Origin of the sequence: Cyanobium usitatum str. Tous (assembly GCF_003011885.1) — a bacterium.
GTDB lineage: Bacteria > Cyanobacteriota > Cyanobacteriia > PCC-6307 > Cyanobiaceae > Cyanobium_A > Cyanobium_A usitatum.
On sequence record NZ_PXXO01000002.1, the window covers coordinates 1 to 55,741 of the forward strand.

Here is a 55,741-nt window from a genome sequence, read left to right on the forward strand (position 1 = left end):
GGCCGTGGAAGCACGTCGCATCGCGGTAGACGTACGGGCAGCGGGCATGGTCCCACGTCCGGCCAAGAAACGCTCTCACCTGCACACCTGTGCCCCTGGCAGATGCGGCTCACCTCTGATTTGGAGATGCCACTGGCCCCGCCCAGTGCCTCCACCAGCGCGTCAACCTTCCTGGTGGAGATGCCGCCGGTGTAAGCCTCCATCACCACGGCGTAGAGCGCCTTGTCCACCCGGCGGCGAGGCTCGAGCCAGTCGGGAAAGAAGCTGCCCTGGCGGAGTTTGGGGATGGCCAGGCTGAGGTCACCCACCTGGGTGGTGAGCAGCCGCTGGCGGTAGCCATTGCGGTGGGTGGATCGCTCATCAGGGAAGCGTTCATGGCGAGTGGCTCCAATGGCAGCGGAGACCTCGGCCTCCAGCAGATCCTGGAAGCCCCGGCGCACGATCTCAGGGATCAGGGCGCCAGCGGTGGTGCCCTCCATGAGCTGGCTCAGCTCGGAGGCGCCAATATGGGTAAGGGTCATGGTCTGTGTTCGGTTTGGTGGTAGTGCTCCGAACAGGGTCACAGACCGGCCCACCCATTGCCACAGCTAAAGACTGAGGGAGTTGAGCCGTCAGCCCCGGCTACGCCGGGGCTGATCCCCCCGAGTTACACCACTCCATGGGACGCCGCTCCGTTATCACCTTGGGCAAACGATTAACAGATGCCCAGGTGCAGCGTTTGTCAGAGGTTCATCTGCAGGGATTTCGCAGCCTGTGATCCACATGACAATCCATTGACCTAGGAGCTACAACGGGCTGCTCTACCCCTCGATTTCATTGAGGCACATAAGCATCAGATAAGCAGCAGATTGTTGTCTGGATACGCTTTAGGCTTGAAAAGTAAACCAATTAATCGCGTAATTAGGGGCTGTCCTTTTCCTCTTGATCTCATGCTTTAGACGGGGCTAAAGCTGTCAGGTGAGAAAAATCTACGGTCCGCTGAATCGTTGAAGCTTCCACTTCATCCGCTTCGACACGCAAGGGCGTACTGGTGGCACTTCTCAACCTGGGTTCCCCGTGTCCCTGAGCATTCGATCCAACCTTTAATACCTTTCCTAGGAAAAAACTCATGAACTCTGAATTCACACCACCCAGCGAAGCCGAAACTACCGGCCGCTTTATTGTCACTTTCCGCGAAGAAGCTTCTACTGAGGCTATCGCTACTTTAGAAAATCGTGCAGGCATCCGTTCGGCCGATCTGCTGAGAAGCGGTGATTTTGCCGAGTCCGGAATTGACATGGACCACGTTCCTGCCGAAGGAGGAGCCGTTCTGGGCAATCTCGGCATGGCCGTAGTCAACGTTCCGCCCGACGCTGCCGGAATGCTTGCGATGGAGGCCGGCGAGGATTCCGCGATCCTTTCGGTCGAGCCAGAGGGTGTTGTGTATGCCCTAAGTGAGTTGAGGGCATTTTCCCTCGATTACATGCGCGGTTTCCGGGATTGCGCCCAGAGCCTTTACACATCGGCGGCCACCACCCCTCCAGGTGGCGAGGAGTATGCCGATCTGATTGAAGCTGCTGGATTCGTCGACAGCCCGAGCCATACCTGGGGTCTCATAGCCACCCGGTCTGCGATTTCCAGGCTCACTGGCCAGGGCATCAAAGTCGCTGTGCTCGACACCGGCTTGTTCCTGGCACACCCGGACTTTATTGGCCGGTCAGTTGTATCGCGCTCCTTCATCCCCGGCGTAGTCAGTGCCAACGACGGCCACGGCCACGGTACTCATTGCACCGGAACGGCCTGCGGGGCATTTAAGCCAGCGGTCGGCCCTCGCTATGGCATCGCTCACAAGGCAAATATCTTCATCGGAAAGGTCCTATCCGATCAGGGTAGCGGCGTTGACGGCGGCATCCTGGCAGGTATCGACTGGGCCATCGCCAACAAGTGTCATGTGATCTCCATGTCGCTCGGCGCGAATGTACCCACCACCACTACCTTCTACGAGACTGCCGGCCAACGCGCCCTGAACGCCGGCAGCCTGATCGTCGCCGCCGCAGGCAACAACGCCAACCGCTCCGCTGGCAACTTTGGCTTCGTCGGTCGCCCGTCCAACAGCAGGACCTTCATGGCCGTAGGGGCGTTGGACGGCAACCTGCGGATGGCAAACTTTTCGGCCCGCGACACGGCGCGCGTCGCCGGCTCGGCCGTCGACATTGCGGCTCCGGGCGTCGCTGTTTATTCCTCCTGGCCGATGCCAACCCGGTACCGGGCCATCAGCGGGACCAGTATGGCGACGCCCCATGTCGCCGGGATCGCTGCTCTTTGGGCGCAAGCCACCGGTGCCCGCGGCGCTGCCCTGTGGCTGAGGTTGATCGCCAACTCCCGCGCGCTTTCGCTGCCGATTGTCGATGTCGGCCGTGGCCTGGTCCAGGCCCCGTAGCTGTTGTGTTCAACTTTCAGTACACCGAAAACCAGTAACTTGGTGTAATGGCCCGTCGGCTGATGAAGCTCCCTTCGGGGCGGCGCAGCCGACGGCCATTTCAAGAGGAGCCGACCATGGACGATCTCGCTCAATCCAAAATCGAAGTCATCGTCACCGTTGCTGAAGACCGCAAAGCAAATCTCAAACAGATCGCTTCAGAACTCCAGATACGGGGTCTCGAATTAACCGCCGAGCCACTGGAAGATCTCGGAATGATCACCGGCAAGGCTTTGGAGATGAATCTGGACCAGCTCAAGATCGTCAACGGTGTTACCGCCGTCGAGAAGGCAGGAACAGTGCACATTGCCCCCCCAGATGCCGAAGTTCAGTGAAGTGATTGATAGCTAATCATAGCCAATATCAATTTGCGCGCAGGTGATGGCGAGCGTTAGCCAGAGCAAAGGGGATGCACAGCTGCGGGCGTCATTGCTTCGACCGGCACGTGGCGTAGAGGAAGTAGGCCGCCTCGTCTGGTCGGCGACTACTTGTTTCCCTTTCCGTCACCACGCTGATCTCGTCGAACCCCGCCGCTTCGAGGAGGTTCGTTAGTTCGTCCACCGTGAAGTGGTGGGTCATGTAGAGCACCTTGCCACTGTCGTTTCGCGAGAGGTAGGTGTGTCGCTCGCCAGTCAGTGGAAGGTCTTCGGCGTAGAGCCGCGCGTAGCCGGCGTTGATCGTGTCGGAAACGCCCGAGGCCGACAGGAAGAGCCGACCACCGGGCCTGAGCTTCTCTCGCGCATGCCGAAGGAGGTTTGCCCGATGGCGCATGTCGCCGATGATCGAGATCACGAGTTGGCAGACGACCACGTCGAACGGCCCGCCGTCGAGCTGCGGCGAGCCATCCTCGGCGAAGTCGGCCACTGCAAATCGCAGCGAGCGGCCAACGGTATCGGCGGACGCTGCGTTGTGCTCTGCGGCGTGAACAGCGCCCGAGTTGATGTCCACGCCGAGCACTGCGATCCCCTGCTCGAAGAGCCTCCGACTCAGCCGCCCGCTGCCGCAGCCCACGTCGAGGAGCATGAGCGGCCGGCCCGCCGCTTCGGTCTTCACCTCGTGCAGGAACGAGTCGAGCTGCGGCGTGGAGTCCTTGCTCGGAATCGCTTCGGCGTCGAAACGCCGCCAATCTTCGCGAGGGTCACGCATGACGGGATCTTCTCTTAAAGGATATTGTCCGGGCGTTCATTGAGAACGCAGCCGCTTTAAGACTAACAACAAGATTCAGAAGGCTGGAGCGAATGAAACTGTCTATGCAAACAAACAATGCCCGCTTCTGATCTTGAGCGTTTGGAGGAGGTGTTGCACCAGTGCTGCCTTCAAGCAGCCCCCGTAGACCCTGTAACGAAATGACCCTGAACAAGCTCGAAAGTGGGTCTTCCTGGTGCACAGGCAGGTTCTCAAGATGGTGGGAGAACTTTTAGGCCAAGCTGAAACTGCAACGGAGGCGGTAAGCCCTGCTGACGAACCTAAGTTCTGTGCTTACGGTGATGGCAGAGCTTCTTCTAGCGATGCCCATTCTTGGTCCGGTCACCGATACCGAACAGCGCTACCGAGAGCGGGCCTCTGAGCGGGAAGGCAACATCATTCGGATCGATGCTCGCGACATCTTCGGCATCTCTGTTAACACCCCCGACTTGATCCGTGAGCGCCTGCGCCGATTGCATGCCGATCCGGAGCGGGTGGACTGCCTGCGACGGGAGGGGTTGCACTTTGATCCCCAGGGCCCCGGGGCTACCCCGGGGGCATTTCCGCGGGCCCTGGAGCGGGTGCTCAACACCAATGACCTGATTGGCCTTCGCTTCTTCGAGCAGGGTCTGCGGGTTGCCCAGGCCGTGGGGCGGGTTCATATCGGCGGTGGGACTGGCGCCACCGAGGGCTTCGGTACCGGCTTCCTGGTTGCCCCCCGGCTGCTGCTCACCAACCACCATGTGCTGGCCGATGCCGAACAGGCCCGCCAGTCCAAGGTGGAGTTCAATTTCCAGGAGGAGGCCAGTGGCGAGCTGCAGGCCACCCAATGCTTCGCCCTGGCGCCACAGGAGTTCTTCCTGACCGATCGGGAACTGGATTACAGCCTCGTGGCCGTGGTCGACGACGGTGACCTGGACGCCTACGGCTGGCTTCCCCTGATCGAGGACAGCGGCAAGTTGCTGGTGGGGGAGAAGGTGAACATCATCCAGCACCCCAACGGTGAGCCGAAACAACTGGCGATCCGCAACAACCAGGTTGTCGATGAGCTGGAGCTGTTCCTGCACTACCGCACCGACACCGACCCGGGCTCGTCCGGTTCCCCTGTCTTCAACGACCAGTGGGAGGTGGTGGCGCTGCACCATTCCGGCGTGCCGAAGCGCAACGAACAGGGGCAGGTGGTGACCAGCGACGGGCGGCTCTGGCAGGAGTGGATGGGGGAACAGCGCATTGCCTGGGAGGCGAATGAAGGGGTGCGCGTGAGCCGTCTGGTGCGTCACATTCGCAACCAGCCGCTGCCTGCGGCGGCCGAAGCCATGCGGCAAAAGCTGTTGGCAGCAACACCTCCAATGCGACCACGACAGAGCGGCCCGGTGACCCTGCCCCCAGTCGTCGCCAAGCAGCACGAGCCGGAGCTCCTACAGGGTGAAGTGGCAAGCCCACTGGCCGCGGGCGTCTCAGCCACCTGGACGATCCCCCTGCAGGTAAGCGTGAGCTTCGGAACTCCCACCCTCGGTGCCAGCGCCCCTGTGGCCCACTCGGCAGCTGCCGCTCAAATCTCAGCCCCTGTCCCAGAACCACTACCCGAAACTGTCGAGGAGGGCTGGGGGCTATTCGGGCGCCGTGGAACGCCGGCAGCGGCAGCACCCACGCCTGCAGATTTCAAGCTCAGCTCCCTTTCCAGTCCAGTGTTCAATTGGCCTGCTGCCCTTTCGCTGGCCCTGGCTAGTCAACTGGCCTACAACCCCGAGGCGGAAGTTGAGAGCCAGCTCCAAGCCTGGGGCTTCCAAAACTGTGATTTTGTCGAGCAGGATGCGGCCCAGGGGTTTGTTGCCTCCTGCTCCGATCTGGTGCTGGTGTGTTTCCGCGGCACCGAGAGCACAGCCGATTGGCTCAGCAACCTGAAAGTGATACCAAAGGCGGTGAATGAGCTGGGCAGTTCGGTACATGCCGGCTTCTGGGAGCAGTTTGAGGCGCTGCGGCCCCAACTGGAACGCTTGATATCTCCCCACAGACAGTTGCCCTTAGTGGTGACAGGCCACAGCCTGGGCGGGGCGATCGCAGCCCTGGCCGCCGCCAGCTGGGCTGCCAGCAGCAACTTGCGAGCTCTTTACACCTACGGCCAGCCTGCCGTGGCCCGCGATCGCGCCCTCGACCAGCTGGCCGAGGCGCTGGGAGGCCATTACCACCGCCTAGTGAACGATTCCGACATCGTGCCGCGGGTGCCGCCGGGATACCGGCACGCCGGCAATCTGCTTCACTTCAACAGTAAAGGCAGTCTGGTCCGCAACGCAGCTGCTCAGGAAGCGGCTTTCAACAGTGCTGTGGGCGGCAGCGGCGTCATGCTTAGCGAAGACGAACTCGGAGCGCTGCAGGATCGCTTGCGCCACCAGAGCGGCCCCCAGAGCCAGGAAGGATTCACAACCCTGATCAGCGATCACATGATGCCGGCCTATCTGGGCAAAATTCAGAAGCAGATGAGTTGAGCGGGGGCGATCCCAGCGCCCTAAGGGCTTGTCAGGAGAGTGGAGTCTGAGCTTTGACACCGTATTTGCTTGGCGATGTACGCGTCCAGGCGATGGTGGCGGCAGCAGGGCGCTTGGACCAGGTGGGGTTTTGGGCGGCCCGCCAGGCAAGCGCCCCTGCTCGGATCCGTTCTGGCGCGGGCGTGAGGCGGCTGCAGCCAACTCGGCTCTGGTCGCTGCTGTGCCGCCCCATCGGCCTGGGGCGTTTATCCTTTTGTTTATACGTCTGATTCTCATGGCCGCCACCCCTTCCCGGCAGGCCCTGCGCCGCTGGGGCAACAGCCTCGGTATCCGCTTGCCCGCATCCATCGCCCGGGAGGCTCAGCTGCAGGAGGATCAGGCCGTGGAACTCTCCGTTGTGGAGGGAGGCGTGATGATCAGGCCCGTGCAGCGACGCCTGTCTTTGGCAGAGCGGCTGGCTGCGTACGAGCCCATGGCTGGCGAACCCACCGAAGCAATGGCCTTCCATCCGCTCGGTGCTGAGGTCACCGAGTGAGTCCTCGCCAAGTGGTTCAGGGCTGGGTGCCCGATCGCGGCGACGTGATCTGGATCGACCACAACCCCCAGGCTGGTCGGGAGATGAAGGATCACCATCCCTTTGCCGTCTTGTCCACAGCTTCCTTCCACACCAAGGTGGGCTTAGTGGTGGGCTGCGCCATGACTTCAGCGCCCTACAACCGTGGTTCCACCCTTGCTGTGGACCTGGGCCCCATCCCCGATCGGCCCGACGCCCACAGCTATGTGCTGTGCCAGCAACTCAAATCCTTCGACTGGCGCGCCAGGGGCGCTCGTCCCCATCCGATTGGGCGACTGCAGGACTCCCAGCTGGAGGAGGTGTTGGCGGTTGTTGGGCAAATCCTCGGGTTTGTCGTCTGACCCTTGGGACGCCAGTTGACGCGCCCTCGATCAGGACCTGCTTGATCGGCCCATCGCACAAGCTGAGGCCTCCATCCCTAGCCTCCACTGATCCCTGCCGGCCAGAACCCGCGAGCCCCGTGAGCACCACTCCGATCACATCCTTCGCTGAGTTCGCGCAACGGGCTGATTATTCGCTGCTGGAGTCGCTGCAGCCGGATCCCCAGGCCACGCTGGATGGCCACGATCACCGCCCCCGCCAGGTGTTCTCAGGCCATTACGTGCCGGTCACACCCACGCCCCTGCCAGTACCTGCCTATCTGGCGCACAGCCCCAGCCTGTTCCAGGAGCTGGGCCTGAGCGACTCCCTGGCCCACGACGAGGCCTTCCTGCGGCTGTTTTCCGGCGACATCAGCGTGGCGCGGCAGCCGATGCGCCCCTACGGCTGGGCCACCGGCTATGCCCTCTCCATCTACGGCGCTGAATACATCCAGCAGTGTCCGTTTGGCACCGGCAATGGCTACGGCGATGGCCGGGCCATTTCCGTGTTTGAAGGCGTGTTCAACGGCCAGCGCTGGGAGCTGCAGCTCAAGGGCGGTGGCCCCACGCCCTACTGCCGCGGTGCCGATGGTCGGGCCGTGCTGCGCTCCAGCGTGCGCGAGTTTTTGGCCCAGGAGTTCATGCACGCCCTGGGCGTTCCCACCTCCCGCTCCTTGACCCTCTATGGGTCCGGCGCTGAAACCGTGCGCCGGCCCTGGTACGCGCCGGGGTCCACCTCCTTTGATCCCGATGTGCTGGTCGACAACCCAGCGGCAATCACAACCCGCGTGGCGCCGTCGTTTTTGCGGGTGGGGCAGCTGGAGCTATTTGCCCGCCGCGTGCGGCGCCAGGCCCATCCGGAGGCGTTGAACGAGCTGCGCCTGATCGTTGCCCACCTGATTGAGCGCAACTACCGGCCGGAGATCGATCCGAGCCTGGCCTTCGGCGACCAGGTGCTGGAGCTGGCCGGCCTGTTTCGCACGCGGCTGATTGCCTTGGTGGCCCACTGGATGCGGGTGGGGTTTTGCCAGGGCAATTTCAACAGCGATAACTGCGCCGCCGGTGGCTACACCCTCGACTACGGCCCGTTTGGCTTCTGCGAACGGTTCGATCCCGGCTTCCAGCCCTGGACCGGTGGCGGCGAGCACTTCAGCTTCTTCAACCAACCTTTGGCCGCCGGAGCCAACTACCAGATGTTCTGGTCGGCCGTGCGGCCCCTGCTGGCTGACAACAGCGAGGCCCTGGCCCAGCTGGATTCCATCCGTGACGGCTTTGCCGGCGCGATGAACCAGGAGCTCGAGGCGATGTGGGCCCGCAAGCTGGGCCTGGCCACCCCTGATGCCGCCCTGGTGAACGAGCTGCTGGAGCTGATGCTGCGCTCCCAGGCGGATTACACGATCGTGTTTCGCAAGCTTTCCGAGATTCCCGAGGAGCCCTCAGCGCTGCAGCAGGCCTTCTACCAGCCCCTCTCGGCGCCACTCGCTGCCCAATGGAGCGATTGGCTCAGGCGCTGGCGCGATCAGCTCTCGGCCAACGGCGATCTAGGCGAGACATCCGCAGCGATGCAACGCGTGAATCCAGCCATCACCTGGCGCGAGTGGCTGATTGCACCGGCCTATCAACAGGCGGAGCAGGGAGACACCAGCCTGATTCAGGAGCTGCAAGCGGTGTTCAGCCATCCCTACAACGCTCCCTCAGGGGAGCTGGCGACGACCTACGACCGCCTCAAACCCAGGGAGTTCTTCAACGCCGGTGGGGTGTCGCACTACAGCTGTTCGTCTTGAACACACTTGCCGCCAGCGGCGTTGATCACCACCTCATCGCCGAGCTTCACGGCTGAGAGCAGGAGCTTCAAATCTGGCTCGGCCACGTTCACGCAGCCGCCGGTCACCTTTTGGCCGATGCGGTTGTTGTTGCTGCCGTGAATGGCGAAGCTGTACCAGCGAAACTTGCCGTCGTAGGTGTTGAAAGCAAAGGGCTGCTTGACGCTGTCCACCGGCTCCAGGCTTACGTAGCCGCTGCCGTATTCGCCGTTTTCGCCATCGCCGTCGAAGTCGATGGCGTTCATGTTGGTAAAAAGCGTTTTGCGCAGCTCGGCTTCGCTCTTGCCCGACTTGGCGACCAGGCCTGGATCCATCACGAAGGTGTTGCCGCTGAGGATGGCATTCACCCGGAAGCGGCCCAGGGGTGTGTAGCCCTCCTCGAAGCGGCTGCCGGCGCAGGTGATGCCGTTGCGGCCGAAACCCACCTTAAAAATGGTGCGGTCCTCACCCCGTGGCAGCACCCCGAAGCTCCTGGAGGGATCCTTTGGGTCGAGCTCGATCCGGATGGGACCAGTAACGGCGGCCGGTCCTGGCTTGGCTTGCTTGTTGGTGCCGCAGCCGAACAGCCCCGTAGCCAGGGCGAGCAGAGCGAGTGTGGAGAAAGGGCGCATCACGGCTCCTGCAGCTGCCTCAGCCCACAAAGCGCTTGTAAAGCCAGCGCACAAAGCCGCCGAGCACAGGCACCGGTCCGAAGGTGGGGCCCACGAAGTCGAAGTAGTCGCGGTGGTCGCAGATCTTGCCCTCGCTGTTGAAAAGCAGCCGGGAGGTACCTGGATACACAAACTCAATGCCCTTGATCTTCAAACCCATCTCCCACTCCACGAAGGCCGAATTGGCTTCGATCGCAATCGCGCCGGGGGTGAGGTAGGTGTCGTCACAGCGTTTCAGCAGGCCCTCCTGGGCTTTGATGTAGGCCGAAATGCCATCTCTCTCCTGGGTGGGATCGCTGAAGCGCACGTCCTCGGCGTAAAGCTGCCGCCATTGCGCCTCGCTCGGGCCGGGGGCGCCGTAGGGCTTGTTGAACAAGGCGCGCAGCTGGGCAGCTTCCACCGCGGGTAGATCAAGGGCTCAACCCAGGATGCCGCAGGCCTGGTGGTGCGCAAAGGTCTAGGGCGACATCCGTGCTGGGCGCCTTTGCTCTCAAGTTTCGGAAATTTTGATTTGATCAGTTTTCATGGTCAAATCATTCGGATTCTGCCTATTTTATCATGGAGCAAAGGGCTTGGGGGCTCCAAAGTCGACTAGGATGGCTGAGCTCGCAATAATTCAATTAATTTGACGACCGTTAGCGTCATTACTCCGACCAGGCTTTTGCCTGATCGATTGCCTATGCTGAGCAAGCTTAATCGTAGCCTGAACGAAAATAATTGCAGCATTGAACATGTGATTGTCGTTGATGGCAACGACCTCGAAGCCCTGCCTGCTGAGCTTGCAGCCAACGCCACAGTGATTGCTTCTGCTCGGCCGATTGGTCAGGCGGCAGCGCGCAATCTTGGCCTGCTTGTTGCTCGGGGTGAGTGGATAACCAGTGCTGATGACGACGACTGGCTTTACCCCCATTCCATCGACAAGCGCCTGGCCGCAATCAATGGCCAGGCAGGGGCCCAGTGGGCAGCCGGTTATTGCACTGATGATCTCAAAAATGATCCTGCCATCGTGGCCGCTGGGCCATGCCTAGCGGGTGATGTCTGGCGAGCCTGGCCATCCCCCCATGACAGCATTCCCCTGGGGCCAACAACCCTGCTTGTGCAGGCTGCCCTACTCAAGCGTGTCGGTGGCTGGATGGGCCTGCCACAAGGTGAAGATGTAGGCATGATGATCGCAGTTACAAGTAGTGCTCCAGGCGTACTTATTTCTGATTACGTCTATCACATACGCCTACATGTTGGCCAGATGACAAAGTCGGCTTGGTTTGATGATTTGGAGCTTTTATCGCGCCGATCTGCTTGGGAGCGCGGTCAAACCATCCTTTCTCAGCAGCTTGCAAGTTCATCAGTGCCGCTGATTCGCCAGCGCATTGCCACTCTTTGACTATCTCAAACCTGTGAGCAACCCCTCCCTGCCGCCGATCGCTGGCCGCGAAGCAGAAATCCTCGCCCTGGTGCAGCAGCAGCAGTCTGTATTTCTGCCCACCACCAATCTCAAGCTGGAGCAGATTCGTTCAGGCTTCGCCTGTGCCCTGCACATGCACCAGCCCACGATTCCAGCCGGTGTCAATGGAGAGCTGATCTCCCACCTCCAATACATGGTTGAGCATCCCGGCGAGGGTGACAACCACAACGCTGAAGCCTTCGCCCATTGCTATCGGCGTTTGGCCGACATCATCCCCCAGTTGATTGCTGAGGGCGCCAATCCGCGGATCATGCTGGATTACTCCGGCAATTTGCTGTGGGGATTCCAGCAGATGGGTCGCCACGACATCCTCGAGGCGCTGCAGCGGCTGGCCTGTGATCCTGCCCTTCAACCCCATGTGGAGTGGCTCGGCACCTTTTGGAGCCATGCCGTGGCCCCCTCCACGCCAATCCCCGATCTCAAGCTGCAGATCCTGGCCTGGCAGCATCACTTTGCGGCCATGTTTGGCGATGCGGCCCTGCAGCGGGTGAAGGGTTTCTCGCCGCCGGAGATGCATCTACCCAACCACCCAGACACGCTCTACGAATTCATCAAGGCCCTGCGGGAGTGCGGCTACCGCTGGCTGCTGGTGCAGGAGCACAGCGTTGAAAATCCCGATGGTTCTGCCCTCAGCCAGGAGCAGAAACTGGTGCCCAACCAATTGGTGGCACGCAGCTCCAGCGGTGAGGTGGCCTCGATCACGGCGCTGATCAAAACCCAGGGCTCCGACACCAAGCTGGTGGGTCAGATGCAGCCCTACTACGAAGCCCTGGGGCGTGGCCCCATACCCCTTGGCGGCATATCCGTGCCGGCCCTCGTCTCCCAGATCGCCGATGGCGAGAACGGTGGCGTGATGATGAACGAATTCCCCCAGGCCTTCATCCAGGCCCACCAGCGCATTGCCGCCGAGGGCGTTGGTGCTGGCACGGTGGCGATTAATGGCAGCGAATATCTCGAGTTGCTCGAGGCCGCCGGGTTGTCTGCCGGCGACTATCCGCCGATTCAGGCGGTGCAGCAACACAAGCTCTGGCAGCAGCTGGGCGAGACACCCAACTCTGCAGATGTTGAGGCGGCCATCGCCGAGCTCCAGGCCCGTGATCCCTCCTTCTCGATGGCAGGTGCCTCCTGGACCAACAACCTCAGCTGGGTGGAGGGCTACGCCAACGTGCTGGAGCCGATGACCAGCCTCAGCGCCGCCTTTCACCAGCACTTCGATCCCCTGGTGGCGGCCGATCCCTCAGTTACCCAGACCCAGCCCTACCAACAGGCGCTGCTGCATCTGCTGCTGCTGGAAACGAGCTGCTTTCGTTACTGGGGCCAGGGGGTCTGGACCGACTACGCCAGCGAGATTCACCGGCGCGGCGTCGTCAGCTTGGGCGCTTGAGCGGCACTACCAAGGCAGCACCTCGCCGTTGGCGTGCCAGAAGCCACCGCTGGTTGCCAGGCTGAGAGCATCGATGCGGGCCAGCAGGCCCCGCACCGCCTCCTCGGGGCTGATGCCCTGGGGGTTGAAGTTGACCATGCGGGTGCGCACCAGCCCCGGATGGAGGAGTGCCACGGCGATGCCGCGGGGCCGTAGGTCTATCGCCAGGGATCGCCCCGCCATGTTCAACGCCACCTTTGACATCCGGTAGCCGTAGGAGGAGCCGGAACTGTTGTCGTCAATCGAGCCCATGCGGCTGGTCATCAGCGCCAGCTTGGAACCGGGCTGCAGATTCGGCAGCAGGGCGGCCACGAGCCGCAGGGGCGCCAATGCATTCACCTCAAACTGTCGCCTGAGGCTGTCGCTGTCGAGATTTTCCAGGCGGTTGCCTTCGAGGATGCCGGCATTGAGGATCACCCCGTCAAGCGGCTGGCCAGCTAGCCGTTGCACCAAAACAGCAAGATCGGCTTCAGCGGTGAGCTCGATTCCGGCCTCGAGGCGCACCCCCAGCGCCTCCAGTTCTGGCGAGGGAGTGCGGCAGACGGCGATCACCTGATCGCCGCGGGCCTGTAGTTGTCTGCAGTACTCGAGGCCGATGCCGCGGTTGCTGCCGGTAACTAGGAAAGTTGGCATTGCTGGCCTGCGCAGTTGCTCAAGACTGGCTGATTCAAGCCAGCATCAGCGCCGTCCGTTGACGATCACCGAGTTGCCGCTCCCCCCAGCCGTACCAGGCAGGGCTGGCACCACGGAGGTCTGGCCATCCCACTTGTCGAGGAAGAGCTTGTAGAGCACCTGATCATCGAGGCTTGAGTTGAGCGTTTCGTAGCGCTTGGCTTCCTGCTCGGCGATCAAGACCTCGGTCTGGGCACGTAAGAGCTGCTGCTCGGCAATTTGTTTCTGTTCGATCGCGGCGCGGTATTCCTCGGCGATTTGCAGGCCGGTGAGATCGAGTCCCTGCACGCTCACATAATCAAATTTGCGCAGTTCCTCGGCCACCTTCTCCTGCACCAGCTCCGAAATGGAGTTCCATTCGGTGGCAATAGTCACCAACTCATACTGGGAAAAGACTGATTTGAGTGCCTTCAGTAGCGATGGTTGGATTACGCGGGGATAGATCTGCTGGTCATCGGTGGCGATCGTCTCGTATATCCGCCCCGCTTCTGCGGGCTTCATGGCGTACTTCACCGTGGCGGTGGCCTGGATCACCTGGAGATCCTTGGTGAGAGTCGAAAACTGCTCCGGTCGCACCTGGGTGCGCACGTCAAATAGCGAAGTGTTCTGCACCAGGGGGGCCTTGATGTTGGCGCCGGGGCTGCGGGGGGTACCGGTGACCTTGCCCAGGGTTGTGACAACGGCCACGTTGCCGGCCGGCACGATGAACACGGTTTGGCTGAGCAGAATCGCGATGCCCACCAACACGGCCGCAATCAGGCTGAGGGTTGCTCCAGGACCATCGGGACTGCCAGCTGAGCGAAGGGGCGACTGCATGAAGGGGCCATTACCAATTGCGAACCCTAGGCAGGTCCGCCGATGAAACAACGGCTCACAAATGGAGATGTCATCGCCCGCAGCAGGCTGCTATAGCTCACCTGGAAGCGCTGTTCATCGCCCGGCGCCAACGCCTCTGCCGCTCCGCTCACCACCAAGTGGTCGCTGGATGCGCCCTCGATGTTGATCCCAGGGGCACTAAGACCGGCCGGATCGGCATCCTGTTCGCCCAGGGCAAGTAGCGCTCGCATGGCCATGGGTTGGTCTGGTTGCTTTTGGGGAGCGACTGGCCCATTGGCAAAACTGGTGCAGTGACGCGTTCCCCAGGCACGGCTTGGCTTGCGCTTGGACTCGATCACCTCTGCCACCAGGGTGATGGCATCTGTGTACAGCCCTGGTATAGCTGTGCGGCTGAGAGGCTCTCGCCCCAGCAGTAGGGCCTCGCCAAGGCGCAGGTGGTTGATGCGGCCCCGATCGCCGCCACCTGTCAACCAGGGAAGATTGGCCGAATTACCTCCCGAGCACCACTCGAGCCTGATGCCAAAACGCCTTTCCAGGGCTTCGATCAGACGCGATAGTTCGCCCATATTCGCTTCATCTGGGGCAACGCCGTTTTGACAGCCCAGATTGGTGCCGATGCCCACCAGCAGCAGGTTTGGCAGGGCAAGGGTAAGTAACACCATCGCCTCAAGGTCTGCCGCGAGAATTCCCTCGCGCAGATCCCCTAACTCCACCATCAGCAGCACCCCATGGCGCACCCCCTGGCAATGCGCTGCCGCTGCCAAGGCCTTGAGCACCACCGCCTCGCTGTTGCAGCTAATCGCCGCATGGGCCACCACCCGATCCACCTGGCTGAGCATCGGCGAGCGAATCAGCAGCAGGGGCACACCAAGCTCGCAGCGGCTAAGCGATTCGATTGATTCGATTCGCGATTCACCGATGGAATGCACCCCTGCCGCCACCCAGGTGCGCACAATTTCTGGCAGGCCCAGGGTTGCCTTGCTCACCCCGGTCACCTTGATTCCTTGGCGGGCAAGCCGATTCACCATGGTGGTGGCGTTGTGCTGCAGGTGCTCGAGATGAATCTCCAGCCGCGGTGCGCTCAAAGCTGGCCGTCAGTTGATGTACACAACTCGGGGAAAGCCCGCAGCACCATGGCTACTAGGGCAGAGGCAGGTCGGCTCACCGCATCGGTAACAGGAATGGCGAGCTCGGCCGCATAGAGGGCGATGGCCGCACTCACCTCGGCGTCATTCATGCCCTCGTGGTTGAGGGTTAGGCCGATTACCCGCGTTGGCGCGAAGGATTCGATCAGGCGAATTTCGCTTGCAGGCGTGGGCATCGGCATAAACGGAAAGTCGCTCAGCTGCCGCCGTGCCGGTGCGTGCTGCAACACCACCGCCTGGGGCTGGCTGCCCCGCAGGATGAAGCTGGAAGAGAGGTAGGCGGGATGGCTGAGGGCCCCTTGGCCTTCAATCACGATCACCGCAGGTTTTTCCGTGCAGTAGGCCTCCACCACTGCGGCCTCCACCTCCCCTGAGCAAAACTGCGATGGAATGGCATCAAGGGGAATGCCATAGCGCCCCCCTTGAATCAAGCCGGTTTGCCCCGTGCTCACCAAAACGGAGCGGATACCGCTGGCGTTTAGGGCTTGAACCAGAAGCGTGGCCGTGGTGCGCTTACCGATGGCGCCATCGGTGCCAAGCACGGCGATTCGAATGCAGCGTGCCTTGGCGATCGAGCCATTGAACAGGCGCAGATCCTTCAGCGCGGCTGGACGACGCACATCCCGGATTGACACCTGATGACGTTTGGCCGCTAGGGCAAATTCACTGTCGTCATTAAGGAATTCGCGCATGCCGCTGACCAGGTTCAGGCCAGCTGCCATGGCCAGCAGCAGAGCCCGGCGATCGTCTTTGCCATAGAGGCCATCTGCAGGTGCCATGCCATAGATGAAGCTGCTGGCGCGGGGCCCTGGCAAGGCAAGGGCCTCATCTAGATCAGCCACGATGGGTATGCCGTTGCTGATGCCGTCTAGTAGCAGGCCTGCATCAACACCAGCTGATTGGCTATCAATAATGGCCCTGATTTCAAAGGCCTCACAGAAGCGCACGAGGCCGTGGGCGGTTTTGCCGTCGAGCCCTGCGAAGTTTCCCTCGCAGTAGACAACTGCAGCCGATTTCACCGCACTGAGATGCGGTGAAATCGAAATGGTCAGGTCGTTGACCTGTTTTAGAAATGCCAAATAAGCCAGGACCCATCATTTACCCAGGCTTGAAAAAAGTCTAAGGTGTTGATTTCAGGGCTCAGAATTGGCCGCTGGAGGGCATGGATAAATTCACTCTAGGACGCTTTCTGCTTCTAGGGGGTCAGCCAGTATTTCGGCGATCTGGTTTCGGCCATTGCCCTGCGCCAGGATTAGGGCCCGTTCGGCCCGAAGCAGCGCATCAAGGGCCTGGCGATCGGCTGGGGCAAGCAGGGTCAGGCCGCCACTGGCCGATAGCTGGTGGCCGCTGGTCGAAAAGACGCCCCGCAGCTCGCTGATGCCAGTGCGAATGGCATCGGCCCGCTCCATGGCTGTAGCAAGTTCAACATTCACCATCAATAGGGCGAATTCCTGGTCACCGGTTTGGCCCACCAGGTCCTGCTCGCATAGCTGGGAGCGCAGTAGGGCGGCAAAGTCTACAAGCGCCCGATCAGAGGCCTCCAGACCCCAGCGGTTCTTGATCTGGTCGAAGTGGTCGAGCTGCAGGGCCAGCACGGCCAGGTTTTCGCCTGCCTGGCGGGCCCGCAGCAGCTCAGGCTCAGCTTGCTCCAGGAAGTTTGCTCGGTCTGCTAGCGCGCTGACTGGATGCACCGTGGTGAGTCGACGCAGTTCAAGCTCACGCAGCACCAGCTGGGCCAGATCCTCGAGCAGTCGCACCTGGCTGGCGCTGAAGTGGCGCGGCAACCGGTCGATCACGCACAGGGTGCCCAGGTTGTGGCCGTCACGACTCTGCAGCGGTGTGCCTGCGTAGAAGCGCACCTTTGGGTCCTGAGTCACCAGGGGATTGGTGCAGAAACGCGGGTCTAGGTGGGCATCTGGCACCACCAAGGTTTCATCACCGGCAATGGCGTGGGCGCAAAAGGCCATCTTCCGCGGCGTTTCGGTGCTGTCTATGCCGTGGTGGGCAAGGAACCATTGGCGGTCGCCATCCACCAGGGAGATGAGCGCGATCGGGGTTTCCAGCACAGTCGAGGCGAGCCGCACCAGTCGCTCAAAATGCTCATCTCCTGGATGGTTTAGTACCCCCAGCCGCTCTAAATCCCTTTGGCGCTGGGATTCATCCGCCGGAATCGGGTAGTCGGGATACGGCATGTGCTTCGCCCATAATGCCAATACTAGGAAGTCTTCGGCCCGCCAACCGGACTTCACAAGGGCCATGATTTAGCTGTTGCCAACAGCCCTTCCCATGGCCCTCTACCAAGAAAGCTGTGTTCCCTGCCGCGATGGGGCGCCGCTCCTGGATGCCGCTGAACTGGCCGAATTGTTGCCCCACTTGCCCGGTTGGGTTGTTGTGGATGGACACCACTTGCAAAAGGCCTGGAGCTTCGCTGATTTTCAGCAAGCTCTCGATTGGCTCAACCGGGCTGGAGCGATCTGCGAAGCGGAGGGTCACCATGCCGAATTCAGCCTTGGCTGGGGTCACGCAAGCGCTGAGGTGTACACCCACAAGGTGGATGGCCTAACCAGAGCTGACGCAGTTTTGGCCGCCAAACTTGATGGGGCTTAGCAGGCGCTAACGGCGTAACGGGTCTGCAACCGGCAGGTTTCGGTGGGACCAATTTCAAGCTTGCCATCGCCACTGATCAGAGCCTGGCGAGGTCCTGTCCAGGGCTCCAGGCAGACCATCGCACGGGGCGGTTCGGTCCAGAGCACCACCAGGTTGAACGGGGCGCTGAGCTGCAGATCAAGGGCCAGGCCGGCTTCCGGATCCAGCAAGCGCACGTCACCACTGGGACGGACCAACAGGTCAATTCCGTCGTCCAATCGCGCCATTTGTTCTGCCGTGTCGGCGTCGGCCATCGATAGATGGTTTAGGCAGCGCTCCGGTAGCCCCTCAAAGCGGGGAGATTTGAGGTTGCTGAGGTTGAAGTAGGGGTGGAGGCCGAAGCTGAATGGCATCGGCTCCTTGCTGCGGTTGTGGACCGAGGTGTCGATCTCGAGGGCTCCTGGCACCAGGCGCAGCTCAAGCCTCAGCAGAAAGCTGAAGGGATAGCTCGTCAAGGTGGTCTCGCTTTCTTTGAGCTCAAGGGCGATGCCTTGGCCATCCTCGAGAGCGCTCAACTGCCATGGCAGCTGCCGGGCGAAGCCGTGCTGACCAAGGGGAAAGTTTCCCTGGGGTAGGGGCAAGGTGTTGTCCGGCAGGCCGCCGCAGATCGGGAAGAGGATGGGAATACCGCCCCGCACTGATTGGGCGGGGTCGAGGAAGCGTTCAAGATCGAGGTAGATCAGCTCCTTGCCGTTGCAGCGCCAGCCGGTCACCAGACCGCCGCGCTCAGGCACCACCCGCAGCAGATCCCCGGAGTCGCTGGCGAACTCCCAATGTCGATATGGGGTATCGCGGTGTACCAGGGCCACGGAGCTCAAGCGGGGTTGGCCTATTTAGGCCTGCGGCCTGCCTCTGGGCACGTGTTCCTTCACACAATCTTCCATTGATAAAGATCAGAACCGGTCTCGATCCCCTGATCAATTCCATAAGGTCTTGCAATCAACGCGTAGCAGTTATGAATCGTTCAGAGGACAGAGCGCCTCGCCAGGAATTATTCGAGCCCCGCAGCTTGGAGTGGCAAGAAAATGGCGAGTTGGCAAGCACCGAAATGTTCGAGCTGGTCAAGCGTCTGCGGGCTGTGGAATCGGGAAAAACCGTCAACGAGCTTTGGCGGCTCAGCCAGAAAGCCTGAGGCTGGTTGTCGCACCAACACTTCTCCTTGCCATCACTGGCCAGCTTTGGTTGATTGCAAGGGTCGCAGAGCGTGCCATGCCTGATTCTTCTGCTATCGCGGAGTGGCGACATCGCGGCTGCAGCGTGCGCTTGATCACGCGCTGTCCAGCTGCAGAGGCCTACCGCATTCAGCACTGCAGTGGCATGCCCATGGGTTCAGTAGCCAGCCTTGAAGAGGCTCGCACTCTCATTGACGACCACATTCAATTACTTAGGCAGCGCCTTGTAGCTAGCGCTTAGCTTTCAGGGCAAAACCCCCACTAAGCCGCGGCGGCGTAGTTCCTGCTGGAATTCACTGCTGAGCGGATCTAGGTGCCATTGCCGCTGAGTCCACTGCCACAGGGCCTGGAGCCGCCAGCCCAGCCACAGAAGGCACAGCACCAGGCCCAGCCAACGCATCGATAGGTCCACGGAGTTCACCTTGTTTAAGAACGGACCACGCTCCTGGGGAGGGGCACGGCCATCCATTGACACAAGTCGCCAAGGGCCATGGCCTCAACCCCTCTTGGCGGATCGCTTGATTTGCTCCCGCTGACAGAGCTAGGTCTGCCGGAGCCCTAACTGCCCGCTGGGGAGCGCCTGGAATCGGCTCTTGAGGCATTGCCTGGTGGGGCCGCTTGCTCCCCGGACGTGGCGATCTGCTGACAAGGCTCCGAAAACAGGGCCGGAATCCCTGAAAATCGACTGAGTTTCTTCGGAAAGCAGCAGTTATGACTACGTCAGGTTTTCCGATGTCGGGTGATTACGACGCCAACGATCTGACCTTGCGTCAACTGCGCCAGATGGCCAGCAACCTCGGCATCGGCCGCTATAGCCGGATGCTGAAGGATCAGCTGTTGCAGGCTATCGAGCGCCGGTCAGACTCCCAGCCCCCAGCTAGCCAGCCCGGTGGTGAGGTGCCAGAGGGTGAAGGTCTGCGCAGCATGGAAGCCGAGATGAGCTCTGCTCCCCGGCCCGCTTCCGAAACGGCAGTTGTGTTTCTGCCCAGGGATCCCCAGTGGGCCTATGTGTTTTGGGAGCTCTCCGACTCCGATCGTCGCCAGGCGATGGCCGACGGTGCCAGCCAGCTGGTACTTCGAGTTGTGGATGTGACCGGTCTCGGTGCCGGTGCTGCCCACCAGCACACCATGCAGGAAGTAGTGGTAAATAGCCATGCCACCGAGTGGTATCTGCCTGTTCCCCTCAGCGACAGGGACTATCGGGTTGAACTTGGCTACCGGCTCGCCGGTGGCGGTTGGCGTTCATTGGCCTTCTCCTCGGTAGCTCGGGTACCTGCCCTCCATCCCAGTGAGCAGATCCTTGATCGGTTTGTGCCCTTCTCCCTAGAGGTCCCTGCTCCTGCTGCAGCTGGTTCAGCTGTTATGCCGACTGCAGCTCCTGGTATTCACGAGCGCATTTATCAGACTGCCACCACTACCTGGCGGGCAGTAGGCCGCGGTTCTGAGGCTTTCCACGAAGTGGATGCCAATTCCGACCACAATCAGCGTCTAAATGCTTCCGGTGCCGGTGTTTGGGCCAGCGGCCGCAGCGAGTCGGGTGCTGGTGGTGTAGCTACTCGTCAGCGAGCCTTCTGGCTAGTAGCAGATGCCGAGTTGATTGTTTATGGAGCTACTGATCCGGCGGCAACCCTGCGGATTGGTGAGGAAGTCGTGCCCCTTGGCGAAGATGGCACCTTCAGGCTTCAGGTTCCCTTCCGTGATGGCCAGCAGTTGTACCCGATCACTGCCGTAGCAGCTGACGGCGAACAACGGCGCAATATCACGCTTGAATTCGTCCGCACTACCCCGGACGCCAATGTCAACACCGCTGAAGAAGCGGTGGCTGAGTGGTTCTAGGGCACCAGATTCACCAGCTTTCCAGGCACCACGATTACCCGGCTGGGGGGCTTGCCCTCCAGCCATTTTTGTGCGATTTCGCTATTGAGCGCCAGCTGTTCAAGGGTTGCTTTATCAGCGTTGGCGGGCACCGCCAAGCTGCCTCGCATCTTGCCCTTGACCTGAATAACCAAATCAATAGTTTCCCGCACTAGGGCTGCAGGGTCTGGCTGCGGCCAGCTCTGAGCGTGGATGCTGCAGTTGTTGTCTGGATTGGCGCCCAAACGCAGCCAAAGCTCCTCCGCCAAGTGGGGGGCAAATGGAGCCAGGAGCACCAGCAAGGTGTGAAATGCCTCTTTAGCTACGGGCGCAGAGGCGGCTTCGAGATGTTCAGCCATCACATTGCTGAGCTTCATTAACTCCGAAATGGCTGTATTGAACTGATATTCACCATCGAGGTCCTCACTGATCTCGGCTATGGCCGTGTGCACTGCCCGGCGCAGCTCTAGCTCAGATGCAGTCAGGGTTGTGTTGGCAAACTGGGTCGCAGATTGCTCACCTACCCGCCCTAAATCTGACAGTTGCAGGTCTCGGGCGCAGGCCCCATCCACCAGCCGCCACAGGCGCTGTAAAAAGCGAAACTGGCCTTCCACATCGGCGTCATCCCATTCCAGATCTTTTTCCGGTGGAGCCTTGAACAGGATGAACATCCGCGCCGTATCAGCGCCATACTTATCAATTACTTGGGCAGGGTCGACGCCGTTGTACTTCGACTTCGACATTTTTTCGTAGAAAGTCTCTAGGACTTCGCCACTGATTGGATCACGGGGGGCGCTTGGATCGACAACATCGCCCGGCGCGATGTATTTGCCGGAGTGGGGGTTCTTGTAGGTAATGCCCTGAACCATCCCCTGGGTAAGTAAGTGGATGAAGGGTTCATCGAAGCCCAGCAGGCCCCGGTCTCGCAGCACCTTGGTGAAGAAGCGGGCATAGAGAAGGTGGAGGATCGCGTGCTCGATCCCGCCCACATATTGATCAACCGGCAACCAGCGGTCTACGGCCTCGCGTGTAAACGGAAGGTCTGTGTTGTGGGGATCGCTGTAGCGCAGGAAATACCAGCTGGAGCACATGAAGGTGTCCATGGTGTCGGTCTCACGCTTCGCCGCCTTGCCGCAGCAAGGGCAGTCCACGTTCACCCAGCTCTCTAATTGGGCTAGGGGCGATCCGCCCTTGCCCTCAAGGTTTGCCCCCACCGGCAGCTCCACCGGCAGCTGTTCGGCCGGTACGGGCACCACACCGCAGCTTTCGCAGTGGATCACCGGGATCGGACAGCCCCAGTAGCGCTGGCGCGAGATCAGCCAGTCGCGCAGACGGAACTGCACCTTGGCATTGCCCCATCCCTGACCCGCAGCGGCCTCGGTGATCGCCCTTTTGGCTTCACCGCTTGGTAAACCATCGAAGCAACCGGAGTGGATCAAAACCCCGGCTTCTGTCCAGGCACCACCTTCGAAGGCGTGCTCGTCGCTGCCCTGGGGAATGATCACCTGCTGCACCGCCAATTCGTACTGCCGCGCGAATACAAAGTCGCGCTGGTCGTGGGCAGGGACCCCCATCACTGCGCCGGTGCCGTAGTCGGCGAGGACGTAGTCGGCGATCCAGAGGGGGATAAGGGCGCCATTGGCTGGGTTGCGCACCCGGGTACCGATCGGCACACCCCGTTTGGGTTTGTCGTCGGCCGTGCGCTCAAGCTCGCTTTGGCGGCTCACCAGATCACAGAAGGCCTGCACTTGGACCGCCTGCTCGGCGGTGGTCAGCCCAGCCACCCGGGGGTGTTCTGGGGCCAGCACCAGGTAGCTGACGCCAAAGATGGTGTCCGGGCGAGTTGTGAACACGGTGATCTGTTCACCGGTGCCAGCGCCAGATGAATCCACAACCTCAAAGTGCAGCTCGGCGCCCGTACTGCGGCCAATCCAGTTGGCCTGCATGGTGCGCACCCGCTCCGGCCAACCCTCGAGCTTGGGCAGATCGTCCAGCAGTTGGTCGGCGTAGGCGGTGATCTTGAGGAACCACTGGCGCAGCTTGCGTTTCTCCACCAGGGCTCCGGAACGCCAGGAGCGGCCCTCGCCGTCCACCTGTTCGTTGGCAAGCACCGTTTGGTCGATGGGATCCCAGTTGACGCTTGCGTCCCTCTGGTAAGCGAGCCCTGCATCTAGAAACTGCAGAAATAACCACTGGGTCCAGCGGTAGTAGTCGCTATGGCAGGTAGCCAGCTCTCGATCCCAGTCGATGGAGAGGCCAAGCCGCTTCAGCTGCTCCCGCATCGAGGCGATGTTTTGATCGGTCCAGATGCCGGGTTCAATTCCCCGCTCGATCGCCGCATTTTCGGCTGGTAAACCAAAGGCATCCCAACCCATCGGATGCAGCACCTGCTTGCCCCGTAAACGTTGCACCCTGGCGATCACATCGGTGATCACGTAATTGCGTACGTGACCCATGTGCAGGTTCCCCGATGGATAGGGGAACATCGACAGGGCGTAATAGCTGTCGCCGCAGGACCCATCCAGCTTCGCTGGCGTGCGGTGCTGAGCCGTGCTCTCCCAGTGCTGCTGCCAGCGCGATTCGAGGGCCTGGGGTTGGTAGCGGGGGGCGTCGCTCACGGCAGCCAGGCTGGATCAGGGCTTTGATCGTGCCACAGCCCAGTTGGATGACTCCTGCTCAACCGAGCGCACGGATCGTTGCCGCGGCCGCACGATTGATCAGGGTGAGTGGACGATTTTCGTCCTGCTTGAGCGCCAGGTAGTCGATGTCCTGCCAATGGAGGATTCCCTCAAGCTCCCCCACACCCGGCACCTGGACCGCCACCGGGGTTTTGTGGCGAATCAGATCCTGTAAGTGCCGAATGCTGGGTTGCGAGGTATCGAGGGCGGTGGTCCGCTTCTCAAAGCTCTGCATAAGATCTATTTGTGGCTGCGCTCGCCCCCATCGTGCTCCAGTTCAGCAAATATCAAGGCCTGGGAAATGATTTCCTCATGCTTGATGGCAGGGGAGCCTCTAGCACCGATGCCAGCTACGGCCTCACCTCGGAACGTATTCAGCGCCTCTGCGACCGCCGCTTCGGGGTTGGCGCTGACGGTGTGATCCTGGCCCTGCCGCCCCGCCAAGGCGGTGAGTTGCGCATGCGGATCTTCAATGCCGATGGCACGGAACCGGAGATGTGTGGCAATGGCATGCGCTGCCTGGCCCGCTTTCTGGCCGATAGCGATGGCGATGTTCCCGGGCGTCAATGGCAGATCGAAACCTTGGCGGGGCGCATCGTTCCCGAGCTGCGTCAGGACGGCAGCATCCGTGTCGACATGGGAGCCCCTTTTCTCGATCCTGAATCCATTCCGACCACCTTGCCTTGTGGCGATAACGGGCTGCCCCAGGGCAACTTGGAAGTGGCTGGCAGCTCGTTTGCGGTCGGGGCGGCCGGTATGGGCAATCCCCACGTTGTGATCCCCGTTGATGACATTGAGGCGGTGGATTTGGAGCGTTACGGCGCGGCATTCGAGGTTCACCCCGCATTTCCCGCCCGCACCAACGTTCATTTCGTGCAAGTAATCAGTCGCACTCACCTGGTGATGCGGGTGTGGGAGCGCGGAGCGGGCCCCACCTTGGCCTGCGGCACCGGTGCTTGCGCCACCCTCGTGGTGGCCCATCTGCTGGGGCTGGCTGAACGCTGCGCGCGCCTCGATCTCCCAGGCGGGCCCCTGGAAATTGATTGGGATCGAGCCAGTGGTCATGTGTTTATGGCGGGCCCCGCGGTGGCTGTTTTTGATGGCGTCGTGACCCCTGAGCTCTGGGGCGATGAGCCCTTTGAACTCGAGGCCGCCGCCCCGGTGCAACAGCAACCAGACGCTTCTCCAGACGCCTCGCCTGCAGTCGACTGCGCCAGCGTCTGCATCAATGGCTGCATCCGACCTGAAGCCTGCCCTTCAGCCGAAGCCAGGGCCCGGGTTGATGCCCTGCTCAACAGCAGCTCCCTCGACGACCTGGTGGCACTGGCCACCAATTCCCTTGAATCGCGGATTCGCTCCCGCTTTGAGCTGGATCAAGCCCAGGGTGGCTAGGTGGGCTATTCGGGCAGTCAGCTGCCAGCACTGGCTGGCTACTTCGACACCAGTGCCACCACTCCCACCGCCACTGAGGTGCTGGAGGCCATGGCCCTTGCCCAGGCCAGGGCCTGGGCTAATCCCTCAAGCCTCCACGGCCCTGGCCTTGCGGCAGCAGAGCAGCTCGAACGCTCGCGCCTGAGCCTGGCCGCTGGGCTGGGCTGCGAGCCCGATGAACTGGTGGTGACCTCCGGTGGTACTGAGGCCATTCATCTGGCCCTGCTCGGTGCTGCTGCTGGCCTCACCCCCGGCCGGCTGGTGATATCGGCGGTCGAGCATCCCGCCACACTGGCGGCAGCTGCCCAACTGCAGCAGCGCGGCTGGAGCGTCCAAGCGGTGCCGGTGGATAGGCAGGGATTGCTTGATCTCGACGCCCTCGATGGCTTGCTGGTGCCTCCAACCCGTCTGGTCTCGGTTATCTGGGGCCAAAACGAGGTTGGCAGCCTCCAGCCACTTGAGGCGATCGGGGCCCGCTGCCGGCGGGCGGGGGTGCTGCTGCACGTTGATGCGGTGCAGGTTCTGGGCCACCTGCCGATCAATTTTCGCCAGCTGCCCGTTGATTTTTTGAGTGGGGCGGCCCACAAGCTGCAGGGCCCCAGGGGGGTTGGGCTGCTGCTGGTGCGTCGTGGCCTCGCCCTCCAGACCCAGCTTGGTGGTGGCGGCCAAGAGGGCGGTAGGCGCGGCGGCACCGAACCTGTGGTGCTGTTGAGCGGCTTCGCCAAGGCCCTGGAGCTCAGCTGTGCCACGCCTTCGCTGGCACCCCTGCGCGACACCCTGCTGCATCGGCTTTTGAGCCTGCCCGGGCTGCGGTTGAGCGGTCCGCCCCCGGGCGACTCCCGCCTGCCTCACCACCTCAGCCTGCTGGTGGCTAACGAGGCTGGCCTGCCGCTTTCCGGCCGCAACCTGGTGCGTGAGCTCTCCCGCCAGGGCTTTGCCCTGAGCAGTGGTTCGGCCTGCAGCAGCTCTGGATCGGCTGCCAGCACCGTGCTCCGGGCCCTGGGCTATGGCGAGGCCGACGCCGCAAGTGGCCTGCGCATCAGCCTCGGGCCCTGGCATTGCGCCGCCGATCTTGAGGCCCTGGTCCAGGCGTTGCAGATGGCGCTTACGGCCTCGGTAGCGTCGGAGCATCCGTTGACGGCCTAATGCTCCCCCCCGATCTGCGCAGCGCCGAAGCTGAAGCACTGGCGGCGATTCAAAGCGCCTTGGATGCAGGAGCCAAGGGGCTTTGGAGTGTCGAGCTGCGCTTCGAGGGCCTGCGATTGCTCCCCTTGGCCTTGCGATTGCAGGCTGGTCTCAGTTCCGCCGCACCCAGCCTGAGGCTGCTTTGTGCCGATGCCGGCGCCACTGCCCTTGCCCAACGCGATGCCCCTGATTTCGCAACCCGTATTGCCAGCCTGCGCGATCAGATGCGCCTTCAGCAGGCTGATGGCGGCAGCGAGGGCGTGCTGCTGCTGGTGGCACCTTCCCCTGCCGACTATGAGGAGGTGGAGCAGGTGTGCGCCCTGCACCGCGGCGTTGTTTTGCTGTTAAACGGCAACCTCGAGGATGCGGCCATCGGCATCGGCAGCGTGGCTCGGGAGCGCCGCAAGGGTTTTCTGTCCGGCTGGCAGAGCGCCTATGCCCTGATTCCAACAGGAGATGGGGCCCTGCGTCGGGCCTGTCCGGGGATGTGGGAGCTGTATCGCTGCGATGCCGATGGCTATCGCTTTGTTTGCAATTTCGACCAGAAGCCAGACATGGAGCAACGGGCGTTAGCCATGGCGGGTGAAGCCGGCCTGGGGCTTGGAGCCAACCTCAAAGTCATGGACGCTTTCATCGAAGGCCTGCGCAACTAGCCCCCTGCGGAACCACTTGCACTGGATCTAACCGGCCAGCCTCCGTACACTTCGCCAAACGCAGACCTTGCCGATGGCTTCCGAGAGCGACCAGAGCCCTGCAGCAAAAGGACGCTCCTGGAGCCTTGTTGACATCGGCGCCGGAGTTGCGGTGCTCCTTGCTGCCGCAGGGGTTATCTGGAGCCCCAAGCTGAGCGGAGCGGTGGCTCAGGCCACCGGTGGCCTCACCCCAGTCACCGTGCTGGTGGATGTGCGTGGCGTGCCGGTGGCTGATCCCAGGGCCTTGATTCAGGCCGCCCAGGAGGAGGGCAAGGTTGCAATCGTGATCCGTAACCAGCCCCATGGCTCGGTGGCGATCAAGCAGGTGTTGCCGCTGCAGCGGCGCCTGGTGGCGGTCCAACCAAACGGATCGGTGGTGACGGCTCTGGACCCCAACCAGGCAATCCTGGGCAGCCTCGATGCTCGTTTTGTGCTCCAGGGCCAGGGCCGCAAGAGTGCTGGTGGTGTGGTTTTTGGCAACCAAACCATCAAGATTGGTGCCCCAGTGGAAATAGAGGGGGAGCAATTCCGCGTGGGCGGCACGGTTAGCGGCCTCCAGGTTGGAGGTGGCTGAGATGGCCCCTCTCAAATCCCCTGCTAAGCGTCAGCTTCTGCTGCGCCTTTCTGGTGCGCATGCCCTAGTTCTCGTTTTAGCGGTTGCGCCAGCCACCGCCTTGGCCCAGCAGATGCCATTGGCCCCGCAGGTGCCCCTGGCGTCCCTGCCGCCCCTGCCCCCACCGGTTGGCCTGCCCCAGCTACAGGCCCAGCTGAGCTGTCCGGCGCTGCAGCAGCGGCTGCTTGCCACCGTGGCAGGCGAGGCTTCTGTGTGGAGCATCACCATTGCCGATGCCCAGGGCCGTCTGCTGGCCGACCTCAACGGCACCCGGCCCCGCATCCCTGCTTCCAATCAGAAGCTGGTGAGCACGGCCTACGCCCTAGACCGATTGGGCCCTGACTATCGCCTTAATACCCAGCTCTGGCGGCTGGGTGATGGCAGCTTCCGCCTCACCGGAGAGGGCGACCCCGACCTGGCCCTGCCCCAACTGCAGCGATTCGCCATGTTGGCGATGGGGTCGGGTGGCAGCAGTGGTGAGACGCCTTCGCTGGTGCGGTTGCAGATTGCCGAGGAGCCTCGTCAGGCCTGGTGGCCCCAAGGTTGGCACCCAGATGACCGCTACTACGCCTACGGCGCGCCGATCACCCGGCTGGCGGTCACTAGCAATGCCATCAACGAGGCGGTGATGAATCCGCCTTCGCGACTGCAGACCCTGCTGCAGAAAACCATGGTTCAGAGGGGGGCCAAGGTGCAGCTGTCACTGGTGTCGGCCCGCGCCCCCCTGCCCGCTGATGCGGTGCTGCTGCACCAAGAGCCATCGGCTCCGATGCACAACCTGCTGAGCCTGGCTAACACCGAAAGCCACAATTTCACCGCCGAAGTTCTGCTGCGCCAGGGCGCTGGTACCTGGGATCTGGCCCGAGCCACCCAGCTTCAGATGCTGTGGCTCACCGAACAGGGCCTGCCGATGCAGGGGGTTCGCGTTGCCGATGGCAGTGGCCTCGACCGCGCCAACCGACTCACCAGCCGCTTCTTGGCTGCCCTGCTTATGCGCATGGATCAGCACCCCTACGGCCGCGCCTATCTGGCGTCGATGGCGGTTGCGGGGCAGCGGGGCACCCTGCGCAACCTTTATGTGGGCACCTCCCTGCAGGGTCAATTCTTTGGCAAGACAGGCACGATCAGCGGTGTCCGCTCCATCAGTGGCGTGCTGATGACGGGGGCCGGGCCCCGCTACGTAAGCGCCATCAGCAATGGGGCTAGCTCGCCCAACGTCACTATTGGCAAGCTGTTGCGTCAAGCGCAAAACAGCCAGCTGTGCCCCCCCTAGCCCGCTAGCTGCTTGAGAGTGTTGGCTACCCGGCGGCGGCGGCCCGTCGTCTCCTCGACAGCTGGCGCGGCAGCTTCTGGCGCCTGGAGTCGCACCAGCTCGCGGCGGCCCCCCAGTACCACCTGGCTCATCTCCTTTAACCTGCCCTCGAGTTCGCCCAGCACCTGCTCGGCGTAGCGGTTGGCACCCTCTTGAATGGCGGCCGACTCCTGGCGGCTGCGGCTCACCAGGGCGTCGCATTGCTGCTGGGTCTGCTGGCGGAACTGCAGGGCGTCGTTGTGCACCCGCTCCGCTTCTGCCTGGCTATCGCGCTGCACCCTCACTCCCTCTTGGCGGATCTGCTCAAGTTCAGCCATCGCCTGTTGACGATTGCGATCGTGCTGTTCGAGCAGCTGGCGGTTGCGCTCGGCCGTTTCCTGTTCGAGCTGCTGACGGCGGAGCGCAAATTGCTGCTCCATCTGGGCCGTGCGTGCCTGGTGCTCCTGTTCAGCCTGGGCAACCTGCTGGCGGGCTTGCAACATCAGCTGCTCGCATTGCTGGCGGGCCTGATCCCGCAGCTCACCCACCTGCCGCTCCGCCTCCTGACGAATGGCGGCAGAGTTGATTAGCTGCTCCCGCTCCCTTTTACCAGCAGCAATGATCTCGTCGGACTTCTGTCGCGCCTGGCCAATAAATTCCTCACGCTGGCGGATCAGCCCTACGGCCTGCTGCAGCTGGCTCGGCAGCGATTCCCGCAGGGCATCCATCACTTCAATGGCGTCTTGCTCATTGACCAGCCGTCCGCCGCTGAACGGAATGCGGCTTCCCTCCAGCACGATCTCCTCCAGCTGATCGAGCTGATCCAGCACGGTGATGGTGGGCTCGGTCATGTACAGCTCTAAACAGATGCCCGATTAAAAAGCCTGCACAGGTCTTCCGCCACTCTGGGGGGCACCATGTGACGCACATCGCCGCCAAAGCGAGCCACCTCCTTCACCACAGAACTGCTCAGGAAGCTGTGGTGCACAGCAGTAGCAAGAAACAGGGTTTCCACCTGGGGGGCCAGGCTTTTATTGGTGTGGGCGATCTGCAACTCGAATTCAAAGTCGCTCAGGGCCCGCAGGCCCCGCAGAATCACCTGGGCCTGGCAACGACTGGCGAAATCGACGGTGAGGCCATCAAAACTGCCTACTTCAACCCCCGGGAGATGGGCCGTTGCGGTGCCGATCTGCTCCAGGCGTTGCTCGAGGCTGAAGGCCGGCTGCTTGCTGGGGTTCTGCAGCACGGCCACCACCACACCGTCAAACAGGCGTGCTGCCCTCTCGATCAGGTCGAGGTGGCCCAGGGTGAGGGGATCGAAGCTGCCGGGGTAGAGGGCGCGCATCGGGCCAGCCTATGGGTGCCCGAGGCGTTTCTAGGGTGGATGTAGTTCTAAGCGCTCTTGCCGCCATGGCCCTTAACGCCGCCCTTAACGCCGAAGCCAAGAAAACCCTGCTGCGCAAAATTCCCCATGGCGTGTTCATCTGCGGCGTAGCTGAGGGGGATGAGGTCAATGGCTTCACCGCCAGCTGGGTGACCCAGGGCTCCTTTGAGCCGCCATTGGTGGTGATGGCTGTGCGGGCCGACAGCACCAGCAACGGCATCATTCAGCGCACCAAGAAATTTTCCCTGAACGTGCTTGCCGCTGACCAGAAGGACCTGGCCGCAGTTTTCTTCAAACCCCAAAAAGCCATGGGCGGTCGCTTCGATGCGGCCCCCTTCAGCCTCGGTGAGCTGGGCTTGCCGATTCTCGACAACGCCCTTGGTGCGGTGGAATGTGAGCTGGTGGGTCAGGTGGCCCATGGCGACCACACCGTGTTTGTGGGCGAGGTGAAGACGGCCACCCTGCACCGCGATGGTGCTGCCCTTGAGCTCGGCAGCACCGGCTGGCAATACGGCGGTTGAGCCTGCCCCTGCTGCAGCAACCCGAACGCCTCAAGGTCCGGCTCAAGGAGGTGCCCTCCGAGCCGGGCTGCTATCTGCTGCGCGATGCCAGCGATCGCATCCTCTATATCGGCAAGGCCAAGGTGCTGCGCAATCGGGTGCGCAGTTATTTCCAAAGTGGCAGCGGCCATGGCCACAGCCCGCGCATCTCCCTGATGGTGCGCCAGGTGTGTGAGATCGAATTCATCGTCACCGACAGTGAAGCCGAGGCGCTGGCGCTCGAATCCAACCTGATCAAGCAGAACCAGCCGCACTTCAATGTGCTGCTCAAAGACGACAAGAAATATCCCTATCTCTGCATCACCTGGAGCGAGGCCTACCCGCGCATCTTCATCACCCGGCGGCGGCGGTTTCGCTCGCCCCTGGATCGCTTTTACGGGCCCTACGTGGATGTGGGCCTACTGCGCCGCACCCTCACCCTGGTGAAGCGGGTGTTCCCGCTGCGCCAGCGACCCCAGCCGCTCTACAGGGAGCGCACCTGCCTCAACTACGACATCGGCCGCTGCCCTGGGGTGTGCCAGGAAAAGATCAGCTCCGAGGCTTACCACCTCACCCTGCGCCAGGTGGCGATGGTGTTTCAAGGGCGCAACGAGGAGCTGCTCGAGCTGCTGAATGAGCAGATGGGCAAATATGCCGAGCGGCTTGACTTCGAGAGCGCCGCGCGGGTGCGCGACCAGCTGCAGGGCATCGACACCCTCACCGCTGATCAGAAAATGAGCCTGGGCGACAGCTCGGTGAGCCGTGATGTGGTGGCTTTAGCCGCCGATGAGCGGGTGGCGGCAGTGCAGCTGTTCCAGATGCGGGCCGGCAAGCTGGTGGGGCGGCTTGGCTTCACCGCTGATGCCGTCGGCGCCGATGGCCAGCCCCTGGAGCCCGGCCGCATCCTGCAGCGGGTGGTGGAGGAGCACTACAGCCAGGTGGAGCCGGTGGAGATTCCCCCCGAGCTGCTGCTGCAGCACGCCCTACCCCAGCAGCCCCTGATCGAGGAGTGGCTGGCGGAGCGCCGCGGCCGCAAGGTGAAACTTGCGGTGCCCCAACGGCAGCAAAAAGCCGATCTGATCGAGTTGCTGGAGCGCAATGCCAGCTACGAGCTGCAGCGGGCCCAGCGCGGTGCCGAGCAGCAACTGCTGGCCACTGAAGACCTGGCCCAGCTGCTGGAGCTGCCAACCCCCCCACGTCGCGTCGAGGGCTACGACATCAGCCATATCCAGGGCAGCGACGCCGTGGCCTCCCAGGTGGTGTTTATCGATGGTCTGCCGGCCAAACAGCACTACCGCAAATACAAGATCCAAAGCAGCTCGATCCGCTCTGGCCATTCCGACGACTTCATGGCCATGGCCGAGATCATGCGCCGCCGCTTTCGCCGCTGGGCCCAGGCCAAGGCCGAGGGTGCCGACCTGGGCGAGCTCCGGCGGGCCGCCAACACCACGCTCCACACCGGTGGCCTCAATGATTGGCCCGATGTGGTGATGATCGACGGCGGCAAGGGTCAGCTTTCGGCGGTGATGGAGGCCCTGCGGGAGCTGAATCTGCACGAAGAGCTGGTGGTTTGTTCCCTGGCCAAGCAGCGGGAGGAGGTGTTTATGCCAGGGGCCAAGCAGCCCCTGGAGAGTGAGCCCGACCAGCTGGGTGTGCAGCTGCTGCGCCGCCTGCGCGATGAGGCCCACCGTTTCGCTGTGAGCTTCCATCGCCAGCAGCGGGGCGAGAGGATGAAGCGCTCGCGCCTCTCCGATATTCCTGGCCTGGGACCGAAACGGGTCAAGGAGTTATTGGCCCACTTCCGCTCGATTGATGCCATCCAGTTGGCCAGTCCAGAGCAGATCGCCGCTGCCCCGGGAGTGGGGCCGGCCCTGGCCCGCCAGGTGTGGGATTACTTTCACCCAAGTGACGAGCTCGTTAGCGAGGAGTTGGCCAGTTGAGGCGTCTGGCTTCCCTGCTGCTACTGCCCTTGGCCCTGGGGCTGCTGCTGCTTTTTTCACCTGCCCTAACGCCGCCGGCCCTCGGCGCCCCCGGCATCTGCGTTGGGCCCGTATGTGGTGATGAGATCCACCGCAGCGCTAAGCATCACTGGCAGCTGCGGCTGCGGGTAAATGACCAGCAGGGCCAGCACGAGCGTCTGGTGGTGGATTGCCGCAATGGGGTGCTCAGCCCCCTGGCTGGTCCGGTGGAGCGGGGCTATGCCGCGGCCGTCGCCCGCCGTGCCTGCCGGCTGGCTGGGGAGGCCTGAGCGTGATTGGCATCTGGGTGCTGGGCGACCAGCTGGACCCCCTCCAGGCAGCTTTGGCAGCCCACACCCCCGCAACTGCCCGGGTATTGCTGATTGAGAGCAGCTCGGTGCTGCAGCAACGCCGCTATCACCGCCAGAAGCTGGTGCTGGTGTGGAGTGCCATGCGGCACTTCGCGGCCGAGCTGCGCCAGCTGGGCTGGACGGTGGACCTGCTTGAGGCCCCAACCTTTGCTGAAGCGCTGAAGGATTGGCTGGCCGAGCACGAGATCAGCGAGCTGCATCTGATGGAGCCAGCCGAGCGCCCCTTTCGTGAAGCGATTGAACGGCTGCCCCTGCCTACGCCCCTGGTGTGGCACCTCTCCAATGCTTTTCTCTGGAGCCGGGATGATTTCGGCGCCTGGGCTGCTCCCTACAAGCAGCTGCGCATGGAATTGTTCTACCGCGAGGGCCGCAAGCGTTTTGGCGTGCTGATGGGCGATGACGGCCAACCGCTTGGTGGACAGTGGAACTACGACCAGGAGAATCGCAAGGCACCGCCCAAGGGGCTGGTGGGGCCAGAGCCATTGGTTTTTGCGTCAGATGCAATCACCCGGGCCGTGATTGCCAAGGTGGACCAGCTGGCTCAGGAGCTTGAGGCCGCCTCTGAACCTGGCTTGCCAGGGATTAGTGCGCCGTTCGGGTGGGCAGTTACCCGCAGCCAGGCGCTGGCGGTGCTGGAGCATTTCATCGATACGCGGCTCGATGGCTTCGGCCCGTTCCAGGACGCCATGGTCAGCGGCCAGCCCACCCTGTGGCACGCCCTGCTTTCCCCTTGTCTCAACATTGGCCTGTTGCAGCCGCTTGAGGTGATCCGCCGGCTGGAGCAGGCCGGGCTGGAGCGGGGTACGCCCCTTGCCTGCCTGGAGGGGGTGATTCGTCAGATATTGGGCTGGCGCGAATACACCCACGGCCTCTACTGGTGGTTTGGCGCCGACTATCCGGCCCGAAATCACTTCGGCGCTAATCGTCCGTTGCCCGGCTGGCTAGAGCAGCTGGGCGGCAGTGGCATGGCCTGCATGGACACGGTGCTGGCTGAGCTTGAGCTCAACGGCTACGCCCACCACATCCAGCGCTTGATGGTTCTAGCCAACTACGGCTTGATCGCCGGCCTGGATCCCCAGGCCTTCACCGCCTGGTTTCACCGCATGTTTGTTGATGGCTACGACTGGGTGATGCAAACCAACGTGCTCGGCATGGGGTTGTTTGCCGATGGCGGCATGCTGGCCAGCAAGCCTTACGCCGCCAGCGGTAATTACATCAATCGGATGAGCAGCTACTGCAAGGGCTGCCGCTACAACCCGAAGCAGCGCACTGGAGCGGATGCCTGTCCCTTCAACGCGCTCTATTGGGATTTCTTGGCTCGCAACCAAGAGGGACTGCGCCGCAACCACCGCATGGGGCTGGTGATGAAGCAGCTCGAGAAGATCCCCGCCGACGAGCTGGCGGCGATCCGGGCTACTGCTTCAGCCCACTGACCGCTGCGGCCCACTGACTCCTTCAGACCACTGACCGCTTCGGCCTAGTTTGTGGGCCCTTGCTTGAACTGCCGCCATGCCCTTATTGACCCTGAGCTGGCCCGCCGAGGCCTACCTCTGGTTCAAGACTCTCCACATCGTGGGTGTGGTTGTGTGGTTTGCCGGGCTTTTCTATCTAGTGCGGCTGTTCATCTATCACCGCGAGGCTGAGGAGCTGGAGGAGTCGCTCAGGCTGGCTTTCCAGGCCCAGTACGGCTTGATGGAGCGCCGTCTGGCCAACATCATCACCACCCCCGGCATGGTGGTCGCAGTGGTCTGTGCGGCTGGCTTGCTGAGCGTGAATCCCGCCTGGCTGCAGCAGGGCTGGATGCACGCCAAGTTGGCCTTCGTGGCTGCCTTGCTGGCCTACCACGCCTTTTGCTACCGGTTGATGGGCCAGCTCAACAGGGGAGCCTGCAGCTGGAGCCCTAAACAATTGCGGGCGTTAAACGAGTTGCCCACCCTGCTGCTGGTGATCGTGGTGATGCTGGTGGTTTTCAAAAACCAATTCCCTACTGGTGCTGCCACCTGGTTCATCGTGGCCCTGGTGGTGTTCATGGCCGCATCGATTCAGTTTTATGCCCGCTGGCGGCGGCTGCGGGCGGAGCGGTTGTCCGCGAATGCCTGAACACCTGATGCCTGATCACCCATTGCGTCATGTACTCCGCCAGCTGACGCCGGCCTGCTGCCCTGGCCGGGTCAATTTCCACTGCCACACCATCTTCAGCGACGGCAGCCTGACCCCCCTTGAGCTGGCCCAGCAGGCCCTAGAACTCGGCCTGGAGCACCTAGCCATCACCGATCACCACAGCCTCGCCGCCCACGGGCCTGCCATGGAGGTTTTTAAGGCGGCGGCTAGCGAGGGCCGTGCCGTGCCCAGTTTCTGGCGAGGGGTGGAAATCAGCTGCTTGCTCGAGGGCTGTTTGGTGCATGTGCTGGTTCTTGGTTTTGATGCCGATCACCCCAGCCTTGAGCCCTATCTGCAGGGGCGGGCGCTTGTGGGGCCAGCGCTCCAGGCTGAGGCGGTGCTGGAGGCGGGGCGCCAAGCGGGAGGTCTGCTGCTGCTTGCCCATCCCGCCCGCTATCGCCTGCCCTTCCAGCGGTTGATCGCCGCCGCCGATCGTCTCGGTTTTGATGGCGCCGAGGCGTGGTACGACTACCAAATGCAGTCGCGCTGGACACCAACGCCTTTGGTGTGCGAGGCGATTGCTGCTGAGCTGCAGCAACGTGGTCTTTTGATGAGTTGCGGTACAGATACCCATGGATTAGCGCTTCTCGGCCGCTAGGGTTTCCTGACGCTTACCCCTGGCAGACGATGGGTTTGTTTGATCGCCTGTTCGCCACCCGCGACGGCAACGCCGCCGCCCCGAAGACCCCCCAGCCCAAAAAGGAGGTTGAAACATTCTTCCTAGATGCCGATGCTTCCAGCAGCATGGGCAACGTTGATTTCATGCGGCGCTCCAACACCATTCGCCGCACCTTCCCGGGCACGGCTGACAGCCCCGGCAATAAGGAGATGGTGGCAGAGGTGGCTTCGATGGAGTCGCGGCTGGAGCGGGTCTCAGATGGCTTGGGTGGCCAGACCAGCCAGCCTGAACAAGCCTTTGATCTCACCCGAGGTGTCCCAAAGCCGGTCAAGAAGACCTTCGCCCAAACCATGTCCCAGGCGGAGCTTGATCAGCGCATGAAGGGTTCTGCCATGGGCGTGAATGTGCCTGGTGGAAGTGCAGCGATCAAGCAGGAGCAGGAGCAGGCTCAAGCTCAGGCTCAGGCCCAAGCCGCTGCGATGGCAAGCCCGCAGGTCCAGATCAGCCAGCAAGCCAGCGGCAAAGCTGGCGACATTGATCCTTTCAAGCGCATGAGCAGAGAATTAAAAGGTTGAGCAAGTTGGCTTGGTTGCCTTAGCGCTGCTCAATCAGACTTTCGCTATCAAGAACCAGCTGGCGCAACTGCTCCAGCTGGTTTTTTTGTGCCCCTTCCCATAGCCCCCTGTTGTGGGCTTCCAGTAGCCGTTCGGCCATGTCGCGCAGGGCCCAGGGATTGCTCTGCACCAGGAAATCACGCACTGTCTGATCCCCGAGCCACTGGTCGCAGATGGCGCCGTAGCCCCAGTCAGGGACTCGGCCGGTACTGGCGTCGTAGGCAAACAGATAATCGAGGCTGGCAGCCATTTCGAAGCCGCCTTTGTAGCCATGGCCTTTCATCGCTGCGATCCAGCGGGGGTTGAGCACGCGGCTGCGCAGCACCTTGTCAAATTCCCGCTCCAGCCGGTGCAGCCGGGGCCGGGCAGCTCGGGAATGGTCGCCAAACCAAAGTGCCGGGCGCTGCCCAGAGACCCGCTCCACCGCTGCACTTAAGCCACCCTGAAACTGGTAGTAGTCGTCGGAGTCGAGCAGATCGTGCTCCCGGTTGTCCTGGTTGTGCAACACCACCTGCACCGCCTTGAGCCGCTGCTCCAGGCCGCTCCGGTCGGCCTGGGCTTCGATGCCAGCCTGCCCAGAAGCCCCGGCCTGGCTGTCGTAACGCCAGCTGCTCCAGTTCAAAAAAGCCTCGCCCAGGTCAGCCCGCTCCTCCCAGTGGCCGCTGTCGATCAGGCCCTGCAGTCCTGCCCCGTAGGCGCCTGGCGCTGAGCCGTAGACGCGGGCGCTGGTGCCTTCGCGGCGATAGGCAGCGGCGAGGGGGTTGTCCGCCTCTGGTTCGTTTAGGGCGGATACCAGTTCAGTGGCCCGGTTGACCCACCCCACCAGTTGGGGGAAGGCGTCGCGGAAGAGTCCTGAGATGCGCAGGGTCACGTCCACCCGCGCACGGCCCAGCAGGCTCAGGGGAATCACCTCCAGATCGACCATGCGGCGGGTTGGTCCATCCCAAACCGGTCGCACGCCAAGTAGGGCCAGCGCCTGGGCGATGTCCTCGCCGCCATTGCGCATTGTTGCCGTGCCCCAAACGGATAGGGCCAAGCTGCTCAGGTGCTCCCCCTGTTCCTGAAGGTGCAGTTCCAGCAGCAATTCGGCGCTGCGTCGGCCCAGGTCCCAGGCCGCTTCAGTGGGTAGCCCGCGCAGGTCGACGCTGTAAAAATTGCGCCCGGTCGGCAGCAGGTCTGGTCGGCCGCGGGTGGGTGCTCCGGATGGTCCTGCGGCAATGCGCTCCCCCTCCAGGCCCCGCAGGAAAGCCTCCCGCTCGGCGCGGCCGCAGGCCAGTAGGGGGGGCATCAGGGCCTGGCGCAGGTGCATCAGCGCCTGTTGCAGCCTGGGACCAGGTGATGGCGAAGGCTGGGCTTGGCTTTGTTGCACGCCGGCCAGCTCCTGCTCCACCAGGGTCAGAGCTTGCGCCTCCAACAGCGCTACCCCATCTCCCACCAGGCGCGGTAGCTCTCCGCCAAAGGCGCCCTGGAGCCGTTGCTGGTCTGCCTGGCAAAGACGAGTGGCGTCTTCATCGCCCCAGGGGTCGAAGCTGAGTTGGAGGTCTTGCGCCAGGGCCTGGGTGAGCCCAGGTTGCCCAGCCAACGGACAACGGGCCAAACAGAGCAGCAGCTCCGCCAGGCGACCGGGCTCTGGCAGGGTGCCGAAGGTGTGGAGCCCCAGGCGGATCTGGGCCTCCTTGAGCTCGCAGAGGTATCCATCGGCAGCATCGAGCCGGCTATCAAGCTCCGCGGCGCTACCGAGGGGTAGCTCCAGGTTCTCGAGCTGCTCGGCCAGGGCCTGGCGCAGGGGGCCCGCCCGTTCACTGCCGAGCTGACAGGCCTCCCAATACTCATCCAGCAAAACCTCAAGTCGCTGCAGCGCCCCATGCAGCCCCGCCCGCCCCAGGGGCGGTGTCAGGTGATCGAGGATCACCGCCTGGCTGCGCCGCTTGGCCTGGGAGCCCTCGCCGGGATCGTTGACGATGAAGGGATAAAGATGGGGCAGCGGCCCTAGGGCCCACTCCGGAAAACAGCTGGCGGACAGCCCCAATCCCTTGCCAGGCAACCATTCCAGGTTGCCGTGCTTGCCCACATGCACCACCGCATGGGCGCCAAACTCCAGGCGCAGCCAGAGGTATTGGGCTAGGTAGGCGTGGGTGGGGGGCAGGTCGGGGCTGTGATAGCTGAGGGCCGGATCCCTGTCGTAACCGCGGTCTGGCTGGATCAAGACGCTCACATGCCCCAGCTGCAAGCCACGGATTGGGAAGCCGGGTACAGCTCCGGCGGCGCTAACCAGAGCGACATCGAGTTCAGGCGGTCCCCACACCGCCTCGAGCCTTTGGCGGCCCTCGCTGGGGAGGCAGGCATACCAGTCCTGGTATGTGGCAAGGGGCAGCAGGGTCAGGGCGGGTCGGTGCTCGCTCTCCGGATCGTTGCTGCGTCCAGCCAGCAGCATATGGATCAGGGCCTCGCCATCGACAGGTACTGGGCCATGCAACTTGTAGCCAGCCCCGGCCAGCCACTGCAACATCAAGGCCGTTGAGGCCGGCGTATCGAGTCCAACGCCATTGGCGAGGCGGCTGTTGCGGGTTGGGTAATTGGCCAGGACAAGCGCAACGCGGCGTTCGGCAGATGGGGTTTGGCGCAACCGGATCCAGTTGGCACAGAGCTGGGCGATCCAGGTCAGCCGTTCCGGATCCGGTTCGTACCGCTGCAGGGCCGAAGCCAGACGCTCGCTGGCGCCCACGGTCTCCTTAAAGGCGCCAATGCGGGTAGTGAGCCGCCCGTCCAACTCTGGCAAGGCCACTTGGAGGGTGAGGTCGGTCGGGCCCAAGCCGATGCTGCTGGTCTGCCAGCGGCTGCGGGGCTGGCTACTGCAAAGCAGCTGCAGCACCGGCACACCGAGTTGCTCCCATAGCGGCGCCCCTAGGCCGGCCTCCTCAAACTGCACTGAGGCAAAGGAGGTGCTGCACAACACGGCCTGGACTCCTTCCCGCTGCAGTAGGTCGGCCACGCCCCGCTGCACCACCCCATCCCGTAGGCCGCTTACCCACAGCGCCCGCGGGCACAGTCCTGCCTGGCGCAGGGCCTGCAGGGTGGCATCCATCAGGGCCAGGTCACCGGCCTGCAGTAGGGCCCGATAGGCGATCACGCCTACGCGAGGGCCTTGCTCCTGCTGCCAATCATGGGGTAGTGGATCGGCGAGGGGCTCGGCCCGTGGCGGCGCTGGAGACAGACCTTCAAGCAGAGCCTGCAAAGCCTGCAGCACCTGACGCAGGTTGGCGGGTCCCCCCTCCCGCAGGCAGCGGGCCAGGCCGATTGCTAATTCAGGGGCGACGGTGCCCAGCCCCGCCAGCACCTGCTCCTCATCGGCCGTGCCAGCCAGCATGAGCAATTGGCGCTCTGGGGCTGAGCCTGCCCAGCGCTGGAGCTGCTCCAAGCCATAACTCCAGTGACCCCTGCCCCCCAGTAACCGCACAACCACCAGCCGGGCGTGGCGCACCGTGGAATTGAGGTAGTGGTCGATCTGGGCCGGGTGAGCCAGGGCGGCCAGGTTTAGGCCGCGCAGCTCCGCTGTCAGCAGCTGGGGTTCCCGCTCAAGCAACTGGTCAATGGCCAGCAGGTCGGTGTCTGCACTGCTGAGCAGCAGCACAGGCGCGGCAGGCTGCTCCACCAGCGCGCCGATATCGGCTTCTGCTCCTCCCCCAGGTACCGACGCCAAGCGATGCATCGCCCCATCCTGCTTGCTGCGGTGAGAAGATCGTTTGATCTCGGCCACAGGCCGTCGCGCCAGCACCGCCCGCTTCGCCCCCACCATGCACCAGTTCCTGCCCTACGCCTGGTTCGGTGGCCGATGCGTGCCCTTTGCCGAAGCCACCCTGTCGGTGGCCACCCACGCCCTCCACTACGGCACTGGAGCTTTCGGCGGCATGCGGGCCCTGCCCAATCCCAGCGACCCGGCTGAGATCCTGCTTTTCCGCGCCGATCGCCACACCCGTCGCCTCAGCCAGAGTGCTCGGCTGCTGCTCACTGAGCTAGCCGAAGAAACCATTCACGACGCGATCGTGACCTTCCTGCGGGCAAATAAACCAACCTGCCCGATTTATTTGCGCCCGTTTGTTTACACCAGTGATCTCGGTATCGCCCCCCGGCTACACAACATTGAGACCGATTTTCTCATCTACGGTCTGGAGCTGGGCGACTACCTCTCCCCTGAGGGTGTGAGCTGCCGCATCTCCTCTTGGACCCGCCAGGAAGACCGCTCCCTGCCCCTGCGCGGCAAGATCAGTGGCGCCTACATCACCAGCTCCCTGGCCAAGACAGAAGCTGTAAAAAGTGGTTTTGATGAGGCTTTGCTGCTCAATAGTCGCGGCAAGGTAAGTGAAGCCAGCGGCATGAATCTTTTTATTGTTCGAGATGGCGTACTTATCACCCCCGGGGTAGATCAGGACATCCTTGAAGGCATCACCCGGGCCAGCGTGCTGGAACTGGCCCAGGCCATGGGCATTCCCACCCTGGAGCGTCCGGTCGATAAGAGCGAGCTGTTTGTGGCCGATGAAGTCTTCCTCAGTGGCACCGCTGCCAAGGTCACCCCGGTGCGCCGGGTGGAGACCACCGACATGCCTGGCCATCGGCCGGTAATGACCGCGATTCGTGAGCGCTTAACGGCAATCACGGAAGGCCGTGATTCCGCCTATGACCACTGGGTGACCCGGATTCGCGTAGACGGTTGATCAACATGACTGCAGCAGTAGTACCCCAGCTGGTTAAGCGAATCGGCTTTCTTGAGCGCCTGCATGGGCCTGGGCGGCCGGTGCTGGTGTTCGACGGTGCCACAGGCACCTCGCTGCAGCAGATGGATCTGGGCCCCGATGATTTCGGTGGCGCTGCCCTTGAGGGCTGCAATGAAAATCTGGTTTTCACCCGCCCCGATGCTGTGCAGGCAGTGCATCGCCAGTTTTTGGAGGCGGGCTGCGATGTGATCGAAACCGACACCTTCGGGGCCACCTCGTTGGTGCTGGCTGAATACGACATCGCCGACCAGACCTTTGCCCTCAACAAGAGGGCGGCAGAGCTGGCCCGCGAAGTGGCCGCTGCCTACTCCACGCCAGATAAGCCGCGCTTCGTGGCTGGCTCCATGGGTCCAACCACGAAGCTGCCGACCCTGGGCCACATCGACTTCGACACGATGAAGGCATCGTTTGCTGAGCAGGCCGAAGGGCTGCTGGCGGGAGATGTGGATCTATTTATTGTCGAGACCTGCCAGGATGTGCTGCAGATCAAGGCGGCCCTGCAGGGCATTGAGCACGCCTTCGCCAAGACCGGCCACAGGCGGCCGTTGATGGTGAGCGTGACCATGGAGACCACGGGCACAATGTTGGTCGGCTCCGATATAGCTGCTGTGGTGGCGATCCTGGAGCCATTCCCGATTGATGTGCTGGGGCTCAACTGCGCCACTGGACCGGAGCAGATGAAGGAGCACATCCGCTATCTGAGCGAGCACAGTCCGTTTGTGGTGAGCTGTATCCCCAATGCCGGCCTGCCAGAAAACATCGGTGGTGTAGCCCATTACCGCTTGACACCGCTCGAAATGAAGCTGCAGTTGCTGCACTTCGTTGAAGATCTAGGCGTGCAGGTGATCGGTGGCTGCTGCGGCACCACCCCTGCCCACATCGCCGCATTGACCGAGTTGGCAGCCGAGTTGCATCCAGCTGCTCGACCGGTGCGCACCCCCCAGACCCAGCACGCACGCCCCCTGCTGCAGGGTGAGCCCGCCGCGGCCTCGATCTACAGCACCACGCCTTACCACCAGGACAATTCCTTCCTGATCATTGGTGAACGGCTTAACGCCAGCGGCAGCAAGAAAGTGCGCGAGCTGCTAGCTGAGGAGGATTGGGATGGCCTGGTGGGAGTGGCGCGGGGTCAGGTTAAGGAGAACGCCCACGTGCTCGACGTCAACGTCGATTACGTCGGTCGCGATGGTGAACGGGACATGCATGAGTTGGTGAGCCGTCTCGTCACCAACGTCAACCTGCCGTTGATGCTTGATTCCACCGAGTGGCAGAAGATGGAGTCCGGGCTCAAGGTGTCCGGTGGTAAGTGCATCCTCAATTCCACCAACTACGAAGATGGTGACGAGCGTTTCTTCAAGGTGCTGGAGCTGGCCAAGGCCTATGGCGCCGGGGTTGTCGTGGGCACCATCGATGAAGAGGGAATGGCACGCACAGCGGAGCGCAAATTTGCCATTGCCCAGCGCGCCTACCGAGATGCGGTTGAGTTTGGAATTCCTGCTCACGAGATTTTCTACGACCCCTTAGCCCTACCGATATCCACGGGAATTGAGGAAGATCGGCTCAATGGTGCGGCCACGATTGAGGCAATCCGCCGCATTCGCACCGACTTACCAGGGGTGCATGTGGTGCTGGGCGTGAGCAACGTGAGTTTCGGCCTGTCGCCGGCGGCCCGGATTGTGCTCAATTCGGTATTTCTGCACGACTGCTGCGAAGCCGGGATGGACGCGGCGATTATTAGCCCTGCCAAGATTCTGCCCCTGGCAAAGATCAGCCCGGAGCATCAGCAGGTGTGCCGCGATCTGATCTACGACCGGCGTCGCTTCGAGACCAATGAGCCGGGGTCTATTTGCAGCTACGACCCTCTCACCGTGCTCACAACCTTGTTTGAAGGGGTGAGCGCCAAAGAGGCCAGGGCCTCAGGCCCCTCTCTCGCCGACTTGAAGGTGGAGGAGCGTCTCAAGCAGCACATCATTGATGGTGAGCGAATCGGGCTTGACGCCTCCCTAAACGAAGCGCTTGCTACTTACCCGCCACTGCAGATCATTAACACCTTTTTGCTCGACGGCATGAAGGTGGTGGGCGAACTCTTTGGTTCCGGCCAGATGCAGTTGCCCTTCGTATTACAAAGCGCCGAAACTATGAAGGCGGCAGTAGCCCATCTCGAGCCCCACATGGAAACGGCCGAGGGAGAAAGCTCGGCTAAGGGTAAATTCCTGATCGCCACCGTAAAAGGTGATGTGCATGATATAGGCAAAAATCTTGTAGATATTATTCTCACCAATAATGGCTATGAAGTTGTCAATCTAGGCATCAAGCAAAGCTGCGAGGCTATAATCGATGCCCAGCAGCAGCATCAGGCCGACTGCATCGCCATGAGCGGTCTACTTGTGAAGTCTACGGCCTTCATGAAAGACAATCTGGAAGCCTTTAATCAGGCTGGCATTGCCGTACCGGTAATCCTTGGCGGAGCAGCGCTTACGCCTCGGTTTGTTAATGGCGATTGCCGGGCCGCCTATCAAGGTCAGGTCATCTACGGCCGCGACGCATTTGCCGACCTGCGTTTTATGGACGCCCTGATGGAGGCAAAGGCAGCCGGTGCCTGGGACGACCTACAGGGTTTCCTTGGAGCGATTCCGGAGGGGCTTGGCATCACCTCTCCCGAGACCCCCGCAGAAGAGCCTGCCAAGGCGGTTGGGGCAAGTGAAGCTGTATCTATTTCCCCTAAAGAAGCCACTGTCAGCGTTGAACCAAATGATCAGCGCTCTACGGCTGTGGCCGAAGAGAGCGCCCTTGAGCCACCTTTTTGGGGTAGCCAGGTTTTAACTGAGCAGGAGATCGACCTGCAGGAAGTATTCGCTTACCTAGATCGCAACGCCCTATTTGCAGGCCAGTGGCAGCTGCGTAAGACCCAGCAGCAGAGCCGCGAAGACTACGAAGCAATGCTGGTCGAGAAGGCGGAGCCCATTCTGCAGCAATGGATGGCGCGCTGTCTCGAGGAGGGCCTGCTTTCACCTCGGGTGGCCTACGGCTATTTCCCTTGCGGCCGTAGTGGCAACGCCGTGGTCTTGTTTGACCCAGCTAAGCGCCAGCAACAACTAGGACGCTTTGAGCTGCCCCGCCAGCGCTTAGGCAACCGCTATTGCATCGCTGATTTCTACCGAGATCTCGCAATCGCAGCCGATGGTTCGTCGCTGCCAACCGATGTGTTGCCGATGCAGGCCGTAACCATGGGCGAAGGTGCCACCAGCTTTGCCCAGCAGCTTTTCAAAGCTGATCAATACACCGATTACCTCTATTTCCATGGACTTGGAGTCCAGATGGCTGAGGCTCTGGCCGAATGGGTTCATGCGCGCATCAGGCGGGAGCTTGGCTTTGCAGATCCCACCGCGATGCCGCTGCGCGACGTGCTGGCCCAGCGCTATCGCGGTAGCCGCTACTCCTTTGGCTATCCCGCCTGTCCAAATGTGGCCGACTCCCGCCAGCAGCTCGCCTGGCTCGGTGCCAAGCGGATTGGTATGTCGATGGATGAGAGCGACCAACTCGAACCAGAGCAGAGCACCACTGCCCTAGTGGCCCTACACAGCCAAGCCCGTTACTTCTCAGCCTGAGCAGGGGGGCAGCGGCTTCTAGCCTGGCCAATCACCTTGCAAAACGGCTATGGCCATTGCCGGACCTGGCGGCGTTGATGCCGCAATCGCCTCGGGCATCGACCTGGATGGCACCCCGATCCCCGCCGAGATGATCGCTCTCTACACGGAGGTGATGGATCTGGAAAGCCAGCGGGCCCGCAGCGGTGTCAAAAAATCGATGCGCAATCGCATCGTTAAGACAGGCTCGAAGCATTTCGACCAAGCCAGCCTTGATGCCCGGCTTAAGGCTGCCGGATGGGATGGCTTGAAAGCTAAGGAGATTGCTTTTTTCTACTCCTGAGCTCTAGCTGCAAAGGTCTTCGAGGGCGTCGATCACCTCCTGCTGAAACTCCTCCAGGTTGGAGGAGTCGCTCAGGTCGATGCCTTCGCCGGCGGCGTTCTGGGTGAGTTCCTGGAAATGGAAAGCCCCTTCGCCGTGGGCGAGGAATTCCATGGCGGAGGGTTCACCGCTTTCTTTGTACGCGTCGCAGAGGGCCAGAAAGGCCGCGTCTTCGGTGAATTCCCAGCTCATGAAGGGGGCCGCGCTGAAAGACAGGGTGAACGCGCTCTTCGACCTTTAACGCCTCCCCCCCGGAATCCGTCAACTACCCAGCCCAACTTTGTGCGGGTGTGTTGCCTTTCGCATAGCTCTGAAGCTAGTCGTCAGCCCAGGGCTGCAACCTCCGAACTGCCTGGCCAGACTGGAGCTATCCACATTTTCCCCGGTTCCCGTGAGCGATTCCAGCCAGCCAGCTTCCGCTTCGCTAAACGTGCTGGGTGAACCCTTGGTGGTGTGCGGCTGCCAACCAATGACAGGTTGGTTCCGCGACGGTCAATGCCGTACCAATGCCGCCGACCTGGGTCGTCACAGCGTCTGCTGTGTCGTGAGCGATGCCTTCCTGCGCTACAGCCAGGCCCAGGGAAATGACCTCAGCACCCCGGCGCCCGCCTATGGCTTCCCCGGTCTCAAGCCTGGAGACCATTGGTGCGTGTGTGCGCCGCGCTGGCTTGAGGCCTACCAGGACGGCATGGCACCACCTGTGCGTCTAGAGGCCACGGAGGATTCCGCTCTGGAGGTGATTTCCTTAGCAATCCTGCAAGCAAACGCTGCTTGATTTGAGAGCTACCAGGCGATTTGCTGCCCATCCCAGGCCCAGAACTGTCCAGTCTGCTGGGGTTCAAGCACCGCCAATACGTCGAGCAGCTGCTGAGCAGCGCGCTCTGGGCTGAACAACCGATCTGGCGGCACACCGGCCTGGAAGGGGGCGGAGAGGCCCGTGGCCGTGGTTCCGGGGTGGAGCAGGCTCACACACCCCTTGGGCTTTCTGCGAGCCCACTCCAGGGCCAGGGTGCGCAGCATCTGATTTTGGGCGGCCTTGGCGGCCCGGTAGGCATACCAGCCACCGAGTTGGTTGTCGCCGATGCTCCCCACCCGGGCCGAAAGGCTGGCGAAATGAAATGGGTCTGTAGGGCTAAACAGGGATTCGATCGCCTGGGCCAGCAGCAGGGGCGCAAAGGCATTCACCGCAAAGCTGAGCTCTAGGGCCTGGCGATTCACCTGACTGAGGCGCTTTTCCGGTTGGAGCAGGGGCCCATGCAGCAGGCCGGCGGTGTTGATCACCAGCCGCAGGGGGGGGTGATTTTCAAGGCTTGCTGCCAACACCGAGAGGCTGGAGTCGTCGGTGAGATCCAGCGGTAAAAACTCGACCTCTCGCCACAGGGGATCCCCAGGCAATCGCCAGTCCTGGCGTGAGGCTCCCACAAGCTGCAGCCCCGGGGCGATTCGGCCCAGCTCCTGCAACAGGGCCTGGCCGATGCCGCCACACCCCACCACCAATCCTGTGCCATGCCAGTCCTGCCAAGGCGAAGCTGAGCTCATTGCCACAAAAATTCCAGAGCTGAAGCCGCACCCATGGGCCTGCCGCATGATGGCAGTGCCTACCTGCCTGCTGCTTCGGAGTCGATGGGTATTCGCATCGCCGTGTTGGGCCTGGGGGCTTGGGGCCAGACCCTGCTTGAGCGCTGGGGTCAGCAAGGTCACATCGTCACGGGTTGGTCCCGGCGCTCTGGAAGCAGTCCGGTGGACCTGCTTGCCAACCAGGATCTGGTGGTTTCGGCGGTAGCCATGGCAGGGGTCCAGTCCCTGGCTGAGCAGCTGGCTCCCCATTGGCCCACTGGACTGCCGCTATTGAGCTGCAGCAAGGGGTTGGATCTCCAGCTGCTGGCAACTGCCACCCAGCTCTGGTCAAACCAGTTGGCGGATGCCCCCTTGCTGGTGCTGAGTGGGCCGAATCTGGCAACCGAGGTGCGCCAAGGGCTACCAGCGGCCAGCGTGATCGCAGCTGCGGATCAGGATCTAGCCCGCCGCTTTCAGCAGCAGCTCAGCGACACTTCGCTGCGGCTTTACACAAACACAGATCCTATTGGCACCGAGGCGGCAGGGGCACTCAAAAACGTTATGGCCGTTGCGGCCGGCATCTCCGATGGTCTGGCTTTAGGTGCGAACGCCAAAGCATCCCTGCTCTGCCGGGGCTTAGCCGAGATCGGCGTGGTGTTGGAGGGTTTAGGCGGTGCCACGAGCACTCTCTACGGCCTGGCTGGCTTAGGGGATTTGTTGGCCACCGCCAACAGCAGCCTCAGCCGCAACTATCGATGCGGCGTGCTTCTGGCCGAGGGCTGCAGCGAGCAGCAGGCAAGCGAGCGCATCTCAGCAACCGTTGAGGGTCCTCGCACGGCCAGAGCGGCCCTGCAGCTCGCCAGCCGCAAAGGCTGGCATCTGCCGATCTGTGAGCAGGTTGTGCTGGTGCTCGAAGGCCACACCACCCCTGCCGCCGCCGTTAAGGCTCTGATGGAGCGCGATCTGCGGCCGGAGTGGCAGCAAGCATGACCTTTCCCGGATCTGCGGTGGCGCCACTTGTCTCCCTGCCAGCTGTGCTGGTTGAGGCTTTTGCTGACGGACCCTGTTGCGGCAACGGTGCGGCCGTGGTGCAGCTACATCAGCCCATGGGCGATGGCGCCCTGCAGGCCATTGCCCGCAGTCTCAACCAGTCTGAGACGGCTTTTTTGCTGCAGCAGCAAGGCCGCTGGGCCCTGCGCTGGTTCACCCCCAGCTGCGAGGTCCCCTTATGCGGCCATGCAACACTCGCCGCCCTGCTGGCCTTGGGCCACTGGCAGCAGGTGGCGCCCGGCGGGCGATTGGAGCTGTTCACCCGCAGCGGCCCCCTGGCGGTAGCCCTTGATGCCAGCGGCAGTTCAGGGCAGCTGGTGCTGCCTAGCGCCGGTCTGCTGCCGGCCGAGCCATCGGCAGCGCTGATCCGGTTGCTGCATGAACGCCTAGGGGGGGCACCCCTGGCCTACTGGAGCTCAGGCCTCGGTTATCGGGTGGCCTTGTTGACGCCAGAGGCCGCGCTGGCCCAGTTGCCTGGCCTGGCTGCGGAATTAGAGGGTCCTGATCGGGGCGGCTTGGTGTTGATGCAGGCCATCGAGAAGGGATCGATAGACGACCTTCCCTCCGTGCTTGGACGGCCAGCCGACTACCAGCTGCGGTTCTTCGCTCCAGGGCTTGGCATTGATGAGGATCCGGTTACTGGATCTGCCCACGCGCTGGTTGCGCCTTTTTGGCTTGATCGCCTAGGCCGCAGCTCCGTAGTGGGTTGGCAGTGCTCGCCGCGGCCGGGGGGGATGGTGTGCGATGGCGCTTCTTCGGGCATGATCCGACTTAGCGGTTCGGGCCATCTCCTTTGGAACGGCACATTGCGGGTGCAGGCCGATGGCTCCGGAGCCGACTCCTGGGCCTCCCTGGCCGCCTGCGCCTGAATCTGGGTTTTCTCCAGAACAGAGGTCTTCTCCAGACAAGAAGACTTCATCTGCGTGGTTTCTTCAGCCGGAGACTGATGCTGGCTGGCCCAATGGCCGTTGTGGCCGTGGCGGTGGGATTTGCGGCCCAGGGCCTGGCTCCCCGCCCCTATGGAGCCGCCCAGGGCGAGTTGCTGGATGCCCTTATTGATACGCCGCCCCCGGCGCAAGACACCGCTACCGCAGCTGAGCAATTGCGTCGTCTCGAGGCGCGCCGGGCCACACCTCAAGCAACTTCCACTTCCACTTCCACTGCCAGCCTCGGCCTGGCTGAGCCCGAAGCGGGTCCGGGAGTCGATCTGGAAATCCGCGTCGCCCTGCTTGGCGCCGGCACCAACCCCGATCTCTCCGCCAGCGGTGCCTGGCAGGTTGTCAGCCGAGAGGGCCAGCTGCTCCAACAGGGCGGCGCTGGCAGTTCGGTAAACCTCAGTGAACTCTGGCTCCAGGGCCCAGAAGCCTGGCTGCAGACCAGTGGGAGCTCCGTACTGGTTAACTGCCGCCCCTATGGAGGGCGCCTGCGTCTGATTCCCGAGAGTGGCGGGCTCAGGGTGGTCAATCACGTTGGTCTGGAGACCTACATCGGTGCCGTGGTTGGAGCTGAGATGCCAAGCAGCTGGTCGCTAGAGGCTCTGCGGGCCCAGGCCGTAGCCGCCCGCTCCTATGCCCTCGCCCACATGGCTCGCCCAGCCAACCGTCACTGGCACCTTGGTGACACAACCCGCTGGCAGGCCTACAAGGGCCTCTCCAGCAGCAACGAACGCACCCGCCAGGCTGCCGCCAGCACCGCCGGCATGATCCTCAGCTATCAGGGCGCCATCGTGGAAAGTCTTTATGCCGCCAACCGCCAGATATCTCTTGAAGCCCATGGCCATCTCGGCGCAAGCATGAGCCAGCACGGCGCCCAGGATCTGGCTATGCAGGGCTATCGCTACAACCAGATTCTTGGTCACTACTACCAGGGAGCATCTCTGGCCCGCCTCAAGGCTGGTGCGAGCTGAGCGCATCTGGCAGCTGGCGCTGCAGTTATCCAGCCAGGCGCAGGCCAGCGGCTCCCTGGTTCCCCTCGCTACCGAGTTCCTGGCGGCCCCGCAGCACCAGCCATTTGTGTTGCGGCGCTTGCTGAGCACCACCCCCAAACACCTACGCCGTGGTGGCCCCAAGCCCAATCCTTTCTTGCCCTGGGAGCAAGCTCTGGAAGTGGAACGGCTCAGCAGCGGCCATGTGGTGCTGCTCAACAAATATCCAGTACAGGCGGGCCATCTGCTCCTGATCACGGACTCCTGGCAGCCGCAGTCCGGCTGGCTTTCTGCTGACGACTGGCGCGGCGTCTCGCTCCTGGCCAGTGACACCGGTGGGCTGTGGTTCTTCAACAGTTGTGCCGCCTCTGGCGCCAGCCAGCCCCACCGGCATCTGCAACTGCTGCCCCGCCGCGCTGGAGAAGCCAGCACGCCCCTGTCTGCGGCAATCCAAGTTCAGCTGGATAGGGACGAGCGCCCCTGGCCCTGGGCCTATCGGCTGAGTCCCCGCACAGATGCCCACGGGGGTAGGGATCTACCCGCCCTTTACCTGGAGCATGCCGAGCAGCTGGGCCTGGGATATCCGCACCAGGACGCCCAGCCCAGGCACCCATACAACCTGCTCTTCGACGACAACTGGCTGCTCACCGTGCGGCGCACCCAGGAACATTGCGCTGGCTTCAGCCTCAATGCCCTTGCCTTTGCTGGCTATCTGCTGGCCACGGAAAGGTCCGATCTCGAGCTGCTGGAGCGAGAGGGGCCTTGGTCCTTACTGCAGGCGGTTGCCGCTGCCCCCGACAAGCACCTGTGATCGACGTTCCGTAATTTTTCGGTTGCGCAATAGGGCCCCGTCGCGGCTGGTTGGAAAGGAAGGGAACGAAAACCCTGCCAACCCAACTTCAGCCCATGACCCAATCGATCAAAACAAAATCCCTCTGCCGCCGTGCCCTGAAACAACGCAACCAGCGGGTGAACCAGTACTGCGGTCTGGTTACCCCAATTGCTATGCACTACTGCCGCCGCTGTCCGGAGCCCCTCGACGACCTGGTTCAGGTGGGTCTGATGGGCCTGCTACGAGCCGCCGAGCTCTATCGACCACAAACAGCAACTCCTTTCGAGGCCTTTGCCAGACCCCACATCCGGGGCGCCATCCTGCACTACCTGCGCGATTCGGCATCGGCCGTGCGGTTACCGCGTCGGCAGATGGAGCTGCACGACAAGCTGCGTCAACTGAAGGCCAGCTGGACCAGTGGCCATGGGCAGGAGCCCAGCGCCGAAGATCTGCGGCTAGCTCTGCAGCTCAGCCTTGACCAATGGCAAGAACTACTACGAGGTCAAGCCCTGGCCAGGCCCCTGGATCTGGAGACTGGCTATGAGGAAACCAGACTTCACGAGGGTTGGAGCTGCAGGCCCTCGGAATCTGGATTCACCGGCGCGGATGAGTGGGAGTATCAGGGAGCTGAAGTGCGTCAGCAACTTGCTTGCCTTGAGCCCGGACTACGTCGTGTGATCCAGAAGGTAGTGCTCTCGGGCTGGAGCTACCGGCGCACGGCAGCCCTGCTTCAGGTGAGTCCGATGACCGTGCAGCGGAGGCTCAAGCAGGGCTTGGCACAGATGCGTGCCGCCCTGCTCAATGCAGACGCGTTCTCAAGTCTCAACTGCCAGCCGAGGCCGCATCCCGCTCCATCTGTCGCTCCAGCGTGCTGATCGAGGCATTCACGGCTGCCAGCTGGCGTTCCACACCGTCCCGCCAGAACTGCAGCATGCGCAGCTTGCGCTCTTGATGACGCCTCCAGCTACTAGCGCCACCGTCATCAACGCTGCCACAGCAGCCCAGGAGGGGAAGCATGAGAAAGTAGGAAAGTTCCTAAAGGTTCTAGCGAGCCTGGCGGGCTTGCCGAGTGTTGTGTTTCTTCCCCAGCGATGGCCCCGAAACACCCTTCGGTCTGTTCCATTCCCAGCCCCTGTACGAGCTCTCAATCTGGGTTTGCAGCCGACTGCCCGTCATACCCTTTTGGAGTAGGGGCCATTGCACTCAAACCCAACACCCTGATTGCCAGATTTCCGTTGCGGCCCATCAAACTGCTGATAGCAGCTGCCCTGGGGGCTCCCCTCGGCCTGTTGCAGGCGCTGCCAGCGGCCGCTTACGTGGCACTGATGGTGGGACAACAGGCCCGTCCCCTGAATGGCTCCTTCAACAAGGTGCCGGTTCTGCACTCGAACCAGCCGGAGGAGGTTGAAGGCCCCGGAATCCTGATCAGCACAGCGCCGGGGTATGCCTACGCCGAAGAGACTGGCCAGCCCTTGCGCAACGCCGAATTCACCTTCAACGGTGATTTTGGGGTGCACATGCACCACAAGTATTTCCCCCCAAACCGCCGCCAGCTATCCCGCTCTGGTAGACGTCCAGAACTCACTTTAGGGCTGATTCTGATCAATCCCGGAATGCGGGAAGTGCACATCCGCTTTGAAACCGGTGCAGTACGCAACAGCTTTGAGGCGCCCTATCTTGTCAATTACAAGATGGGAGTAAGACCCCTCGGGCCTCGCCCTTGGAATACCGGTCCTGGAGATGCAACCGCTGTGCAGGTTCTACGCGGTCGTCTAGATCCAAAACTTGATCAGGAAATTACTATTCCTGCCCGCAGCCGCATTGTCCTATTCCAGACCCAGCTGCCTGCGCTTGGCATTGCTAACGCCTTGTTGAAAGGTAATAGTGATGGACCTTTTCAGATGGCTGTTGTTGCTGGGAAAGAACCCAATAGCGACTGGGATCTAATCGCTATTTTGGATCGGGGCCGGCTTGCTCCGGGCAGGGTCTACCTGAATCGCATTGCTGACATCAATGGCCGCCGAATTTTCTCCCGTGTGGGAGGAGTCGCCATAGGTGATACCTACCAAGCCACCCTGACCCACAATCTCGCTCAGCAAGGCCCATTACATTTTCCGCTAACGAGCACTAACCGCCATAATTTCGGCACCCGCGAGGTGCAGGTCAATCCACTCGTCAGCCGCATGGTGGATTCATCCCTAGACAATGTGGGCACCTACGGCGTTCGATTTGATGTCGATCTGAATCTCAAGGGCTCCGGCCCCTATGAGCTGGTTCTCAGCCATCCCACCGCCTCAGGCACTGGTAAACCTTTCACCGCCTTCAGGGGATCATTGCAAGTACTGACGGAGGAAGGACTTCAAGAAATGCACGTAGGCATGCGCTCTGGCCAAAGCTTGCCCCTTACCTCTTTGAATCTTCGGGGAGGTGTATCCAACCCAGTTCGAATCAGCTTGGTTTATCCGGCCGATGCCACCCCTGGTCACCTACTCAGCATCGTGCCAGCCAGTCAGGTAGCCATGGTGCAGGAGCGACAGCGTTTGCTTGAGTTGGCTCGTAACACAGCCTCCCCCGCGGCGATGACGCCCCCCCAGTCCCTGCCTGCGATTCCGGATCAAGATCGTGAGGGTCAGGATGGATCAGAATTAATGGCCCCGTTGGTGCTGCAGCCACGCTTCCCCAGCCTGCCGCCCCTCAGAGCAAACCCACCACCACCTCCGCCAATTTATCAGCCGCGTTATTCCCCCAACCAAACTTCAACCCCTGGGAACAAAAGCTTGGTTGATCGCTACCAGCAGGCTGTAGAAGCTCAGCAGGAAATGATGCGCGACCTTATGGGCCGTTAGGCATGGCTAAGCCGGCGGACCCCAATCGTCGCCGCTTCAGTCTGGAGCTGCCCGTCGATTTGCTCGACAAAATTGATGGGCTGCGGGCCGAGTGGGGCCTCCGCAGTCGCGGAGATATTTTGGAGCGTCTGCTACAAGAGATCTTCCCAGCTACTGAGGAAGCTGAGACCTCTGTTTTTGCCGACGACGGCAACCAACAGCCTGATGGCTCGCCGAGCGAACCAACCAGCCTGGAATCAACCTTCAACGAACAGGGTGCTCTGGTGTTGATGACCCGGGGCTCCGGGGGAGACCTATGCCTGGATCGGGAATCAGCTGATCGTGAATTTGCCTTCGACTTCGATGTTGATGCGTCGATGGCAGCGGAAGTGCGCCCTCGTAAGAGCGGCATTGACCTACCTGGCTTTGTGAGGCGCCAATCTGACCAGCTCAAGCGCAGTTTGCAGCCCTTACGCCAACCCATGGATCTGGCGCAAGAACCTCTCCCCCATGTAGGAGGTGATGTGCTCGATCGCTCCCTGGCCAGAGCCCGTGACCACTGGCTTGAGCTCTACGGCAAGGTTGCCAATGAGGCGGTACTGGAAGCCGCAATGGTGTGGTTGGCCCAGGACATTTGGGGCCAGAGTGATCAAAGTGAGGGCCGCCCTTTTACTTGGTCGCTTGCCTGCGATGTGGTGGCCAATACGGCTCCCAGCTGGGGCAGGGAGCCCGCAACTTTTGAGCGAGTCATGGTGATGGCAGGTTTGCTGGAGGATCCCTTCAGCACTTCAACCCTGGAACTCCGCTTACCAACGCTGATCAGGCGCTTTGTTCATCGTTTCCGCAAGCGACGTAAGGGCACTTCGTTCCAGACCTTGGAACACACCATGACCCTGCATGGGGCCTTGAAGCTGCTGCAACTGCCAACTGCGCCGGGGCAGCGTCTCACCCTGCGACAGATACGGGAGGCTTACCGCGAGTTGGCGATGAGCCATCACCCCGACTCTGGCGGCACGGAAGAAACCATGCGGCGCTTAAACGAGGCCTACCAGCTGCTGAAAGAGCTCTACCGTAACGAGTAGATTCGTATATCACTTCTCACCTGAGACACCTAACTGGTCCTGAAATAATTCTTGGATGAGACTGGCGATCTGCGCTCTGCGGCTTGTTGGGCGAATCATCATTTCAAGCCGCTACGGCTTGATTGCCCAGATGCTTGACGGATTGTTTCTTGTCTCTCTCATTTGGGACGCATTATTTGTCCTGTTGAGGGTCTCGTCTGAGGAGAATGGGATTATCAATTCTTGGCCTAAGCGGCCTGGTCTTGCGAGTGGACTACTAATCAGTCTTGGATGAGATGACTGAGGCATATGCAAGTGAGCTTTGCCCCCTAGTTGATGGCGTCTAGTTCGGCTTAATTCCGATTTTTCCGTATTTCTGCTTGCATCTCCCTGGGCGCGCTTCATTGATTACTCGTTGCTGTGGCCGTTAGACGGCCTGAACAGCTTGTCCAGCTATCTGGGCTGGTCTGGTCCAAATCATCCGTCCCGCCTCAGAATCGTTGCAGCTGCATACTCGGAAAGCTTGCGTCACTGTGTCATACACAGGTACGCAAGCTCTCAGGGCCATGCAACAGGCTTGCTGAAACTTCAGAACTTGCTGGCCCGGGAGCTGGCCCGGGGGCTGGTCGAGCAGCCTGCAAAAGGATGATCAGTTGTCTTGTAATGGACTTATTTATAGACCATTGCTGCGTCTCGGATGAGACATCAGACAGGGGTGGCTGGGTGAGGTGCGCGGCCCCGCCGGCAGGTATCAAAAAGTGGGCATCGCCCTGTCGCTCCATCCGTGCGAGCAATCGATGATTCTTTTGCGTCCCAAGCGGGACGCATTAATAGTCCATTAAAAAGACCCGGATGAGACAAGCGCTCCTCCGGGTCTTGGTGCTGGTTGGGATGGTCTGAATCAGGTGCTGGTTTGCATGCCCTGGATCAGAAAGTCGAAGTACGGGCCCGCAAGGGAGGCCTGGTCTGTGCTCAACAGGGCGAGCGAGGCCTCCTTCATGGTGCGCATTGCGTCCACCATGCCTGGCATCGGTACGCCGAGGCTGTTGTACATCTCACGGGCGCCAACCAGGCCAATCTGTTGAATCATCTCGGTGCTGCCGGCGAGAACGCCGTAGGTCACCAGGCGCAGATACCAGCTGTAGTCGCGCAGGCACTGGGCCCGCTGCTTTTGGCCGTAGGCATTGCCACCGGGGGCCACGTAATCGGGGTTGCGCTGGAAGAGCTGCTTGGCCGACTCATCAACAATTTTTTTCTCGTTGTCGGTTAGAAGTCGCACAACCGCCAGCCTTTCGGCTCCCCGACTGAGGTACTCCACCATGGAGCGCAACTCGCCGCCACTGGGATACCGCAGCTGATCATCAGCCTGAAGGATCAGATCCCGAACGACGCTCATCGCAGCGACCACACGTGCCCATCACTGTATCGACTCCTCAGCAAGATCACCGTGCCCCGCTGCAAGGTGTAACG

At 62.0% G+C, this 55,741-nt stretch carries 54 protein-coding genes and 1 pseudogene; 35 read left to right on the top strand and 20 right to left on the bottom strand.

From position 1 onward, the window contains the following. Window positions 1–521 (bottom strand): annotated as a pseudogene (locus C7K55_RS01935) (transposase); the annotation flags it as partial. A gap of 587 nt (window positions 522–1,108) precedes the next feature. Here C7K55_RS01935 and C7K55_RS01940 point away from each other — a divergent pair. Together C7K55_RS01940 and C7K55_RS01945 are read left to right on the top strand one after the other, a co-directional pair. Further along, a complete protein-coding gene (locus C7K55_RS01940; protein ID WP_106501749.1) occupies window positions 1,109–2,419 on the top strand; it encodes a S8 family serine peptidase in 1,311 nt (436 codons plus the stop codon). Between the two features lie 116 nt (window positions 2,420–2,535). Further along, on the top strand, window positions 2,536–2,793 hold the full coding sequence (locus tag C7K55_RS01945) for a hypothetical protein (RefSeq protein WP_106501750.1): 258 nt from the start codon (window positions 2,536–2,538) through the stop codon (window positions 2,791–2,793). A gap of 91 nt (window positions 2,794–2,884) precedes the next feature. Here C7K55_RS01945 and C7K55_RS01950 read toward each other — a convergent pair whose 3' ends face one another. Next, a complete protein-coding gene (locus C7K55_RS01950) occupies window positions 2,885–3,604 on the bottom strand; it encodes a class I SAM-dependent methyltransferase (RefSeq protein WP_106501751.1) in 720 nt (239 codons plus the stop codon). Between the two features lie 341 nt (window positions 3,605–3,945). On the opposite strand from C7K55_RS01950, the gene C7K55_RS13495 reads away from it, so the two are divergent. The 4 genes from C7K55_RS13495 (at window position 3,946) to C7K55_RS01970 (ending at window position 8,846) form a co-directional block, all read left to right on the top strand. After that, on the top strand, window positions 3,946–6,129 hold the full coding sequence (locus C7K55_RS13495; RefSeq protein ID WP_206603457.1) for a trypsin-like peptidase domain-containing protein: 2,184 nt from the start codon (window positions 3,946–3,948) through the stop codon (window positions 6,127–6,129). Between the two features lie 274 nt (window positions 6,130–6,403). Next, window positions 6,404–6,664 carry an AbrB/MazE/SpoVT family DNA-binding domain-containing protein gene (locus tag C7K55_RS01960; RefSeq protein WP_106501949.1) on the top strand — a complete coding sequence of 87 codons (261 nt, stop codon included), beginning with the start codon at window positions 6,404–6,406 and terminating at the stop codon, window positions 6,662–6,664. Beyond that, window positions 6,661–7,044 carry a type II toxin-antitoxin system PemK/MazF family toxin gene (locus C7K55_RS01965; protein ID WP_106501752.1) on the top strand — a complete coding sequence of 128 codons (384 nt, stop codon included), beginning with the start codon at window positions 6,661–6,663 and terminating at the stop codon, window positions 7,042–7,044. Before C7K55_RS01960 ends, C7K55_RS01965 begins: the two co-directional genes overlap by 4 nt. Before the next feature lie 119 nt (window positions 7,045–7,163). Next, window positions 7,164–8,846: a protein adenylyltransferase SelO family protein gene (locus tag C7K55_RS01970; RefSeq protein WP_106501753.1), complete on the top strand. Its 1,683-nt coding sequence runs from the start codon at window positions 7,164–7,166 to the stop codon at window positions 8,844–8,846. Here C7K55_RS01970 and C7K55_RS01975 read toward each other — a convergent pair. Both C7K55_RS01975 and C7K55_RS01980 read right to left on the bottom strand, forming a co-directional pair. After that, window positions 8,828–9,496, bottom strand: coding sequence for a L,D-transpeptidase (locus C7K55_RS01975; RefSeq protein ID WP_106501950.1), 669 nt, complete (start codon window positions 9,494–9,496; stop codon window positions 8,828–8,830). The two genes, C7K55_RS01970 and C7K55_RS01975, sit on opposite strands and share 19 nt — an antisense overlap. A gap of 19 nt (window positions 9,497–9,515) precedes the next feature. Then, on the bottom strand, window positions 9,516–9,935 hold the full coding sequence (locus C7K55_RS01980; RefSeq protein ID WP_106501754.1) for a nuclear transport factor 2 family protein: 420 nt from the start codon (window positions 9,933–9,935) through the stop codon (window positions 9,516–9,518). 225 nt (window positions 9,936–10,160) lie between these two features. Between C7K55_RS01980 and C7K55_RS01985 the strand changes: the two genes are divergently transcribed. Both C7K55_RS01985 and C7K55_RS01990 read left to right on the top strand, forming a co-directional pair. After that, window positions 10,161–10,916, top strand: a complete 756-nt coding sequence (locus tag C7K55_RS01985) for a glycosyltransferase (RefSeq protein WP_153062442.1) — start codon at window positions 10,161–10,163, stop codon at window positions 10,914–10,916. Window positions 10,917–10,929: 13 nt separating this feature from the next. Beyond that, the gene (locus C7K55_RS01990; RefSeq protein ID WP_193486102.1) at window positions 10,930–12,381 is read left to right on the top strand and encodes a polysaccharide deacetylase family protein; all 1,452 of its coding nucleotides are present in this window, start codon (window positions 10,930–10,932) and stop codon (window positions 12,379–12,381) included. A 6-nt stretch (window positions 12,382–12,387) separates the two neighbouring features. On the opposite strand, the gene C7K55_RS01995 is transcribed toward C7K55_RS01990, so the two are convergent. From C7K55_RS01995 to C7K55_RS02015, 5 genes are all read right to left on the bottom strand, one after another. After that, entirely contained in the window at window positions 12,388–13,053 is a 666-nt protein-coding gene (locus C7K55_RS01995; protein ID WP_106501757.1) for an SDR family oxidoreductase, read from the bottom strand. Between the two features lie 45 nt (window positions 13,054–13,098). Beyond that, window positions 13,099–13,908: a prohibitin family protein gene (locus C7K55_RS02000; RefSeq protein WP_106501758.1), complete on the bottom strand. Its 810-nt coding sequence runs from the start codon at window positions 13,906–13,908 to the stop codon at window positions 13,099–13,101. A 26-nt stretch (window positions 13,909–13,934) separates the two neighbouring features. After that, a complete protein-coding gene (locus C7K55_RS02005) occupies window positions 13,935–15,014 on the bottom strand; it encodes an alanine/ornithine racemase family PLP-dependent enzyme (RefSeq protein WP_106501759.1) in 1,080 nt (359 codons plus the stop codon). Continuing rightward, window positions 15,011–16,153 (bottom strand): N-acetyltransferase DgcN family protein, encoded by a 1,143-nt coding sequence (locus tag C7K55_RS02010; RefSeq protein ID WP_106501760.1) that lies wholly within the window; start codon window positions 16,151–16,153, stop codon window positions 15,011–15,013. The genes C7K55_RS02005 and C7K55_RS02010 overlap by 4 nt, the downstream gene beginning before the upstream one ends. A 93-nt stretch (window positions 16,154–16,246) precedes the next feature. Beyond that, a complete protein-coding gene (locus C7K55_RS02015) occupies window positions 16,247–17,266 on the bottom strand; it encodes a GGDEF domain-containing protein (protein WP_106501761.1) in 1,020 nt (339 codons plus the stop codon). 94 nt (window positions 17,267–17,360) lie between these two features. Here C7K55_RS02015 and C7K55_RS02020 point away from each other — a divergent pair, with 94 nt between their 5' ends. Continuing rightward, on the top strand, window positions 17,361–17,681 hold the full coding sequence (locus tag C7K55_RS02020) for a 4a-hydroxytetrahydrobiopterin dehydratase (protein WP_106501762.1): 321 nt from the start codon (window positions 17,361–17,363) through the stop codon (window positions 17,679–17,681). Here C7K55_RS02020 and C7K55_RS02025 read toward each other — a convergent pair. Then, window positions 17,678–18,529, bottom strand: coding sequence for an aldose epimerase family protein (locus C7K55_RS02025; protein ID WP_106501951.1), 852 nt, complete (start codon window positions 18,527–18,529; stop codon window positions 17,678–17,680). The two genes, C7K55_RS02020 and C7K55_RS02025, sit on opposite strands and share 4 nt — an antisense overlap. A 146-nt stretch (window positions 18,530–18,675) precedes the next feature. Between C7K55_RS02025 and C7K55_RS13855 the strand changes: the two genes are divergently transcribed. Together C7K55_RS13855 and C7K55_RS13215 are read left to right on the top strand one after the other, a co-directional pair. Further along, window positions 18,676–18,852 carry a hypothetical protein gene (locus C7K55_RS13855; RefSeq protein WP_206603458.1) on the top strand — a complete coding sequence of 59 codons (177 nt, stop codon included), beginning with the start codon at window positions 18,676–18,678 and terminating at the stop codon, window positions 18,850–18,852. 77 nt (window positions 18,853–18,929) lie between these two features. Further along, a complete protein-coding gene (locus C7K55_RS13215) occupies window positions 18,930–19,133 on the top strand; it encodes a hypothetical protein (RefSeq protein WP_127431958.1) in 204 nt (67 codons plus the stop codon). A gap of 3 nt (window positions 19,134–19,136) precedes the next feature. Here the strand turns inward: C7K55_RS13215 and C7K55_RS13500 are convergent, their stop codons facing one another. Beyond that, complete coding sequence (locus tag C7K55_RS13500) at window positions 19,137–19,361, bottom strand: hypothetical protein (protein ID WP_106501763.1); 225 nt, start codon at window positions 19,359–19,361, stop codon at window positions 19,137–19,139. Window positions 19,362–19,603: 242 nt separating this feature from the next. Here C7K55_RS13500 and C7K55_RS02035 point away from each other — a divergent pair, with 242 nt between their 5' ends. Then, window positions 19,604–20,728 carry a DUF4912 domain-containing protein gene (locus C7K55_RS02035; RefSeq protein ID WP_241518106.1) on the top strand — a complete coding sequence of 375 codons (1,125 nt, stop codon included), beginning with the start codon at window positions 19,604–19,606 and terminating at the stop codon, window positions 20,726–20,728. Here C7K55_RS02035 and leuS read toward each other — a convergent pair. Both leuS and C7K55_RS02045 read right to left on the bottom strand, forming a co-directional pair. Then, window positions 20,725–23,364: a leucine--tRNA ligase gene (gene leuS, locus C7K55_RS02040; protein WP_106501765.1), complete on the bottom strand. Its 2,640-nt coding sequence runs from the start codon at window positions 23,362–23,364 to the stop codon at window positions 20,725–20,727. The two genes, C7K55_RS02035 and leuS, sit on opposite strands and share 4 nt — an antisense overlap. A 58-nt stretch (window positions 23,365–23,422) precedes the next feature. Next, window positions 23,423–23,659, bottom strand: coding sequence for an Hfq-related RNA-binding protein (locus tag C7K55_RS02045; protein WP_106501766.1), 237 nt, complete (start codon window positions 23,657–23,659; stop codon window positions 23,423–23,425). A gap of 32 nt (window positions 23,660–23,691) precedes the next feature. On the opposite strand from C7K55_RS02045, the gene dapF reads away from it, so the two are divergent. From dapF to C7K55_RS02070, 5 genes are all read left to right on the top strand, one after another. Then, window positions 23,692–24,816 carry a diaminopimelate epimerase gene (gene dapF, locus C7K55_RS02050; RefSeq protein ID WP_106501952.1) on the top strand — a complete coding sequence of 375 codons (1,125 nt, stop codon included), beginning with the start codon at window positions 23,692–23,694 and terminating at the stop codon, window positions 24,814–24,816. Then, on the top strand, window positions 24,817–26,001 hold the full coding sequence (locus C7K55_RS02055) for a cysteine desulfurase family protein (RefSeq protein WP_241518107.1): 1,185 nt from the start codon (window positions 24,817–24,819) through the stop codon (window positions 25,999–26,001). After that, window positions 26,001–26,693, top strand: coding sequence for a DUF1995 family protein (locus C7K55_RS02060; protein ID WP_106501767.1), 693 nt, complete (start codon window positions 26,001–26,003; stop codon window positions 26,691–26,693). The genes C7K55_RS02055 and C7K55_RS02060 overlap by 1 nt, the downstream gene beginning before the upstream one ends. Before the next feature lie 73 nt (window positions 26,694–26,766). Then, window positions 26,767–27,306, top strand: coding sequence for a DUF4330 domain-containing protein (locus tag C7K55_RS02065; protein ID WP_106501768.1), 540 nt, complete (start codon window positions 26,767–26,769; stop codon window positions 27,304–27,306). A 1-nt stretch (window position 27,307) separates the two neighbouring features. Beyond that, on the top strand, window positions 27,308–28,618 hold the full coding sequence (locus C7K55_RS02070; protein WP_106501954.1) for a D-alanyl-D-alanine carboxypeptidase/D-alanyl-D-alanine-endopeptidase: 1,311 nt from the start codon (window positions 27,308–27,310) through the stop codon (window positions 28,616–28,618). On the opposite strand, the gene C7K55_RS02075 is transcribed toward C7K55_RS02070, so the two are convergent. Continuing rightward, a complete protein-coding gene (locus C7K55_RS02075) occupies window positions 28,615–29,487 on the bottom strand; it encodes a coiled-coil domain-containing protein (protein ID WP_106501769.1) in 873 nt (290 codons plus the stop codon). The two genes, C7K55_RS02070 and C7K55_RS02075, sit on opposite strands and share 4 nt — an antisense overlap. 8 nt (window positions 29,488–29,495) lie before the next feature. Then, window positions 29,496–29,981: a pantetheine-phosphate adenylyltransferase gene (gene coaD / locus C7K55_RS02080; RefSeq protein WP_106501770.1), complete on the bottom strand. Its 486-nt coding sequence runs from the start codon at window positions 29,979–29,981 to the stop codon at window positions 29,496–29,498. 65 nt (window positions 29,982–30,046) lie between these two features. On the opposite strand from coaD, the gene C7K55_RS02085 reads away from it, so the two are divergent. The 7 genes from C7K55_RS02085 to C7K55_RS02115 all read left to right on the top strand — a co-directional run bounded on the left by C7K55_RS02085 (window position 30,047) and on the right by C7K55_RS02115 (window position 36,242). Then, entirely contained in the window at window positions 30,047–30,541 is a 495-nt protein-coding gene (locus tag C7K55_RS02085) for a flavin reductase family protein (protein WP_106501771.1), read from the top strand. Further along, on the top strand, window positions 30,538–32,499 hold the full coding sequence (uvrC, locus tag C7K55_RS02090; RefSeq protein WP_315856766.1) for an excinuclease ABC subunit UvrC: 1,962 nt from the start codon (window positions 30,538–30,540) through the stop codon (window positions 32,497–32,499). Before C7K55_RS02085 ends, uvrC begins: the two co-directional genes overlap by 4 nt. Continuing rightward, window positions 32,496–32,807: a hypothetical protein gene (locus tag C7K55_RS02095; RefSeq protein ID WP_396093092.1), complete on the top strand. Its 312-nt coding sequence runs from the start codon at window positions 32,496–32,498 to the stop codon at window positions 32,805–32,807. The genes uvrC and C7K55_RS02095 overlap by 4 nt, the downstream gene beginning before the upstream one ends. Window positions 32,808–32,809: 2 nt before the next feature. Then, entirely contained in the window at window positions 32,810–34,321 is a 1,512-nt protein-coding gene (locus C7K55_RS02100) for a cryptochrome/photolyase family protein (RefSeq protein ID WP_106501773.1), read from the top strand. 76 nt (window positions 34,322–34,397) lie between these two features. Beyond that, window positions 34,398–34,988, top strand: coding sequence for a protoporphyrinogen oxidase HemJ (gene hemJ / locus C7K55_RS02105; RefSeq protein ID WP_106501774.1), 591 nt, complete (start codon window positions 34,398–34,400; stop codon window positions 34,986–34,988). A 7-nt stretch (window positions 34,989–34,995) separates the two neighbouring features. Further along, on the top strand, window positions 34,996–35,646 hold the full coding sequence (locus C7K55_RS02110; protein ID WP_117434956.1) for a PHP domain-containing protein: 651 nt from the start codon (window positions 34,996–34,998) through the stop codon (window positions 35,644–35,646). Between the two features lie 29 nt (window positions 35,647–35,675). Continuing rightward, window positions 35,676–36,242 (top strand): hypothetical protein, encoded by a 567-nt coding sequence (locus C7K55_RS02115; protein WP_106501776.1) that lies wholly within the window; start codon window positions 35,676–35,678, stop codon window positions 36,240–36,242. A gap of 19 nt (window positions 36,243–36,261) precedes the next feature. Here the strand turns inward: C7K55_RS02115 and cobN are convergent, their stop codons facing one another. Continuing rightward, window positions 36,262–39,990, bottom strand: coding sequence for a cobaltochelatase subunit CobN (cobN, locus tag C7K55_RS02120; protein WP_106501956.1), 3,729 nt, complete (start codon window positions 39,988–39,990; stop codon window positions 36,262–36,264). 85 nt (window positions 39,991–40,075) lie between these two features. On the opposite strand from cobN, the gene C7K55_RS02125 reads away from it, so the two are divergent. The 3 genes from C7K55_RS02125 to C7K55_RS02135 are packed head-to-tail and all read left to right on the top strand — an operon-like array spanning window position 40,076 to window position 44,983. Beyond that, complete coding sequence (locus C7K55_RS02125; protein ID WP_106501957.1) at window positions 40,076–40,993, top strand: branched-chain amino acid transaminase; 918 nt, start codon at window positions 40,076–40,078, stop codon at window positions 40,991–40,993. 5 nt (window positions 40,994–40,998) lie between these two features. Beyond that, window positions 40,999–44,661, top strand: coding sequence for a methionine synthase (gene metH / locus C7K55_RS02130; RefSeq protein WP_106501958.1), 3,663 nt, complete (start codon window positions 40,999–41,001; stop codon window positions 44,659–44,661). Between the two features lie 49 nt (window positions 44,662–44,710). Beyond that, window positions 44,711–44,983 (top strand): small RNA NsiR4-regulated ssr1528 family protein, encoded by a 273-nt coding sequence (locus C7K55_RS02135; RefSeq protein WP_106501777.1) that lies wholly within the window; start codon window positions 44,711–44,713, stop codon window positions 44,981–44,983. Window positions 44,984–44,986: 3 nt separating this feature from the next. Here C7K55_RS02135 and C7K55_RS02140 read toward each other — a convergent pair whose 3' ends face one another. Beyond that, window positions 44,987–45,214: a hypothetical protein gene (locus C7K55_RS02140; RefSeq protein WP_106501778.1), complete on the bottom strand. Its 228-nt coding sequence runs from the start codon at window positions 45,212–45,214 to the stop codon at window positions 44,987–44,989. A gap of 199 nt (window positions 45,215–45,413) precedes the next feature. Between C7K55_RS02140 and C7K55_RS02145 the strand changes: the two genes are divergently transcribed. Further along, window positions 45,414–45,797 (top strand): DUF2237 family protein, encoded by a 384-nt coding sequence (locus C7K55_RS02145; RefSeq protein WP_254969507.1) that lies wholly within the window; start codon window positions 45,414–45,416, stop codon window positions 45,795–45,797. Window positions 45,798–45,805: 8 nt separating this feature from the next. Here the strand turns inward: C7K55_RS02145 and C7K55_RS02150 are convergent, their stop codons facing one another. Continuing rightward, window positions 45,806–46,561 carry an SDR family NAD(P)-dependent oxidoreductase gene (locus tag C7K55_RS02150; RefSeq protein ID WP_106501960.1) on the bottom strand — a complete coding sequence of 252 codons (756 nt, stop codon included), beginning with the start codon at window positions 46,559–46,561 and terminating at the stop codon, window positions 45,806–45,808. A 33-nt stretch (window positions 46,562–46,594) separates the two neighbouring features. Between C7K55_RS02150 and C7K55_RS02155 the strand changes: the two genes are divergently transcribed. The 5 genes from C7K55_RS02155 to C7K55_RS02175 all read left to right on the top strand — a co-directional run bounded on the left by C7K55_RS02155 (window position 46,595) and on the right by C7K55_RS02175 (window position 51,260). Beyond that, entirely contained in the window at window positions 46,595–47,569 is a 975-nt protein-coding gene (locus C7K55_RS02155) for an NAD(P)H-dependent glycerol-3-phosphate dehydrogenase (RefSeq protein ID WP_241518108.1), read from the top strand. Further along, the gene (locus tag C7K55_RS02160) at window positions 47,566–48,498 is read left to right on the top strand and encodes a PhzF family phenazine biosynthesis protein (protein ID WP_106501779.1); all 933 of its coding nucleotides are present in this window, start codon (window positions 47,566–47,568) and stop codon (window positions 48,496–48,498) included. The genes C7K55_RS02155 and C7K55_RS02160 overlap by 4 nt, the downstream gene beginning before the upstream one ends. Before the next feature lie 77 nt (window positions 48,499–48,575). Continuing rightward, window positions 48,576–49,535, top strand: a complete 960-nt coding sequence (locus C7K55_RS02165; RefSeq protein WP_241518109.1) for a SpoIID/LytB domain-containing protein — start codon at window positions 48,576–48,578, stop codon at window positions 49,533–49,535. Then, on the top strand, window positions 49,525–50,364 hold the full coding sequence (locus C7K55_RS02170) for an ATP adenylyltransferase family protein (RefSeq protein ID WP_106501780.1): 840 nt from the start codon (window positions 49,525–49,527) through the stop codon (window positions 50,362–50,364). The genes C7K55_RS02165 and C7K55_RS02170 overlap by 11 nt, the downstream gene beginning before the upstream one ends. A 95-nt stretch (window positions 50,365–50,459) precedes the next feature. Then, window positions 50,460–51,260: a sigma-70 family RNA polymerase sigma factor gene (locus C7K55_RS02175; RefSeq protein WP_106501781.1), complete on the top strand. Its 801-nt coding sequence runs from the start codon at window positions 50,460–50,462 to the stop codon at window positions 51,258–51,260. Here C7K55_RS02175 and C7K55_RS02180 read toward each other — a convergent pair. Then, window positions 51,208–51,402: a sigma factor SigF gene (locus C7K55_RS02180; protein WP_106501782.1), complete on the bottom strand. Its 195-nt coding sequence runs from the start codon at window positions 51,400–51,402 to the stop codon at window positions 51,208–51,210. The two genes, C7K55_RS02175 and C7K55_RS02180, sit on opposite strands and share 53 nt — an antisense overlap. A gap of 308 nt (window positions 51,403–51,710) precedes the next feature. Here C7K55_RS02180 and C7K55_RS02185 point away from each other — a divergent pair, with 308 nt between their 5' ends. Both C7K55_RS02185 and C7K55_RS02190 read left to right on the top strand, forming a co-directional pair. Further along, a complete protein-coding gene (locus tag C7K55_RS02185) occupies window positions 51,711–53,231 on the top strand; it encodes a DUF3370 family protein (RefSeq protein WP_241518136.1) in 1,521 nt (506 codons plus the stop codon). Window positions 53,232–53,233: 2 nt separating this feature from the next. Next, window positions 53,234–54,292 carry a DnaJ domain-containing protein gene (locus C7K55_RS02190; protein ID WP_106501784.1) on the top strand — a complete coding sequence of 353 codons (1,059 nt, stop codon included), beginning with the start codon at window positions 53,234–53,236 and terminating at the stop codon, window positions 54,290–54,292. An 880-nt stretch (window positions 54,293–55,172) separates the two neighbouring features. Here C7K55_RS02190 and C7K55_RS02195 read toward each other — a convergent pair. Continuing rightward, entirely contained in the window at window positions 55,173–55,667 is a 495-nt protein-coding gene (locus C7K55_RS02195; RefSeq protein WP_106501785.1) for an allophycocyanin subunit alpha-B, read from the bottom strand. Window positions 55,668–55,741 lie beyond the last annotated feature (74 nt).

What these genes read in the sequence shown, in the direction of transcription:
- C7K55_RS02015 (WP_106501761.1), bottom strand. Translation starts at nt 17,266, where the DNA reads ATGCCGTATCCCGACTACCCGATTCCGGCGGATGAATCCCAGCGCCAA.
- C7K55_RS02160 (WP_106501779.1), top strand. Translation starts at nt 47,566, where the DNA reads ATGACCTTTCCCGGATCTGCGGTGGCGCCACTTGTCTCCCTGCCAGCT.
- C7K55_RS02175 (WP_106501781.1), top strand. Translation starts at nt 50,460, where the DNA reads ATGACCCAATCGATCAAAACAAAATCCCTCTGCCGCCGTGCCCTGAAA.
- C7K55_RS02140 (WP_106501778.1), bottom strand. Translation starts at nt 45,214, where the DNA reads ATGAGCTGGGAATTCACCGAAGACGCGGCCTTTCTGGCCCTCTGCGAC.
- C7K55_RS02150 (WP_106501960.1), bottom strand. Translation starts at nt 46,561, where the DNA reads ATGAGCTCAGCTTCGCCTTGGCAGGACTGGCATGGCACAGGATTGGTG.
- C7K55_RS02000 (WP_106501758.1), bottom strand. Translation starts at nt 13,908, where the DNA reads ATGCAGTCGCCCCTTCGCTCAGCTGGCAGTCCCGATGGTCCTGGAGCA.
- C7K55_RS01975 (WP_106501950.1), bottom strand. Translation starts at nt 9,496, where the DNA reads ATGCGCCCTTTCTCCACACTCGCTCTGCTCGCCCTGGCTACGGGGCTG.
- C7K55_RS02195 (WP_106501785.1), bottom strand. Translation starts at nt 55,667, where the DNA reads ATGAGCGTCGTTCGGGATCTGATCCTTCAGGCTGATGATCAGCTGCGG.
- metH (WP_106501958.1), top strand. Translation starts at nt 40,999, where the DNA reads ATGACTGCAGCAGTAGTACCCCAGCTGGTTAAGCGAATCGGCTTTCTT.
- C7K55_RS01950 (WP_106501751.1), bottom strand. Translation starts at nt 3,604, where the DNA reads ATGCGTGACCCTCGCGAAGATTGGCGGCGTTTCGACGCCGAAGCGATT.
- C7K55_RS02185 (WP_241518136.1), top strand. Translation starts at nt 51,711, where the DNA reads ATGGTGGGACAACAGGCCCGTCCCCTGAATGGCTCCTTCAACAAGGTG.
- C7K55_RS01960 (WP_106501949.1), top strand. Translation starts at nt 6,404, where the DNA reads ATGGCCGCCACCCCTTCCCGGCAGGCCCTGCGCCGCTGGGGCAACAGC.
- cobN (WP_106501956.1), bottom strand. Translation starts at nt 39,990, where the DNA reads ATGCATCGCTTGGCGTCGGTACCTGGGGGAGGAGCAGAAGCCGATATC.
- hemJ (WP_106501774.1), top strand. Translation starts at nt 34,398, where the DNA reads ATGCCCTTATTGACCCTGAGCTGGCCCGCCGAGGCCTACCTCTGGTTC.
- C7K55_RS02190 (WP_106501784.1), top strand. Translation starts at nt 53,234, where the DNA reads ATGGCTAAGCCGGCGGACCCCAATCGTCGCCGCTTCAGTCTGGAGCTG.
- C7K55_RS02135 (WP_106501777.1), top strand. Translation starts at nt 44,711, where the DNA reads ATGGCCATTGCCGGACCTGGCGGCGTTGATGCCGCAATCGCCTCGGGC.
- C7K55_RS13855 (WP_206603458.1), top strand. Translation starts at nt 18,676, where the DNA reads ATGAATCGTTCAGAGGACAGAGCGCCTCGCCAGGAATTATTCGAGCCC.
- C7K55_RS02020 (WP_106501762.1), top strand. Translation starts at nt 17,361, where the DNA reads ATGGCCCTCTACCAAGAAAGCTGTGTTCCCTGCCGCGATGGGGCGCCG.
- C7K55_RS02075 (WP_106501769.1), bottom strand. Translation starts at nt 29,487, where the DNA reads ATGACCGAGCCCACCATCACCGTGCTGGATCAGCTCGATCAGCTGGAG.
- C7K55_RS02060 (WP_106501767.1), top strand. Translation starts at nt 26,001, where the DNA reads ATGCTCCCCCCCGATCTGCGCAGCGCCGAAGCTGAAGCACTGGCGGCG.
- coaD (WP_106501770.1), bottom strand. Translation starts at nt 29,981, where the DNA reads ATGCGCGCCCTCTACCCCGGCAGCTTCGATCCCCTCACCCTGGGCCAC.
- C7K55_RS02085 (WP_106501771.1), top strand. Translation starts at nt 30,047, where the DNA reads ATGGCCCTTAACGCCGCCCTTAACGCCGAAGCCAAGAAAACCCTGCTG.
- C7K55_RS01945 (WP_106501750.1), top strand. Translation starts at nt 2,536, where the DNA reads ATGGACGATCTCGCTCAATCCAAAATCGAAGTCATCGTCACCGTTGCT.
- C7K55_RS02155 (WP_241518108.1), top strand. Translation starts at nt 46,595, where the DNA reads ATGGGCCTGCCGCATGATGGCAGTGCCTACCTGCCTGCTGCTTCGGAG.
- C7K55_RS01940 (WP_106501749.1), top strand. Translation starts at nt 1,109, where the DNA reads ATGAACTCTGAATTCACACCACCCAGCGAAGCCGAAACTACCGGCCGC.
- C7K55_RS02180 (WP_106501782.1), bottom strand. Translation starts at nt 51,402, where the DNA reads ATGCTTCCCCTCCTGGGCTGCTGTGGCAGCGTTGATGACGGTGGCGCT.
- C7K55_RS13215 (WP_127431958.1), top strand. Translation starts at nt 18,930, where the DNA reads ATGCCTGATTCTTCTGCTATCGCGGAGTGGCGACATCGCGGCTGCAGC.
- C7K55_RS02070 (WP_106501954.1), top strand. Translation starts at nt 27,308, where the DNA reads ATGGCCCCTCTCAAATCCCCTGCTAAGCGTCAGCTTCTGCTGCGCCTT.
- C7K55_RS02115 (WP_106501776.1), top strand. Translation starts at nt 35,676, where the DNA reads ATGGGTTTGTTTGATCGCCTGTTCGCCACCCGCGACGGCAACGCCGCC.
- C7K55_RS02125 (WP_106501957.1), top strand. Translation starts at nt 40,076, where the DNA reads ATGCACCAGTTCCTGCCCTACGCCTGGTTCGGTGGCCGATGCGTGCCC.
- C7K55_RS02165 (WP_241518109.1), top strand. Translation starts at nt 48,576, where the DNA reads ATGCTGGCTGGCCCAATGGCCGTTGTGGCCGTGGCGGTGGGATTTGCG.
- C7K55_RS02035 (WP_241518106.1), top strand. Translation starts at nt 19,604, where the DNA reads ATGACTACGTCAGGTTTTCCGATGTCGGGTGATTACGACGCCAACGAT.
- C7K55_RS01995 (WP_106501757.1), bottom strand. Translation starts at nt 13,053, where the DNA reads ATGCCAACTTTCCTAGTTACCGGCAGCAACCGCGGCATCGGCCTCGAG.
- C7K55_RS02110 (WP_117434956.1), top strand. Translation starts at nt 34,996, where the DNA reads ATGCCTGATCACCCATTGCGTCATGTACTCCGCCAGCTGACGCCGGCC.
- C7K55_RS02065 (WP_106501768.1), top strand. Translation starts at nt 26,767, where the DNA reads ATGGCTTCCGAGAGCGACCAGAGCCCTGCAGCAAAAGGACGCTCCTGG.
- C7K55_RS13495 (WP_206603457.1), top strand. Translation starts at nt 3,946, where the DNA reads ATGGCAGAGCTTCTTCTAGCGATGCCCATTCTTGGTCCGGTCACCGAT.
- C7K55_RS13500 (WP_106501763.1), bottom strand. Translation starts at nt 19,361, where the DNA reads ATGGATGGCCGTGCCCCTCCCCAGGAGCGTGGTCCGTTCTTAAACAAG.
- C7K55_RS02045 (WP_106501766.1), bottom strand. Translation starts at nt 23,659, where the DNA reads ATGCAGAGCTTTGAGAAGCGGACCACCGCCCTCGATACCTCGCAACCC.